The sequence below is a fragment of the Enterobacter sp. 03-F-07-AD-ECC genome, from assembly GCF_047530935.1.
GTDB lineage: Bacteria > Pseudomonadota > Gammaproteobacteria > Enterobacterales > Enterobacteriaceae > Enterobacter > Enterobacter cloacae.
This window is the reverse complement of record NZ_JBLKBZ010000010.1, coordinates 114279-158799: the sequence shown is the minus strand read 5'-3', so window position 1 is coordinate 158799 and position 44521 is coordinate 114279. Positions and strand designations below refer to the sequence as shown.

Genomic DNA, 44521 nt, shown 5'->3' with positions numbered 1-44521 from the left:
CTCAGTCGCCACCACCCTGGCGACCCGGGCTCCCGGCGGTAAATCGCCGCTTCGCGGTGCCCTCGGCTTATTCCTTCCGGCTTATCGGGGACGGGCGGATGTAACGTCCATGTAAAGCCGCCCTCTCGGCGCATCCCTGCGCCTCGCCCCGGCCTGCAGGAAACGCCTCAGCGATTTACAGCCGGACCAGGGCGTCGCTGTAAGTCATTTATTTTCCTGAAACAACATTCATCGCTTTCGGTAAAAAATTACTGGGGATTCCTCAGCCCTGTGGGAGAGGGTGAGGGGGAGCAGCACGCACAGCGTGACTTGCATTAGTTCGGTTTTCCAAACATGATCCCCTCATGAAAATAGAAACCGCACATCCCTCACACTTCGAACGCCTGGTCGCAATCTGGGAATCTTCCGTTCGCGCTACCCATCACTTTTTACAGGAAAGCGATATCGCGGCTCTGCGCCCGCTATTGCTCAACGCGTATCTGCCAAACCTCACCGTCGTGTTGGCCCGCGATGATGCAGGTGTTATCCACGGCTTTTTAGGCGTGGATGAAAACCGCATTGAAATGCTGTTTGTTGATGATGCGAGCCGGGGAAAGGGCGTGGGGAAATTACTGCTGCACTATGCCATCGCAGAGTTTGGCGTAAACGAAGTGGATGTGAATGAGCAAAACCCGCAGGGCGTCGCGTTTTATCGCCATATGGGGTTTGTGCAGGTCGGCCGCTCAGAGGTTGATGGGCAGGGGAATCCGTTTCCGTTGCTGCATATGCGGTTGAATAGGGATTAGCGCTTAGCCTGCTTATCCCATTTTAATAAGCCGACAATATCTTTCTCTCCCTCGGCTTCTTTCAGCAGGCGCTGCTTCTTTTCATACTCAATGTATTCTGAACACGCCTTTTCATCCGCCGCTTTTTTGCTGATTTTGCCTGCGCCTTCTAAAACGTCCCGGTCGTTAAATTGCAGGAACTGATCGAGTTTGGTTTGCCAGTCTCGTAAAAATACCTGCTTGCGGCGTTTGGCCTGATCTTCAGCAAAGTCGAGCCACATATTAACGACACGATTTAGTTCGCTGACTTCATCCTGAGACAGATAATTTTTTGCTGTGGTGACATCGCTTTTACGGACTTCTTCGCCTTTATAGCTGGTCAGCCCCATATACGGTTGCGTGGCGTCCGCACGCTGGTGAATCAACTCAGCGGCGGTAAGGCCGGTGCAGGCAAAATGCAGTTTATTCTGGATGGTCTGGAAGAATTGCGTGGTTTCTTTGAGTGACGGCTGATAGTCAGCGGCTAATGCAAAAATCTCCCTCACACGGAGATAAACCCGGCGTTCGCTGGCCCGTATATCGCGAATGCGTTCCAGCATTTCATCGAAATAGTCAGGTACGGCGGATGATCCCACAGGCGGGTTTTTCAGGCGCTCGTCGTCCATAACGAAGCCTTTTACCAGATATTCCTGCAGCGTTTGGGTGGCCCACTGGCGGAACTGTGTTCCTCGCGTGGAGCGGACGCGATAGCCGATGGCGAGAATGACGGGCAGGCTAAAATATTGAACGTTATATACTTTACCATCGCTGGCAGTTGTTCGGTAAAACCGAACAACTGAATTTTCGACCAGCTCACCCTCATCAAAAATATTCTTGATATGCCCACTGATCGTTGCTTTGGCTTTGCCGTATAACTCACAGATCGTAGCCTGTGAGAGCCACAAAGTATCGCTTTCGAAGCGGCATTCAATGCGAACTTTTCCATCCTTGCTGGCAAACATGACGAACTCACCGGCTGGTGAATTGATTAATTCTTCATATGTCATGCTGCCCCCACCCTATAAGGTTGATGTCGGTAAGTTCGTAGTATGCCAGAAACAGCCGCTAAGCCAGGTGGTTTGTATTTGTTTTTGCGAGGCGCTTTCCAGCACGCGGAGTTTGGATGGCTGTAAGCGCGTTCTCTATCTCAATAAGCTTTGCTTTCGTCCGTTTATAATCATCCTGCAACCTCTGCTCCTGCTCGTTATACGCCACCAGAACGATGCATCCTTTCATGACTTTTATCGTGACTTGCTGCCCAGTATCAAAACCCGCCGCGCGCAGCCACTTGCCGGAAAGGATGATTTTCGGCGTGGATTTGTCGAAAACATTCGGCCGGTATCCCACAATTAACGAACGCTCGGTTCCGGATTGGTCGGTGTCTGGGGTAGAATGCGAATCAGCCATAATCAACTCCTTGATAGTTGGTGAGGTTAGACGCTCCTGATGTGTTCCCGCACATCGGAGCGTTGCTAGTAGAGGAGGTTTAGGTGGCCTCCTATATGGTTCAGAGTAGATGGATAGGTGGCCTCATGTCAATCATATCGCGCGAAAAAAAACCAAAAGGCGGTGGGCAGTCCCCGCAATTTAAGATGCGTATTGATCCGGCGTTGAAGGAGCAGTTGGATGCCGTGGCGGCTGAGGAAGGGGTGAGTCTCGCCAGTTGGTTGAAGGAACTGGCGAGGGAGGCTTTACGACGAAAAGGCCTGGAGCCAAAGGGATAATTCACTACGGGTTCATCGCACTTCGACAATGAGTCGCGGTTGCTAAGCAAGCGCAAGTCTGCGAACCGTCATCAGGAAGTCGTAAGAGGTCGTCTCCCACAGCTCAGGCGAAAAATCAAATCCATATCGGCTTTTGAACTCATCATCCAGCTTGTCTCCGTAACACTCAATAAAATTATCAATCTCTTCGGCTAGCTCTTTTAACAACCAACCAGGTGCCGTCTTTTTAAATAGCCCAATTATTCCCTCAATTGTATCCTCACCATCATTAATGAGGTCATAATCCTGATTGAAGTAACCATGAATCAACTGATCAAGATGATAGAAATTTTGCATAATTCACCTACGGGGTCGGGAATGCAGTAAGGATATAGTAAGGCTTACCATTATATTCTTTCAGCTCAATAACAATCCTCACACTTCGCATGCTGATACGCTGTGTACTACCTCGTGAAAACCCATATCCAATCTCCTGACCTGCCGGGTAAACTATAGTAAGGCGCCCCCCTCTGTTTCCCCCGTCAAGTAATGATTTTATATTTGCTCGATTATAATATATTGCTCTTGATATAACGCTTTCTGCAACGTTTAAATTTTTAAATGTTGAAGACATTATGAGTCGCTTATTCTGCTCGAATCGGGCAAGTAACTCATTATCCGTTTTTCCAACATGATTTGCGAGTGTATGGCCACCGGGTTTAAGACCTGTAACAGATTCATGCTGGATAAGTTTGATACGACCAGCTTTAACGGCTGCTACTCTTGCGGCACCGATAGCCGCTGCAAACCCGAGTGGAACAGCAATATCAACCGTCATGCCGATATTGAGAGCCGTATTTTCATCAGCCCCAAGCTCCTTTGCAGCACGAACGGCAAGCTCGTATGTTGCAGAGCGGGTATCCTGTCCGGTTATTGCTTGTCTGGCTGCACTTTGAATGGCGTCAAGACTATGTGCACCCACAACCACACATCCCGCTTTCGTGAGGCCAGTTGGTTCTGGTGCAATACAAAGTGCCGTAGCTCCGGCCATTTCTACTGCTCCAAGTAAAACGCCAAGCCCCCCCAGTAATCGGTTACTTAGCGTTTCCGCTTCTGTCACGCTCTTATCTGAAAGCACCGCCGCCAGTTGTACCGGTGACATAACGACGGTCATTCCACCTTCTTCCATAATATAATTCCATCACCATATCCTTACCCGATAATAACCATAAATATCTTCGTTTGGTAAGAATAAATTCCTAATCTGTCTTTCTTGTTAAATTACGAAATAATAGTAGATGTAAAAGGATCGGCTATTGCCGGTCTGGGATTTCAGCATTCGCTGCGGGAGCGGAGCACTTTGGTTGTCAATAGTCGCTCTACTATTTGAGTGAGTGGTTGGTCTGGATCCCTGTTTGGAGAGCCGCGGTTGCGCATGTTTCTGTACACGTTATTGTTGTCAAAAAAGTTATTAGTTTACGGGCAGCAGATCACATTTAAAATGCGTGGCCGTCAGTGCCAGGTGTATAAGCCAAAATTGTTTATAAAAGATCTATACGCAGTGCTATTTATTTAATATTGATTCAAAGTTAGCTTGTCGGACTGCTACGGATCAATGAATAACAATGTGAATGAAAGTAGAGATTTTTTAGACTTTCGTGGATAGTTGCGGACGAACTTTTGGCGATCATAGAAGTCAATAATGAATCGTAACCTAATGAAAATTTTATATTTGTGAAATAAGTTATACGCATTCCTATACACATTCGCAGTAAGTTTGTTTAGTGATCTTGGTCAGTATAACTAATTTCTATAAACACTATTTAAGTTGTTCATATCAACATTTTTCTTATTTTTCAATTGTATATGGAGTGAAAGGACGGTGGATAGTGAACACTTGATTACTCGTTTTTTAGCATCAAGTGTTGTAAATTATTATTCATACTATGCAAGTCCGTTTAAGATTTAGGGGGGGGATGTAATGATAAATCTTTCGATAAAATTATCATAAAAGATTTGCATAGTATCTTGTAAGCGGCATTAAACGTGCTATATGCTCCAATGCTCTTTTTTTGCTACAAAAATCACATATTAAAAAAAATTAATTATAAATGCCATGATTTTTTTATATATTTGAATGCATTTTAATAAGCTGTATTCATTATCCAATATGAAAATGGTAATAAAATATGAGACTTGAAAAGTTAATCTTAAAAAATTTTCGTGGCTATCAAGGCGAACACAGCATAGATATAAACTCTTTAACAGCTTTAGTTGGGCGTAATGATGTTGGTAAAACAACAATCTTAGATGCTCTTGGGATCTTCTTCGAACATAAACTATGTAAATATGATACAACTGATAAGTGCGTAGATTGTATTGATAACGATGATGTTGCGATTGGTTGTATTTTTTCTGAAGTTGATGTGCCTATAATATTAGATGCAACATCCATAACCAGTCTTAAAGAAGAATATTTATTAAATAGTGAAGGTAAGTTAGAAATATATAAAATTTTTGTGAAAGGAAAAGGTAATGGAAGCGTTCAGGCCAAATGCATAGCCCCCTCAGTTAAAGGAGCAAAATCGCTACTCACTAAAAAAAATGATGAACTCAAAACAATAGCTGAATTAATTGGTGTAAATGAAGCAGATAAAAGATCAAATGTTAGCTTAAGGAAAGAAATTTACAAAGAGATTGGTGATTTGAAGCTCAAAGAGGCTTTTATTAAATTGAATGCAGAAGAAGGCAAGGTTATTTGCGAAAAAATATATGAAAAATTACCTCACTTTGCTTTATTTCGTGCAGATAGACCGAGTACAGATGAGGAATCGGAAGTGCAAGATCCGATGAAATCGGCGGTGCTAACAGCGTTGCAAAAAATTGATGATCAACTTGAATTAATTAAGGATAGCGTTAAGGATCATGCAATTTCCGTAGCCGGAAATACAATTAAACACTTACATGATATTTCTCCCAATTTAGCTTCAAGTTTAATTCCTAAATTCAAAGTAGAACCTAAATGGGAGAATATTTTTAAACTTTCATTGGAAGATGAAAGAGGAATAGCTATCAATAAGCGTGGGAGTGGTGTCAGACGTTTAGTCCTTATTAGCTTTTTCAAAGCCGAAGCTGAAAGGCTACAAAAGGAATTTCCTGAAAAAGGGGTGATTTATGCGATTGAAGAACCAGAAACATCTCAACATCCAACTAATCAACGCTTACTCATTGAAGCCTTCCAGGAGTTAGCCAATTCAGAAAAATGTCAGGTTTTAATTACAACTCACGTACCAGCACTTGTAGAAATGATACCAACAGAATCACTACGTCATATAACCAAAACCCTTGATAACGGTTTGGAAATTAAAAATGGAAATGATATCGTTTTAAAAAACATTGCTAATGATCTTGGCGTATATCCTGATAGTAGAGCTTCTGTATTAGTTTGCGTAGAAGGTCCTAATGATATAATTTTCTTAAAAAACATTGGCAAGATATATCTTGATAATGGTGTTGCTAATATTCCAGATATGATGAATGATCCAAGAATAGTTTTTATCCCCATGGGAGGTCACACTCTCAAAGATTGGGTAAATAATAATTATCTAAGAACTTTGAAAAAACCTGAGGTTCACATTTACGATCGTGATATAACGACTCCACCTCAGTATGAAGCTGAGTTCACAGCGGTTAATTCACGAGCTGATGGATCTATTGCATTTATGACCTCTAAGCGTGAAATGGAAAATTATCTACATCCCGATGCTATTCGTGCGGTTTTTAATATAGATATAGCCATTGAGGATACTACAGATGTATCGACCGAAGTTTCTGCCTTGACTCGTTTCAACGAGAGCAAGGCTAAGAAAAAAATCAACAAGTTTGCCACAGCGAAAATGACGTATGAAATGCTAAATGCACGCGATCCGGATGGCGAGGTTATCATGTGGTTTAATGCCATTCACGAAAGGTTATAACTTTTCTAATTTGTATAGAATTTTAAATAAGTAAAAGTGGTTGTTTGTACGCTAGAGCATTTAGTACAAAGACCGGTCATGGCCGGTCTTTACAGATTATTAGGTCACAGACTAATCACATTTCGGTAGCCAATCTGCATTGCTTTTCACCCTAATAATTAAATTTGTCTGCATTCTTTGGTTCGTTCGTCGCTTTTCATAATTCAGGCCGTATTCTTTAAGCATCGCTGGTAGCCCTAGTCCAAATATTTTTAGGCTGAGTACGTTTCTGTATCCGTTGACCTCCATATAACCGTCTGAATGATTTTATGCAGGCGCACGGAGCGGAGCTGGCCGCCGCCCTTGCCCAGGAGCTAATGAATTATTCCGGGCAGCATTCCACCATTCAGCGCTGCGCCATGCAGCACTCGGTCGACTATCTGCGTGAGGCGCTACAGGTCTGGCTGGCCGTCGGTGAAAAAATTAATTATTCGGAGCAGGATCATGACATTTTAACGACCATCGGATTCAGGCCTGACGCGGCCTCGTGCGATGATAATCGTGAAAAATTCATACCTGAACAGAGCGTGAATTACACCCACCGACGCGCATAACTGGCCGCGCAATAGTCCTTTCAAAAATTCCCGAAAACACCGCTATTTTCCTGTAAAAAAGCCATGCATGCATAAGGTGCATGGTTTTGCATGCGTTTTTCCGACACTAGATCCCCCGTCAGCTCCAGCACTGGCGTTCCCTGAGGCCGCCCATGAACCTGCATTAGAAGCGCCCCCTTAAGCGGGTAGGCGGGGCGGGGAGAGCATTACGCGCCGAGAAAGAAATTATTTATAATTATTAATTACTTCCTCAATCTTCGAGAGAACGGGTGAAAAATCACTTAAATTTAGTTTATTAACTATGTGGCGCAATAAATTTCTGATTGACTCTGCTTCAGAGTTAAAGGTAAATCCTTTATAGTTTTCAATGATTTTAGTAACTCTCTCAGGAAGATCGTCATAATTATCAGAAATTTCCGAGGCTAATAAAAATAATTCAAACTTAATTTTTCTCTCTTCACTAAAATCAACAGTTGAGGTATTTTTGATGAATGTTTTTATCTTTTCCCTGATTTCTCCAGTAGTTATTCTATACAGGTCATATAGTATGGTTTCTACAGCTCTTGCTCTGTCTGCATTTGAATATGAACTAATCTCAACTAATAACTTATCAATCTTATCAGCGTCTTCAATATTGATGCCTAAGTTTTTCGCCACAGAGAAAATATTAGCAAGGCCACGATTGACTATAGCTATTAACTCATACCCGCCAATATTTCTGCTTATCAGCTTTTCGAGAATCGTATCAATTAAGGATTTGATTCCGTCAATAGATGAGTTCTCATCTTTAGCGTTATACCTTAAGACAATATATTCTGAAATGGCATCATAGAATGCTAGGTTATGATAAGAAGATTTTAGGGTGTCATCTATTGTTTTCAATACTATGGAATCTTGTTCGACAGTTACTTTAGTTAAAGATAGTATCTTTAATGTGTTAATTAGTTTAGTTTCGACCGGGTTAAAAGCCCTTGAGTTTTTACTATATGATTTTGCTAAATTATTGAGCGCTATGAGTATTAACCAGTCTAATTCTTTTGGTTGCACAGATAGTTTTATTGGTTTTTTGTCTTCTTTTCTCAAAAGAAGGGCAAGGGTTTTCTCGTCAATATAGTTAATGCAGGAGTATAATTCTAGCTTTGTTAAATAAAGTTCGCCCTTGCCAGCATTTTTTATGATTTTTATTTCAATGACCTTTCGAATTACATCTTTGAATTCTTTGTATACATCGATCAAACAACCATTTTTTAATACAAATATTATAAGGTTTTCAAATAGAAAATCCGTTTTGTAAAGATCCCCGTCAACTAATAACTTTGTATTTCTTTTTCTAATGTCACTATATTTTGTTAATAGTGAACTAACGGTATAATGAAGGCTTAGCAAATAATCAAACGTTACTAGGTCGTATATGACTGAAACAGTCTTTTTTATGTTTCTCGGAAGGTTGTCATATAACTCATGAATTTTGTTTTCTTCGAGAGTTGAATAGTTATCTTTGTCACTTGAAAACCCATACTTCAAACGATTTAGTATAATATTTTGATTGAAAAGCGAAATGAAAATGTTCGCATAGTCTTTTTGCCTTATTTCTTCCGAAAGTTCGTCCTCAATGATGCTATAAGCTTCATCAAGTTTATTTAACTGGAAGCAATTATATTGCCTGGATTTATCAATGTTATTAATTAAATTGTTCGATCGTGTTGGTGTAATGTTTTCGTAATAATTGAAGTTTATTTCTTTGTCGATTTTGATTAATGAATCATTTTGCAATATTTCAGAGGTTAGTAATGCTCTATCATGCTTATCATTTACAATGACACCATATATACTAGCTTTTTTGAATATAAAAAATAATTTTTGAAGTTGAGATTTATACTTTTCAATCTTTCCATCATCATTAAGGATACTTACGAATTTTTTATAAAATCCTCTAAGCTCTATATTGTTGTCACTAGAGGTTACTTCAGTATCGTAAAATCGCAATAAAGCTTTTGGTCCATTATCTTCAATATACATTAAACCACAATTAGTAAAACATCTTGTGATCTGCTCGGCAAGAATTGCATTTAGAGAATGTAGCGATTTTACTCTTGAATAAATAACGTTAATTATTTCTATATCACTTAAGTTTGTGCATAACTCAAGGCTGTTTAAGTTATGGAGAAAAGTATATAACTTGTTTGAGTATGAATCATTGTTAAAAGGCTTATGTTTTTCATCGGCTAAAATAATTGTAGTAATACCATGGCTTTCAAGATACTTCCTTTGCGCTGGGATATCTTTAAATACAACAAGATACATTGGTGGTCTTACAGATGAATGATTTTGAGTCCACTTGATGATTTGTTTGAGATCTATATCATTATATGAATATCCCAAGAACAGCACAGTATGCGTAGATATGATACTCTTAACATAGTTTTCAATTAACGGGAAGTTGTAGCTATAATTCAAATAATCATCTTCTTTAAAGACAATATTGTGATTTTTAAAATCACCATGCATTTTTATTAACTTTTTTCCTAGATAAGACTTCATCAAATCTTTATCACTGCTTATTACATTGTAAAAATAAGTTTTAGCATTTATAGCTGTTTCAAGTAGCGTATCCCAATTTGTAGTAATAACAGAGTGAGGGCTCAACTTAAATATTAGGTCATGGATTTTTGAATGAGGAATATTATCAGGAAAGAAATCTTTGATTTTTTTATAGTAAAGATGCTCACCAAATGTGAGATAATAAAGTTGTGCGATTTTTAGATAATCTGTTTCCCCCTCAATATTTAGATCTGATATGAGTGAGTCAATTAAATCTCCCCATGTAGGCATTTTTATGGTTTTTGTTTCAGATGACTTTGACACTCCAGCCCCAACAAAAATAGCTAAAGACTCCTCGTCCTTCGCTCTTAATATATTAGCTATATGTTTATTAAATAAGTCCATTTCTTATGCCCCCAGGGAGTATTTATCAGAATACCATCGCATCATTTTTTTTCTGTGCTCAATGTATTGAGCGTGATTGTAAGTCCCGCGAATACTGTTTTTATGAACATGTGCCAACTGCATCTCAATCCATGCACTATCAAATCCTTGTTTATGTAGGATTGTCGACATTGTATGCCTAAAACCGTGACCTGTAGCACGTCCTTTGTAACCAAGTAACTCAATCACTTGCGATACGCTTTCTTTCGAGATCGGTTTGCTGCGGTTGTGCCTGCCAGTAAAGATGGAAGGGTAATGGCCGGTTATAGGTTTTAGCTGTTTAAAAAGGTCTACTACCTGAGAAAATAAAGGAACAATGTGAGGCCTACGCATTTTCATACGTTCCGCTGGTATCTCCCATATACCTTTTTCGAGGTCTACTTCTTCACACGTAGCAAAGCGCATCTCCTGCGATCGTATACCAGTCAGCATGACTATCTTCGTAGCATTTTTGGTGATGATGCTACCGGTATACGCTTCAAGATCTCTAACAAAATGTGGCAACTCTTCGGCGTATAAAAAAGGATGATGCAATTGCTTAGGAACGGCCAGTGCGATAGCTAAATCAGGAGCTGGGTTGTATTCAGCCCGACCTGTGATAATCGCATAGCGATAAACCTCACCGCATCTTTGGCGCACTTTTCTGGTCTTATCCAGCGCTCCACGTTTTTCGATTCGTCGCAATACTTCAAGCAGTAATAGGACGTTTACCAATGAACGGAACACATCTTGCTCAAATGTCTTAATCATTTTTTCGCGATAGGCCACTGTCCAGCGGTCAGCTTTGTTAGTGTGCCACTCTCGACATATAGCCTCGAATGATTTTTCTGTTGAGAGTTTCTGTGCCAGTTTTTGGGCTTTCCGATCTTCAACGGAGTCAATGCCACTAGCAACTTTCTTACGGGCGGTGTCACGCTTCTCACGTGCTTCTGCAAGGCTTACCAAATTGTAGTTGCCAAATGACATTAACCGCGCTTTCCCGGCAAAGCGGAAACGGAAACGCCAGACCTTCGAGCCATCGGGATTGATAAGCAACGACAGGCCTTGCCCGTCGTTCAATGTGTATGGATTTGTCTTGGGGCTTTGCTCGTTTGATTTATATATCTGTAAGTGCCATGTGTATAAGTCAAAAATGTGTATAAAAAATCTATACACATCACTATACATATATTTCATGGATTCAGGGTGATCTTGTCGGATCTGCTACGGATGATTAATCTACAATGGTAATTGAAAATAAAGGGTTTTTAAGACTTTCTCGGATGGATGAGGAGTAACTTTGGCGGAAGATCACAGGAGTCGAACCTGCCCGGGAACGCTGGCGTCCCCAACTGGATTTGAAGTCCAGCCACCTCACCGGAGATGACGATCTTCCGCGCCTGCATTGCTACATGGAGGCGGGGCGCATTATAGCTACTTTCAGACATTTACCACATACCCCGACACACTTTTTTCACCTCTCTTTTGACCTGAACACCCCCATTTCAGTTAATTCTTAAGAAAATCCTCAGGTTAGCATTTCGTGCTCCGCGACATTTACCCCGATCACAAAAAACAAGAAACGTAATTTGCTAACCAGAAAACGCAATACTCGCTCCTGAAACAATGGTTTAAAACCTCTGTAACCGGTCTCAGTGCCCGTATCGCCACACGGCAGGCATCTGGCGGCCAGCAAAGGATTACAGAACCAGGAGGACGAAAGTATGAAAATCAGTGATGGAAACTGGCTTATTCAACCTGGCCTGACCGTGACGTATCCGGTCCAGGTGTTCGATGTGGAGCAGCAGGGCAATGACCTGGTGGTGTATGTGGCACCGCGTGACGTCCGGGAACGCGCGTGGCAGCTCGATACGTTGATGTTCACCGTCCGGCTCTTCGCACCGCAGGAAGGGATTGTCGGGGTGCGCATCGAGCACTTCCAGGGGGCGCAGGACAAAGGCCCGCACTATCCGCTCAGCGTGCTGAAGGACGTAAGGGTCGAGACGGTAAATAACGCCGAATACGCCGAGCTGAAAAGCGGAAATCTCAGCGTGCGCGTCACCAAAGGCGAATTCTGGGCGCTCGATTTTCTGCGTAACGGCCAGCGGATCACCGGCAGTGAACTGAAAAACAACGGCTACGTGCAGGACAGCAACACGAATCGCAACTATCTGTTCGAACGTCTGGATCTGGGCGTCGGGGAAACAGTTTATGGCCTCGGTGAGCGCTTTACCGCCCTGGTGCGCAACGGTCAGCAGGTCGATACCTGGAACCGCGACGGCGGCACCAGCACCGAGCAGTCCTACAAAAATATTCCGTTCTATCTCACCAACCGCGGCTACGGCGTGCTGGTCAACCATCCGGAAAATGTGTCGTTTGAAATCGGCTCGGAGAAGGTCTCCAAAGTACAGTTCAGCGTCGAGGGCGAATATCTGGAGTATTTTGTGATCGACGGCCCGACGCCAAAAGCGGTCCTGGACCGCTACACGCAGTTCACCGGTCGTCCGGCGCTGCCGCCAGCGTGGTCCTTCGGCCTGTGGCTCACCACCTCGTTTACCACTAACTACGACGAAGCAACGGTGAACAGCTTCATCGACGGCATGGCCGAACGCGACCTGCCGCTGCACGTCTTCCATTTTGACTGCTTCTGGATGAAGGCCTTCCAGTGGTGTGATTTTGAGTGGGACCCGGTGACTTTCCCGGATCCAGAAGGGATGATCCGCCGCCTGAAAGATAAGGGGCTGAAGGTCTGCGTGTGGATCAACCCGTACATCGGCCAGAAATCGCCGGTGTTTAACGAGCTGAAAGAGAAGGGCTATCTGCTGAAGCGCCCGGATGGCAGCGTGTGGCAGTGGGATAAATGGCAGCCCGGGCTGGCGATTTACGACTTCACTAATCCGGACGCGTGCCGGTGGTACGCCGACAAGCTGAAGGGCCTGGTGGAGATTGGCGTGGACTGCTTCAAAACCGATTTCGGCGAGCGTATCCCGACGGATGTGCAGTGGTTTGACGGTTCCGATCCGCAGAAGATGCACAACCATTACGCCTTCATCTATAACGCGCTGGTGTGGAACGTGCTGAAAGAGACGGTAGGCGAGGAGGAGGCGGTGCTGTTTGCGCGCTCGGCGTCCGTCGGCGCACAGCAGTTCCCGGTGCACTGGGGCGGCGACTGCTATGCCAACTATGAATCAATGGCGGAAAGCCTGCGCGGCGGCCTGTCGATTGGTCTGTCCGGCTTCGGGTTCTGGAGCCACGATATCGGCGGGTTCGAAAACACCGCCCCGGCGCACGTCTACAAACGCTGGTGCGCGTTCGGGCTGTTCTCCAGCCACAGCCGCCTGCATGGCAGCAAATCCTACCGGGTGCCGTGGGCGTACGATGATGAGTCCTGTGACGTGGTGCGCCACTTTACGCAGATGAAATGCCAGCTGATGCCGTACCTCTATCGTCAGGCGGCGCTGGCACGGGAGTGCGGCACGCCGATGCTGCGGGCGATGATGCTGGAGTTCCCGGACGATCCGGCATGTGACTATCTCGACCGTCAGTACATGCTGGGGGATGCCTTGATGGTGGCGCCGGTGTTCTCCGAGGCGGGTGAGGTGCAGTTTTACCTGCCGGAAGGTCGCTGGACGCACTTGTGGCACAACGATGAGGTTCAGGGCTGTCGCTGGCATAAGCAGCAGCACGATTTCATGAGCCTGCCGGTTTATGTGCGCGACAACACCTTGCTGGCGCTCGGTAACAACAAGCACAAACCGGACTACGCCTGGAATGAGGGCACGGCCTTCCAGCTGTTTAACCTGGATGAGGGCGCAACGGCAGTGAGCGAGGTGCCTGCGGCTGACGGTTCGGTGGTATTTACGCTGAAGGCGTCACGCAAGGGCGACACTGTGACCCTTACCGGCGCGGGTGAAGCGCGGAACTGGTCGGTATGCTTGCGCAACGTGCAGAAGGTGAGTGGTGTGAAAGGTGGCTCATACGCGGGAAGCGAGTGGGGCGTGGTGGTGAACGCGGAGGGGGATGAGGTGGTGGCTCACCTTTAATTCCCCTCACCCTAACCCTCTCCCCAAAGGGGCGAGGGAATGGTTTACTCCCTCTCCCTTTCAAGGAGAGGGCTGGGGTGAGGGTGGTGTTGAAACTACACCACCCGTCATGGTCTGCTGAACCTGCTGTTTATCCATATTTACCGCGCTCAGCTTGCCATTTACCGTTGGCTTCAGCGGGGTATTCGCCTGCACACTCCCGCTGGCATTCAGCTGAATATTGCCGTCGCCGCTCACCGGCAGCGCGGGCCAGCCCCACTGCTGCAGGATGTTGAGCGGCACGCCGCGCCCGTTCAGGCTCACCGTGGTCTGTCGTTGCGCAAGCTGAGAAACCGTCGCGGTGGCTTCCAGAATGCCTTTCTCGGTAAAGGCGCTCAGATCGGTGATATTGACCGTGGCGGCGTTAGCGTTCAGCGCCAGCGACGGGCGTCGCACGTCCACGCGGTTAAAGGTGGCTGCTGCGCCGTTTAGCGTGGCGCTGCCGCCCCATACGCCCCATTTGTGGTCCTGCGCCAGCTGCAGGTTAGCCCCATAACCATCAAGAGAGGTGATCTGCCACGGGAACGCGGGATCAATGTCGATCACCAGGTTGCGGCTCAGGCCGAATTTCTTCAGCGTCACGCTGTTCAGCCATTCCGGCAGCGGATCCATCCACAGCGTTTTCCAGTTCTGCGGCAGGGTGTACTCCAGCCCGGCGACGGCGACATCGTCCAGTACCAGCGCTTTACCGTCGCGCAGCCAGTTGCCGGAGGTGCGCACCATGCCCCCTTCCCAGCGGGAGGTGAACTGGCGCAGCGCCACGCCCTGCGGAGAGAATTCCGCATTCAGGATCGGGTCGAACAGATGCAGCGAGCCGTAAATAAATTCGCTGGCATTCATGGATAAACGCCCGTCCTGGCTCTGCCAGTCTCCTTTGCTCAGCGTCAGGTTGCGCAGGCTGAGATCCAGATCGGTTACGGCCCAGTCTGGCCCCTGCAGGCGCGCATCGGTGACTTCCAGGCGGCCAATCTGCAAGGAGGGGATGGTATTGAGCGGCGCGAAGAAATCCAGCAGCGATTTATCGCTCTGCAGGCGGATCTCGTTCAGGCGCATGGTGTCGATGACCCAGCTTCCGTCGGCGTTGCGCAGGGCGGAGCCGGTAAGCGAGCCGCGCGCCATATCGGCACCGATGGTGTTCAGCACCACCTCCTTGCCGTTCAGCTGGCCCTGGATCAGCACGTTAGTGGCCGGTACCCCGTTCAGGGTGAGCGAACCCGCGCTCATCTGGATCTGCGCATTTTTGCCCAGCACGTTACCCGCTTCTGGCTGCCACGGGCTGACACCGCCCGTCACTTTTTGCGCGCTTAAATCCCACTCCGTGTTGGGGCTGTTGAAGGCCATGTTGTTTAGCTGCAGACGGTCTGCCTGGAAGGGCATCGGCGCGGTCTGCGGAGAGAGGTTCAGCGTGCCATCGACCAGGGTGATGGTGTCCATATGCAGCGGATCGGTGAGCTGTCGGCTGCCAAGACCAATATCGACTTTTTTAGCCACCAGCGTGGCGGGCTGACCGTCGCGGCCAAAGGTGACGTTTTCCAGAAGGATGTGGGAAGGCGACGAAAAGCGGTGGTCCATCAGGTCGAAACTGAGTTCGTAATCGGTGTTCACCGTTACCCAACTGCTGACCTGTGACGCACCCCAGCGGGTCTGAAGCAGAAAATAGAGTGCCAGCAGCACAAGGAGCAGGGCTACCAGAAGATAGACGAGCAGCTTTCCAATAAATTTCATGGTCTTCCTTCCCGCGAAACGTACATAAAGGAGTTATGCACGATTTACGCGCAATGCTCAAGGCGGGAATGGTGTAAAGAGATGTCACGGCAGGCATTGACAGCCTGCCGTGAGGACAATCAGTTTTTCTCTGGCGGGAAAACGAGGTTCAGCACGATAGCGGTGATACCGCCAGCGGCGATGCCGGAAGAGAGCAGGTTTTTCACCCAGTCCGGGGCAAACTGCAGGATCAGCGGCTGCTGAGAAACGCCCAGACCCACGGCCAGCGACAGGGCAATAATCATGATCGCGCGGCGGTTCAGTGGCTCGCGGGAGACGATTCGCACGCCTGAGGCCGCGATAGTACCGAACATCACCAGCGTTGCTCCGCCCAGAACCGGCTCAGGGATGTGCTGCACAAAGCCACTCACGGCCGGGAACAGGCCAAGGACAATCAGCATCAGCGCCACCACAAACCCGACATAACGGCTGGCCACGCCGGTCAGCTGGATCACGCCGTTGTTCTGCCCGAAGCAGGAGTTCGGGAATGTATTAAACACGGCAGAGACAAAGGAGTTCAGACCGTTTGCCAGCACGCCGCCTTTCAGACGCTTCATGTACAGCGGGCCGGACACCGGCTGCTCCGAGACATCGGAGGTGGCGGTGATATCGCCGATGGTCTCCAGGGAGGTGATCATAAAGACCAGCATCAGCGGCAGCAGCAGACCCCAGTCAATGCCCAGGCCGTAGTACAGTGGCGTTGGAACGGTGATCAGCGCGCTGTTGGTCGGCGCGGTGTTTTCCGGCAACATGCCCAGCGCCCACGCCAGCAGGTAACCGGCCGCCATGGCGATCACCAGCGAGGCCACGCGCAGGTACGGGTTACGCTGACGGTTGAGCAGAATAATGATGGCCAGCACCACGCCAGCCAGCAGCAGGTTTTTTGGTGCGCCAAAGGTGTGATCGCTCATTGCGGCATAGCCCCCACCGATGGAGGTCAGCCCCACCTGAATCAGCGACAGACCGATAATCATCACCACCACGCCCGAGACCAGCGGGGTGATGACGCGGCGAGCCAGATGCAGAACACGGGAGATCACCATCTCCGTGCAGCTGGCCAGCATCAGCGTGCCGAACAGCGCCGCCATCATGGTCGGGACATCCGCCCCGCCGGTTTTTAACGCCGTACCGCCCATGATCAGCGGTGCCACAAAGTTAAAACTGGTACCCTGAATCGACAGCAAGCCAGACCCCACCGGACCCCAGGCTTTAATTTGAATAATTGAGGCTACGCCGGAGGCGAAGAGGGACATGCTGATGATGTGCTGCGTATCCTGAGCCGGTAAACCCAGCGCCTGACAGATCAACAGCGCCGGGGTGATCACCGCAACAAACATGGCCAGAAGATGCTGGCAGGCAGCGAAGAGCGTCTGCGGAAGCGGTGGGCGGTCTTCAAGACGGTAAATCAGTTCGCTATTTTGCTTCTGCGCAATCGGTTGCGCATCAGGAGACTCTATGCTGTTAACGGACATCGACGGTAATCCCACGGTGGAAAAGCGGGCATTTTATCTGACCACCTGGTAAAAGCAAACGATTGCCAGCAAAAAAAAGAGAGAAAATCTGCCGGTATGAGCAGGTTTTCTACAACGTGGAGGAAAAAAAAATTACACTTTTCGCGCCGGTAGCTCATGACGAGCATAAGCCGGCCCAGGATAACGCCGCGTGTGTATGGAACACGCGCATAACAGGAGCCTCTTATGATTCATCTCGATACGTTGTCGACCCTTGTTGCCGCAACGCTGGTTCTTCTGCTTGGTCGCAAGCTGGTACACAGTGTTTCCTTTCTGAAAAAGTACACCATTCCTGAACCTGTTGCCGGTGGGTTGCTGGTGGCGCTGGCCCTGCTGGTGCTGAAAAAAAGCATGGGCTGGGAAATCGATTTCGATATGTCCCTCAAAGATCCGCTGATGCTGGCCTTCTTTGCCACTATCGGCCTGAACGCCAACCTGGCGAGCCTGCGCTCGGGCGGTAAGGTGCTGGGCGTGTTTCTGATTGTCGTGGTTGGTCTGCTGCTGATGCAAAACGCCATCGGCATCGGTATGGCGTCTCTGCTGGGGCTGGATCCGCTGATGGGTCTGCTGGCTGGCTCCATCACTCTGTCCGGCGGGCACGGTACCGGGGCGGCGTGGAGTAAGCTGTTTATCGAGCGCTATGGCTTTGAAAACGCAACGGAAGTGGCGATGGCCTGCGCGACCTTTGGTCTGGTGCTTGGCGGTCTGATTGGCGGCCCGGTAGCGCGCTACCTGGTGAAGCACTCCACCACGCCGGACGGCAGACCGGACGATGAACTGGTCCCCACCGCGTTCGAAAAGCCGGACGTTGGCCGCACCATCACCTCGCTAGTGATGATTGAAACAATCGCCATGATCGCCATCTGTCTGACGCTGGGAAAAGTGGTTGCGCAATGGCTGGCGGGCACGGCCTTTGAACTGCCGACCTTTGTTTGTGTGCTGTTTATCGGGGTGATCCTGAGCAATGGTCTGGCCCTGATGGGCTTCTATCGCGTGTTTGAACGTGCGGTCTCGGTGCTGGGTAACGTCTGCCTGTCGCTGTTCCTGGCGATGGCCCTGATGAGCCTTAAGCTGTGGGAACTGGCGTCGCTGGCGCTGCCGATGGTAGCCATTCTGGCGGTGCAGGCGCTGTTTATGGCGCTCTATGCGATGTTCGTTACCTGGCGCATGATGGGCAAAAACTACGATGCCGCGGTGCTGGCGGCGGGGCACTGTGGGTTTGGTCTGGGTGCCACGCCAACGGCAATCGCCAATATGCAGGCAATCACCGAACGTTTCGGGCCTTCGCATATGGCGTTTCTGGTGGTACCGATGGTTGGGGCATTCTTTATTGATATCGTCAACGCGCTGGTGATCAAGCTGTACCTGATGCTGCCGATGTTCGCCTGAGATCAGGCGTTGGAGTAGCGCTCAGTTTCCGGCATCCAGCGCTCAATTAACGCTGCCGCCTGTTCGGGGTAGCGTTCATGAATATGGCGGGCAAGCCGCTGAACTTCAGGGATCATGGCCTGATCGCGCAGCAAATCTGCCACTTTGAATTCGGCGTTCCCGGTCTGACGTGTGCCCAGGAGCTCGCCCGGGCCACGGATCTCCAGGTCTTTTTGCGCAATGACGAATCCGTCATTGCTGTCACGCAGTACCTGCAAACGCATCTGCGCGGTTTTTGAGAGCGGGGCTTTGTAGAGCAGAACGCAGTGTGAGGCCACCGCACCACGGCCCACGCGGCCACGCAACTGGTGTAACTGCGCAAGCCCCAGACGCTCCGGGTTTTCGATGATCATCAGGCTGGAGTTTGGCACATCCACGCCCACTTCGATCACCGTTGTGGCGACCAGCAAATGCAGCTCACCCTGTTTGAAGGATTGCATGACGGCCTGTTTTTCTGCGGGCTTCATGCGCCCGTGCACCAGGCCCACCTTCAGTTCCGGTAGCGCCAGCTTCAGCTCTTCCCACGTTGCTTCTGCGGCCTGCGCTTCAAGCAGGTCAGACTCCTCAATCAGCGTGCAGACCCAGTACGCCTGACGTCCTTCATGGGTGCAGGCGTTGCGCACGCGATCGATGATGTCGCTGCGGCGGGTATCCGGGATGGCCACCGTCGTGACCGGCGTACGGCCCGGCGGCAGCTCGTCAATGGTGGAGGTGTCCAGATCGGCGTAGGCGGTCATCGCCAGGGTTCGCGGAATAGGCGTGGCGGTCATGATCAGCTGGTGCGGATGGAAGCCCTGCTGCAGCCCTTTTTCCCACAGCGCCAGGCGCTGATGCACGCCAAAGCGGTGCTGTTCATCGATGATCACCAGCGCGAGGCCGTTAAACTGCACCTGCTCCTGGAAGATGGCATGGGTGCCGACAATCATCTGCACCTCACCGCGAGCGATGGCGTCCTGTTGCGCAAGACGCGCTTTGCCCTTTTGTTTTCCGGCAAGCCAGCCCACCTCAATGCCCAGCGGGGCGAACCAGGCGCGGAAGTTATTCGCGTGCTGCTCCGCCAGCAGTTCCGTCGGCGCCATCAGCGCCACCTGCTTGCCGTGGGCAATGGCGCGCAGGGCTGCCAGGGCAGCAACCAGCGTTTTACCAGAGCCTACATCGCCCTGCACCAGGCGCATCATGGGCACATCAAGCGCCATATCGCGTTCGATCTCGGCGGTGACGCGCGCCTGGGCACCGGTAGGTTTAAACGGCAGGGAGGCCAGCAGCTTATCCTTGAGCTCATCACGCGGACTTAAGGGTTGGGCATGAAAACGCTGCGCACCGGCGCGCAGCGCCAGCATGCTCAGGTTATGCGCCAGTAATTCCTCAAGGATAAGACGCCGTTGGGCGGGGTGTTTGCCGCTTTCTAAATCGCTGAGCTGCAGCGTGGGCGGCGGGCGATGCAGCGTACGCAGCGCTTCCGGCAGGCTCATCATTCCCTGCGCCAGCTCAGGCGGCAGCAGCTCGGTGATGGCGCAGGTATCGAGTAATTCCAGGGCCTGGTCGGTGAGCTTACGCAGCGTCGCCTGTTTGATACCTTCCGTTGTCGGGTAGACCGGGGTGAGCGTCTCCTGCAGCTCCGGCGTGCTGAGATCGCCCTGCACGCGGTACTCCGGGTGGATCATCTCTGCGCCATATTTCCCGCGTTTGGCTTCGCCATACGCCAGCACCCGGCGGCCTGTTGCAAGGCTGTTTTTCATCGCCGCGTTGAAGTTGAAAAAGCGCATGGTGAGAATGCCGGTGCCGTCGCTGATTTGGCAGGTCATCATCCGGCGGCCGCCAAAGGTGATATTGCAGTTCAGCACCTCACCCTCAACGGTGGCGTAAATCGCGGGCAGCAGATCGCCAATCTTATAAAGTTGCGTGCGGTCTTCATAACGCAGGGGGAGGTGGAGCAGGAGATCCTGCACGGTGTGCAGGCCAATTTTGCCCAGTTTACTGCTTTGCGCCGCGCCCACGCCCGTCAGGCTATTGAGCGGGATGGCATCCAGCAGGCGGCCTTTCATCGGTTACCCTGCGTACTGCATGGTGGCCCACCACCCGGCATCGGCTTCAATTTCGCCCTGCGCGTTGACGTGGGGGTAAGGCAATTTTTTCTGCTTTGCAACACGAGCCAGCACCGGATAGCCGCCTTCAAACAGCAGGCGCTGCTGTTCGTCTTCCGGCAGCATGCTGTTGCTGCGCTCGTACATCCCGGCGTTCTGACGCTGGCGTTGGGCTTCATACAGAATGAGCGCGGAGGCCACAGAGACATTCAGGGACTGCACCATGCCGATCATGGGGATGATGATGTCCTGATCCGCCAGATCCAGCGCTTCCTGAGTGATCCCGGTTTTCTCCTGACCCATCAAAATGCAGGTCGGACGGGTGTAGTCGATCTCGCGGAAATCGACCGCTTTGGCAGACAGGTTGGTGGCAAGAATTTGCATACCGCGACCTTTCAGGTGCGATACGGCTTCTCCGATGGTCTGATGGGTTTTGACGGACACCCAGCTGTTACTGCCTGCGGCTGTCGACGCCATGGTGCGCATGCGGGCACCGGGCCAGACGGCGTGCACTTCATGCACGCCGACGGCGTCTGCGGTACGGACAATGGCAGAGACGTTATGAGGTTTATGGACCTGCTCCATGCAGACCGTCAGATCAGGCTGACGCCTGGCGAGCATTTCGCAGATACGTGCATAACGTTGTGCATTCATAAAACTAGTTTCGGTTTCGGGTGACTTTAATGACGTCCGGCATGACGCGGATCTTGCGCATAATATTTGCCAGATGCACGCGGTCGCGGGCGGTCAGACGAATAAAGGCGCTGTATACGCGGCCATCTTTTTCTTCCGTGTTCAGGCTCTGAATGTTGGAAGAAGCCGTGTTGATCGCTGCCGTCAGGTTCGCCAGGGCACCCTGGTGGTTGAACATATCCACCTTAATTTCGGTGATAAATTCCTGCGCCGTCTCTTTATCCCACTCGACCGCCATAAACTTCTCCGCCTCTTTTTGATAGCCGCGGATGTTACGACAAGATTCATGGTGGATAACCAGCCCTTTGCCCGGGCTGACATGCGCAATAATCGGATCGCCGGGAATTGGACGGCAACACTTCGCAAAGGTGATAAGCACCCCGTCCGCGCCTTTGATCGGCAGATGCGCGTGACCGGATGCGCCAGGTGCGGAAGGTATTGCTTCGCCCTGCTGCAGGTTTTTGGCTACCACGACGCTCATGGCGTTACCCAGCCCAATTTCCGCCAGCAGATCGTCCAGAGAGGTGAGCTTCATCCGGTCGAGTTCACGCTGGATATGTTCTGGTGGGATCTCTGCCAGCTTACGGCTGCCACCCAACGCATGGTTGAGCAGACGACGCCCAAGGCTGACGGAGTCATCACGCTTGAGGTTTTTCAGCAGCTGACGGATTTTGGCGCGCGCTTTGGAGCTCACAACAAAGTTCAGCCAGGCCGCGTTTGGACGTGCGCCCGGTGCGGTGATGATTTCGACTGTCTGGCCGCTGGCGAGCGGTTGAGACAGCGGATAAGGCTGTCTGTCAACGCGTGCGCCTACGCAGGCGTGGCCGATATCGGTATGCACGGCATACGCGAAGTCGACCGGGGTCGCGCCCGCAGGCAGTTCGACAATACGCCCTTCAGGCGTGAAAACGTAAATCTCATCCGGGAAGAGATCGGATTTTACGCTCTCGATAAATTCAAACGAGCTACCCGCACTCTGCTGCAGCTCCAGCAGGCTCTGCATCCAGCGCTGGGCGCGAATTTGTGCCGTGGTGCTGCTTTCACCACCGTGCTCTTTATAGGCCCAGTGTGCGGCGACACCCATCTCCGCCATCTGGTCCATGTCTTCTGTGCGGATCTGCACTTCAACAGGGACGCCATGCGGGCCGATCATCGAGGTATGCAAAGATTGATAGCCGTTCGCTTTTGGTATGGCGATGTAATCTTTCATGCGCCCTGGACGCGGCTTGTAGAGGCTGTGCATCTGCCCCAGCACGCGATAGCAGGTATCGGCGTCGTGGACGATCACGCGGAACGCGTAGATATCCATTATCGAGTGAAAACGCTGCTCTTTGAGCACCATTTTGCAGTAAATAGAGTACAGGTGTTTTTCGCGACCGCTCACGCGGCAGGGAATGCCCGCTTCCTGTAAACGTCCTTCAATTTCCGAGAGGATCTTTTGAATCATCTCTTTACGGTTACCGCGGGCGGCTTTCACCACCTCTTTAATGACGCGATAGCGGTTCGGGTACAACGCTTCAAAACCCAGCTCTTCCAGCTCGGTTTTAATATGATGGATACCTAAACGGTGCGCCAGCGGACTGTAGATTTCGAGGGTTTCACGGGCAATGCGGCGACGTTTGTCCGGGCGGAGTGAGCCCAGCGTGCGCATGTTGTGGGTACGGTCAGCGAGTTTGATGAGAATGACGCGGATATCCTGCACCATCGCCATAATCATCTTGCGAAAGTTTTCGGCTTGCGCCTCTTTCTTGTCGCGGAAGTTCAGCTTATCAAGCTTGGACACCCCTTCCACCAGTTCGGCAACGCTTTTGCCAAACAGCTGTTCCATATCCTGGTAAGTGGCAGGGGTATCTTCGATCACGTCGTGCAGCAGAGCGGCCATCAGCGTTTCATAGTCGAGTTTCATCTCGGCCAGAATACAGGCCACCGCTACCGGGTGCGTGATATAGGGTTCACCGCTTGAACGTGTCTGGCCCTCGTGAGCGTCACGTGCAACGAGATAAGCCTGCTGAAGACGCTTAATCTGGTCTTCAGGCAGGTAGGTTTGAATCAGTTGATTCAGGCTTTCAAACAGATACAAGGGCGACCCGCAGGTTTAATTAACGACGACCTTCAGCAATGGCGGTTACGGCCTGCAGTTCTGCGGCTTCCTGCTCTTGCTGCTCCTGGCGCTCACGCACGTCGAGGATCTGGTTGTTGATCAGACCTTCTTCGATTTCGCGAAGTGCAATTACGGTGGTTTTATCGTTTTCTTCCGGTACCAGCGGATCTTTTCCGCCTACCTGCATCTGACGAGCGCGACGCGCGGCGACCAGCACCAGGTCAAAACGGTTACCAATTTTCTCTACAGCGTCCTGAACAGTTACGCGTGCCATACTTAAAATGCTCCACAGGTGAAGAAATGACTGGGCATAATACTGAAAGTGGGTTCAGTCTGCCAACAGTTTGGTGATTAATGCGTCATGTCGCTGCTTCTGGCGGCTCATACGCAGACGTTCTGCGCGAAGGATGGTTTTGAGATCGCTCAGTGCGGCATCAAAATCATCATTCACAATAAGGTAATCATATTCGGCGTAATGGCTCATTTCTGCAACTGCCTGTTCCATACGCTTTGCAATGACCTCTTCGCTGTCCTGACCGCGGCCACGCAGGCGGCGATCCAGCTCATCTTTCGACGGCGGTAAAATAAAGATACTGCGCGAATCAGGCATTTTCTTGCGAATTTGCTGTGCGCCCTGCCAGTCGATATCCAGGAACACATTCACGCCGGTTGCCAGAACCTGCTCAATGGTTTCACGCGAAGTACCGTAGTAGTTCCCGAAAACTTCTGCGTGTTCAAGAAACGCGTCTCGGCCAATCATCGCTTTAAATTCGTCGTGATCGACAAAGAAATAGTGTTCACCGTGCACTTCACCCGGACGCGGTTTACGCGTGGTGTGTGAAACAGAAACCTGAGTGTCATACAACGGTTGGGTTTTTAACAGTGCCTGAATAAGGCTGGATTTACCCGCGCCACTAGGGGCAGAAACAATATAAAGCGTGCCTTGAGCCATGAGAGTCTTTTGTATGTGTTAACGAAGAAGTCCTACATACGGGCTTATTATACACGTCGCCGCTGTGTGACGTAGCCTTTGTCACACTTTTTCCCCTGGATTATTGCATTTTGCGTGTCGTTTTCAGGTTTTACCTGTGTTTTGCAGCAACATAAATTCACTCTGGATAGCGCCTCGCAAAGCGCAATGTTGCCATTAGCGTAGTTTTCGTCGCCGGGTTATACCTCCAGCAACGTAAAGGAGGGGTAGCAATGTGGCGATGGATAAGCGGCTTCATGCTGTTGTGGTGTGGTTCTGCGGCGGCGGTGTGCCCGGTGTGGTCTCAGGCGAGGGCGGAGAAAGAGATTGCGACGTTAAGTGCGCAAATCAAACGCTGGGATGACGCCTACTGGCAGCAGGGTATCAGCGAAGTGAACGATGAAGTGTATGACCAGCTCAACGGACGGTTAAAACAGTGGCAGCACTGTTTTGGGCATGCCTCACCTGACGCAGCACTTCCCGCCCTGACGGGACGTATCAAACACCCTGTCGCCCATACAGGGGTTCATAAGGTGAGCAGTAAAGAAGAGCTTGGCCAGTGGATGCATGCCCGGCGCAATCTCTGGATGCAACCCAAAGTTGACGGTGTAGCGGTCACGCTGGTGTATCGGGGGGGAACATTGGCTCAGGCCATTAGCCGTGGCGATGGGTTAAAAGGTGAAGACTGGACATCGCAGGTGCGTTTAATACCGTCGGTGCCACAACATCTTTCCGGTGCGCTGGCGAACAGCGTGTTACAGGGAGAGCTTTTTTGGCAGCGTGAAAATCACATTCAGCAGCAGATGGGCGGAATGAATGCACGCGCAAAAGTCGCAGGTGCGATGATGCGCCAGCAGGATAACGCGTTTTTGAGAGAGGTTGGGGTATTCATCTGGGCCTGGCCAGACGGGCCAAAAGAGATGAAAACCGCACTGGCGGAACTGTCTGACGCGGGATTTACCCTGACGGCGCGCTATACCTTGCCCGTAGAGCATATTGAGGCCGTAGAAAAGCAGCGCTCAGCGTGGCACACCGCAGCATTACCCTTTGCCACGGACGGCATTGTGGTTCGCTCGGCGGATGAACTGCCGGGTGAAAACTGGCTGCCTGGAGAGGGCAGTTGGGTTGTTGCATGGAAATATCCCCCTGTCGCGCAGGTTGCTGAAGTACGGGATATTCACTTCACTGTGGGCCGTACGGGTAAAATTGCCGTTGTGGCGGCGCTGGAGCCAGTACGGCTGGATGATAAACAGGTGCAGCGGGTTAGCCTCGGGTCCGTTGGCCGCTGGCAAAGGCTGGATATCGCGCCGGGCGACCAGATCCAGGTAAGCCTGGCCGGACAGGGGATCCCCCGATTCGACAAAGTCGTCTGGCGAGGGACCGACCGGCAAAAACCAGAACCTCCAGTCCCGCAGTACCATTCTCTCAGCTGTTTTTACGCTTCACCGGAATGTATGGAGCAGTTCTTTGCCCGGCTGACGTGGCTCAGTTCTAAGCAGGGGCTGGATATTGCCGGTTTAGGCGAGTCAGGCTGGCGGGCGCTCTGGCAGGCACATCGCTTTGAACATATTTTCTCATGGCTGTTGTTAACCCAGGCGCAGCTGCAAACCACGCCGGGGTTTTCGGCTGCACGCGGACTGGCGCTCTGGCATCAGTTTAATCTGGTGCGCGAGCGTCCTTTTATTCGTTGGATCATGGCGATGGGTGTTCCGCTGGCTCAGGCGACCCTGAAAGCCGCCGGAGAGCTATCATGGCAGACCATGCACCAGCGTAGCGCTATGGACTGGCAGACCTTGCCGGGGACGGGAGAGGAGAAAGCGCGGCAAATCGTTAACTGGCTCCACGCGCCGGAGGTGGATGTGCTGGCAAAGTGGCTGGCTGAACAGCACATCAAGGGATTCTGAAATTAGTGAGCGCTGTGTTTGTAGTGAAACACCGGCAGGCCGAGCTTCAGTCGCAACGCCAGCATGCGGGCCGTAAAGCCGAACAGCAGCGTGGAGATGACCACCACATCATGGTTCGAAACATAATGCTGCAGGGCAATATAGAGCACCGCTGCCGCGAAGGAGATGCCGGCATACAGCTCTTTTTGAAAGACCAGAGGAATACGTTTGCAGAACATATCGCGCAGCACGCCTCCAAACACCCCGGTCACCACGGCGGCAATGGTGGCGATAACTGGCCCTTCACCCATATCGAGCGCGATTTGTGCGCCAATGATAGAAAAGACAATCAGCCCGAGCGCATCAAGCACCAGAAACAGGCGACGCAGATGGGTCATAACGGGTGCGACAATGGTGGTTACTACGGCGGCGGTCGCCACAATAATCACGTACTCGGGGTTTTTCACCCAGCCCAGCGGGTAATGGCCCAGCAGAATATCGCGCACGGAACCGCCGCCCAGCGCGGTCGCTGTGGCAATAATGATCACGCCGAAGGTATCCATTCGGCGACGACCGGCTGCAAGCGCGCCAGTCATGGCTTCTGCAGTGATGCCAATGAGATAAAGAGTGTGAAGCAGCATATAACCTCCGGTGTGAAGCCGGGAAGGTTAACGTTTTGTGCGCACGATCACGATTGAGATTTTCTAAAGGGAGCGGGTTTGCCCTATAAAATTTTATCAACCCATAGTGGAGAAGGTTGATTGGTGGCGGCAAAGCGAGAAAAGACGGGTTAAAATGGATTAGAAATAGTAATGGGTGACGTCGGTCGACGCCACCCGAATAGTATTACTCAATATTGGATCTGTTTGTTGAGTAGGCGTCTTAAAGCTGCGTAGTTACTGGTTTTTTGGTAATGATTTTTTTCAGTAGGTACACCCTTGTGTACACATAAAATCAATGTGTTTGTTTTTTAACCATGCCTTTGAGCGTCAAACTCCATTACAGCTATGGCGATATTCAGCTTGGTTGTTTCAAGTATTTCTTCGCACAAGATCAGATCATGGATGATGTTTTTGAGCAATTCCTTTTCTATCGCCCCATCAGCCACCCAAACAGCGATGTTTTCCATTTCGCGCACAAAAAGCTGCACACAATGGCCGAAACCATTTATCTCAAGAAAGTATGTTGAAAGGGCGATGCCTGATCTTTTGTTTCCGTCAGTAAAAGCGTGAAATTTATTTATTGCAAAGAATAAGTGACTTAGCTTATCCACGAACTCGGGGTAATACCAATCGTTTTGGATATGCTCAAGGGCACTTTCAAGTACCCCTTGGTCTCTGATTCCGTGTAAGCCGCCTGTTTTATCAATGATCCAATCATGAACTCGAATAGCGTGATGAATGTCAAAATAATTGAATGTTATATCGTCCATTGATACCCCTAGCGATCTTTCAATCTTTTAAACACTTCTAGGGTTTCAGGGTCATTGAGCCTTTCCTCTAATGACTTGCTTTTTTCTCCAAGAAAACGCTCAAAATCACCCGCAGGAACAGCTTTAACATACGCTTCAAGTTTTTCATGTAGGGCATCGCGAAAGCATAAATCTCTGCTAGCCATTTTAGTCCTAACGTCTACTAGCATTGGCTCATATAGAGGATGCCCCTCCATTTGTTTAAGTATGGATTCTGCTTCTTTATAAGTGAGCTTGCGACCAAGATGTTCGGCTTTCTGCTTGATTTCATGTGCTAAACCAGCCTCAAAGCTAGAGATTAAAGTCAACACCTCCGAGTACATAGTATCTCTAATCTTGTCATTTTGGTGTAGCTTAAGAACACTGCGATACTCATTGGCATTTTCATGAAAAATGCTTTGGTAGATCGAGTTTGTTAAATTCCCATACTTCCATTTGTTGCCTTCGACGTACTCATCTAAAGCGTCAGTGAATTTTTTTCTATAGCTTTCGTCTTTGAACGCAGCTACTAAGTAGTCTTCATCACGTTGATTGATGAATTTTGTATGGCCGCCTGAACGTTCTGCCAGCGTATCGATAACAATATCTAAAAGGCGAGCTCGTATTGCACGTGCTTGTTCGCTTTCAACTAGTAACATTGCTAGGTTCAAAACTGAGCGAAACTTGAATATGCCTAGTATTGAGGTTTTGGTACCTTCATTGATGAGGGTACCATCTGCTATCTCTTTGAAATCCTTTAGAGATTTTCCTCTTAAGAGGGTGTATCCATTGTTTTTTAATTCATCTAAGTGATTGTTAATATAGCGTTCAATCGTTGTGTCGCTTACATCAAAAAGTTCAATCAACTGGTTTTTTGTGAACACTTTTTCGCCATTGAACTCAATCCCACCTAAGGACATATGTTTTTCAGCATGAGTTAGGGCATAAGAATTATTAAGTATGTTCTGTCGGTCATGTGCGGAGGTAGTAAGATCTTTAGCCATATCCATCGCCTTAAGAGGGAGCGTGAAGCATCACAAGGTAACATTATACCGCAAATATTTTTACCCCTCCTCCTGATAGTCTACGTGATCACCGCCCTAAAATGTGACGTCATGGTGATTGTCCCTGTCTGGTTATATCCGCTCTTTGTATTAGCTGTTCGGCGAATTACGACCGCACACGCCCGGTGATCTTGTCCACAACCGGACTGAACGCCCGCCAGTATGCAGCCTCATACATTATAAGCCTGCCTAACTTCCGCTCGAACGTCTCCCATCGCATACCCTTTGGCTTAGGAAAAGTGTTCGCGTGGTTAAACAGATTACGAAACTGCTCACCGTCTCCCCAAATGGCGTACCGCTGGCGGCGTATGCTCATACGCATCCGATCTAACTTATCCACGCTTTGGCTTTTGTAGTGGAGTTTCCAGCATTTCCGGCAGCCTATATCCTTCGAACCGATATACAGCTTCGCTACCCGTTTCACGCAATGGGGGCAAACGTACCATTGCCGAACGCCGTAGCCAGCCTGTGTGGTCGTGATTCTGATTGCCCGTGTAACGTCGTTGATTGTCATGGCGTAGCCGTCTGCCTGTCGGAAGATATACAGGGTTCCGCACTCTGTCTGGCAGGAAAGCTGTGTACCGGTTACTGCGCCCACCAAATTGCTGCGGATGTGCGCGAGGAATTTCAGACCAATGCGGGGTAAGTCCGTGGTATAGCTGCGCGTCCTGTCTCTCACTGGCTGGCCTCCTACGAATCGCTGCAAATCAGATTGCGAATGCGCAAAAAAATGAATACGAAATAATATGCGTATTTCACCGTAAATTGCGCACAAACTTTGCAGCTTCACATTAATAAAGCCAGTAACTGCGCGGGCTTGAGGATGATTTGCGCATTGGTATCCGTTTCGTTTTCCGTGGTTACTTTGCAAACTGCGCAATTCACAATATTCATCCGATGGTACGCACGCTCAATGCGCAGTTTTGCTGCGTACCTGTCCGCGTACTGCGAACCAGTGGCGCGAACCTGAATATTCTGGACAACCTAAATCATGATCAGGCGTAAAGCCCGCGACTGGCGCGGGTTTAGCGCTACAAAGGTTTAAAATCCGTCAAGAACAGTCCAAAATTTACAGCCGTTTTGGTGCGAACTTTACTGCGAACCATCACCTCCCGCTGGTGGCCTGCCATTGTCTCTTACCACCATTGAACCGGAAGGCGTTACCGTTCGTTGTAGTGCGGGTCTTGGGATCTGCCACAAGCCGCCCGTATGCAGAAATCTGTGCTGTCACGTTTAGCCCTCTTGCTAAAACATCTCGGTCTCGGTGTTTTTTACTTAATAAGCGTTCTAATTATTTGAGTAATCGAATAAATAACCAAAAGCTCAGCAGATCCCAGAACATATGCAACATAACCTCGCCTTGCCCAACTGGAATGAAAGAAATCTCTGGCATGATGCTGGATGCGGCTCACGATCCAAGTTCCAACACCACATAGTGCCGGAGCTATAAACAACGTGAGGAGCCATATGCCTATATCCAGACCATTCCTGAAGATATAAGCCAGCGGAACAGCAAAAAGAAAAGTTAATGCTGTATTTCCTAGCAGTATGTCTTTAACCGTGTTTTCTACTAATTTCTGTACATTTTCGTTCATTACATTCCCTGGTCGTCAATTTGGTATACATAACAGATATATTGTTGGTTCAGTCGGTTCAGTTGGTTCATTGCCCGCCAGCTCGCACCAGCACTGGTTTTTACTGAACCAACATTAGCGATTTTGTGTTGGTTCAGCGGGGATTTCTGTTGGTTCACTGCCTGCCAGAGTGAATGCCCTTATCAAAACATGTTGGTTCAAAACGGGCAGTTGTTGGTTCAGCGTTGGTTCAAAATGAAAATAAAAGGCCTTATAAAACAAAAAGATTTACATATTGAACCAACTGAACTAACTGAACCAACACCCTTTTTACGCATGTGAGAAATGCTATTCCTCTGGCTCATCGTAGTCCTCAGGCCGGAAGGTCAGGACATAAACGTTAATCTGTCGCCCGTCGATACGCGGTGATTTACGCTGATAACCACGTCCGCTGGCTGGCGGTTTCAGCATCCCGGCATTTTTCAGAACTTCGGCGAACTGCGTCGGGTTAAAGTTCTGCGCGATCTCCTTTTCGAATGCGCCGCGAAAGGTGTAGAAGATTACAGGATCGCTGTCGTGGTTCCCCTTCTGACGATACCCCGCCAGATCCTTAACGGGCATGTCGGTAGAACTATAGGGGAACGGCGCGAAACGGCTGAACCCATACGCATTAAGAAACGCCTCCGTCTGCTCAATAATCTGCTGGTGCTCTTTGTTGCCTGTGCCGAACTCACGCAACCACGCGTTGTAGCTGTGCTGTATGGCATCACGGCACGTCTGAGCATCCCACCCGGTGACTACTTCACCCAGCAATAACGCCGCCTCCAGAATGGCAAAACGTGCGGCCACGCGGTGAACCTGCTCGCCATAGTCGACAGGAATCAGACTGCGCCAGCGGACTTCACACTCACGCACGGTATCAATGGCCTGCTGCTGGTGGCCTGCCAGCCACTTGATCCACTCCCGCCCGGCAGCGCCGTGATGATGCTGGTAAGCGTCTTTCAGCGCATCGGCGTGCTGTTTGCCGTTCTGGTGGTCATGGAAGCGCACCGCCTTACTCAGCGGGATATTCAGCAGGCGCACCAGTTGCCCGGCTTTGGTCTTGCGTCCGGCGGTGGCTATGAAGGTTTCCAAGTCCATTTCCCCGGTGCTGATCGCCACGGTTCGCCAGCGTTTTAAATCGCGGTTGCCACCCTCCTTTGCTCCCTGTAATTTCCCCACGCCGTTAAACAGTGCATAAGCAGACTGTGACACGCTTATGGGGTCTGCCCCCTGTCCAACTTCATCCAGTGGCATCAGCCCGTCATTGTGTGCGGCGGCTTCGTTCGCCAGACCCAGCGCCGTGCCGTACCACGTCAGGCGTAGTAAGTCCGGGTTGCCGTATAAGCTGCTCGCCACGTTCGCCGTGGTGGTTTTACCCGCGCTCGACTGTTCATAGAAGTGAATGCCAAACCCGTCAGCGCCAGCCAGCCCGATTAACGGTGCTGCCAGTGCGGCGGCAATGCCCGTCATCATCGCGTAATTACCGTATGCCAGACCCGCAACACTGTTACGCCAGCTCTCAGAGGTTCCCGCCACGGTATACCCGGCAGCGGCAGAACTGCGGCCACTGAATAAAACGGGTTGCGCAGGTGCGCCGATAATCTCCCCGTCCGGCATGATGTATGCCCCGCACTGCCAGCCAGTAGCGTGAGCAACACGCCACAATTCTCGCGAGCCGCTACGCTGTAGCCAGTCAGCCAGAATCGCCCGCAAGCTGCTTTTAGTGGTGACGTTAACCCCGCCCGCTTTCAGAATGCGCCATCCTTCGCGCTCGCCAATGTCAGCCATGGGGATCGCGGCTGTCGTCAGCGCATTACTACCGAATGCCTGCCAGCGGATAATCAGGAACTGATCCTTATCGTCCCGCCCGGTGCCGACAACGTCCACCGGTGAGGCCAGCCAGCTTTCATTGTTGATAATCTCGCCGCTTTCCTTGTCCACTTTAGGCGTGATCCAGTAAACGCCATCTTTGCGGCTCTCAATGCGGGGTTTTAGCGGGTCTTTCTCTGGTTGGTCAGTTTTACCACTCTCAATGGCCTGTAGTTGTGGTTTCACGCATTCCCCCTGCGGCTGGTACATTGAATCGTTAAACGCAGCCGTAGCTACTTCCAGCCCGTTTTGCTGGTGGTAGTCGTTCCAGTCGGCTTTACAATCTGTTGGCGGTACAGCAACCCAGCCCGTGACGGCAAACGCAGCCTTTTCTGCGGCATCTGTGCCGGTGTTGGGCTTGTCGTCCAGTCGGTCGTTATCGGCGGCAATGATGATCTGCGCCTGCGGGTGCTGCTGGCGCATCCGTATTGCGACGGGGAGCAGGTTGCCAGCATCAATGGCGCACACCGTCAGCGCGTCAGGGCGTATCAGGTGAACAGATAAGGCAGTTGCCAGCCCTTCGGCAATGAGCACCTCCTGCGGCTGTTCCGGTGGGTTTACGGCGTGATATGCCCCAAGCTTTGCTGAACCTGCTAGGAGTCGCTTATCTCCCTGTGGGGTGATGGTCTGCGCTGCCACCACTGCGCCGGACTCAGCCACCAGCGGCAGGAGTAACGTACCATCGGACATAACAGGGTAATTAAACCCAGTCAGCCCTTTTGATTGCAGGTAATCAGATTCGCCCTGTGTGACGTTCTGGCGCATTCCGGCATACAGACGGGCAAACGTAGCCCTTCGCTGCTCTGTGTCCTCTGCTGCCTGTTGCTGGCGTTCCTGCTCACGCTGCTGGCGGTCAGCTTCCAGTTGCTCCCTTCTCTGGCTCGCTGCCGCCGGGTCGGTTTGCGCTGCCCGGTAATCAATACCCAGCACATCAGCGGCAAGGTATGCCGCCTCCGTGGTGTCGCAGTTGTTCACTTTCTTAATCAGGTCTAAGCCGTCGCCCGCGCCGCATTGGTTACAGATAAAGCTACCGCGACCATTGTCGTCGAACCGGAAGCGATCCGTGCCGCCGCACGCGGGGCAGGTGGTATGTTTTCTTGGCGAATCAGGAACGTTGATATTCACGCCAGCCAGTACAAAAGGCCATTGTCCGGCAGCGGCGTGGGTGACTTCGCGGATAAGGTCGATATTACGCATGATTGCCCCCTGCCACGGTCGCGCCCATATCATCAACCATGCTTTTCCATATCTCGCGCCCGGTATCAGTCAGGCCACCAGCATTAACGCATTTCTCCAGCATGGTGATCCCGATGCTTTCCCATTGAGGGTATGTCTCTTTGAGTGCTTCGAGCGCGTAACCACCAATAAGCTGGCGCGTGCCACTGACGCCGCCCACCAGTTCCACACGGATTTGCTGGCCTGCCGCGTCAACCATGAAGTAATTGCCACCATTGATAGCCGTGATGTGGTTGTAAAGTGCCGCCGCGTACTGGTTCGCCAACGCATTCAGTCGGAAGTTTTTGGTAATCATGTCGCCCCCTCAGTGCGCCGCTGGCATTTCAGGCCAGCCGTTTTCATCCAGATCAGCAATGAAGTGATCGTGTAGCTCTGCCAGCGTTTCACGTCCGAACGGGGTCAGCTCACCGCGCTCCGCATCCAGCATGGCGCGGTAGAACACAATGGCGTTCTCTGTTCCCTGCTCAATGCCGTAGCGCTCAATCATTGCGCCCTCGATGTTGTTCGCCATCGCCAGCCGTTCAGCAAGCCCTTTTTTATGGACTCCAGAAACTCACCTTCACGCATGCGCGTACTGGTCTCGAAACTCTCCTCGTCACCACGACGAGAAAATGAGGAGCTGGCATTAGCTGGCACTGTTATGCCAGCTTTACCCTCATGCGCGTACGCGATCCCGCGCAAGGCATACATCAGGCCAGCCAGGGAAAAGGCTTTGTTCTGGATGGTGGTCATCAGTGAACCTCCGGCAATTGAGGCTGATATTTGCGCCATAGCTCCGCTTCTTCGGCGATCAGGCGGGACTTCTCACCTTTGCAGGCTTGCAGGTCTTTACCGCGCTTGCTGGCCTTCTTGTCGTAAGCTGCTTTGCGTTTGCTGTGGTCGTTCAGGAAGGCGAACGGCACACCATAGGAGCCAGTTTTACGAATAGAGGGGATAACCTCGCGGAATACCCAGTTAGTGAAACGATGTGCGAACGTTCCAGCGGTGCTGGCCTTCCGGCTGCGGGCGATCAATTTGTAAAAGCCCGATTCGCAGACGGTACGCATAACCTGCAATCCACCGGGGGTGGGTGCTAAACACTCGCCCTTTTCATCGGCATCTAATCGCCTCAATGCGACTTTGTGATCGGCTATTTCCAGTGCCTCACAAACATCTTTGGCGATAAACCACGGATCGCCATCCATATGGACGATGCGAACTTTGATGCCCTCAAACCGGATAACGGAAATATCCCCCTCGACTGCTTGAGGAATTTTTTTCTGGCTAACGTAGGATTGTGGGGCGGCCTCCGAATTGAATCGGCTTTTTTCGATTTTCATTTGTCAGGCTCCGTTATGCGGCGTTAAACGCGTCCGGGTAGAGGTTCAGAATGTCGGTAATATCCTGCTGAGATAACCCGTGATGTTCATTAATGGCGGCGTTATGGTTCACAAGCTGGATGACCTTGAGAACGTCGCCACGGCTGGAAAAACGGTAGCGCAGGTGTGCGCCGATACCATCCGGGTTTTTCTCATCGATACGCTCCAGTTGAATATCAAGCTGGCGCTCCAGTTCAGACGCATAATTACGCCCGGATGAGAGACGGCAGTAGCGTAGGATGTCATTTTCTGTCCATCCCTCTACTCCAGTACGCAGCATATAGACGCGGGCGCGGTGTTTCTTTGGGGTGCGCTTAGGTACTTGTACCGGGCTGGTAGTCGGCGTAATATCAGACGTGCGAATATCTGAGTTAGCCGCCTGCTGAACGGGGCGGTTTTTCTTTTTCATTACGCCACCTTTCCCCGGCGCTCAGCCAGCCAGTTATTAATCTCTACCGCATCAAAGGCGGTCACGTTATCGGTGAGTTTTACCGGGCGCGGCAGAGTACCGTTCTTAACCCAGCGGTCAATGGTTGGCATGGAAACACCCAGAAGTTCCGGCATACGAAAACGGCGGATGTATCCAGTAGTAGGAAGTGCTGATTGCGCTGCGTTATGTGCTGTCATATGTCCTGTAACTCATGTGATAGCTGTTGAAGTTACGGTAATCATGTGATCAGGGGGATTAGATGTCATCGCAACGAAAAATGGATTTTCGCTGCGAAATTAACTTTATGATTTAAAAGATTTGTTAGCTGATGAGAAATATTCATCCAGTAAGCGGGAGCTTAATTTTAAACCCCTATCCAGCATTTCTGCTTTGAGAGCTTCTTGTGTCCACCTTTTAGAGGTTGGTTCGGCTTTTTTTAAAGCGCTGAGCACCGCGCCAAGCAGTAAAAGACTTTCATCGAGGTTCAGGAGACTGTTGTTATCACTGAGTGTTTTCTTTTCAAATTCTGCAATATTTTCTTTTCTGAATACGAATTCGACATTACCCAGCCCATCAGCAGGATAGAAAAAGGGATGATAACCATCGAGGCTAAAGTCAACAAACCTCTGTGATTCTTTGTCGTACAGTTTAGGTTTTCCATTTTCATCTGACTTGATGGCATATTCATCGAACGCGTTCAGAATGTTCACCAGACCAAATTCTGTTAAGAGGAAAGCACCTTCCATGTTGTGAAATTCACGGGGAACCTTGGCGCGTGAAAGGTCAAACTCGTGCATAACATCTAAAGATTCTGCCCCAACCATCGGTAGATCGTATATGCCATGATTTATACGAAAAACATCACTGACTCTTTCTATATCTTCATATTCATAATCTAGTTGCTCGTTAGAATAGAACTCATCACCAGCAATGGTTCTAATTACTGCGCCGTCGCTATTGGTTTCAATGATCCATTTTTCACAAACCTTTCGTTGTGATGTTTTGATGACCTGTGATGCGATAGCGTAACGGCCTTCATCCAGCATTGCTGAAATTGTAATGTGGCCTTCTACAGCCAATTGTAGACAATCGGCTACAGATACCTTTTCACCGAGTGTTGTGGTTAACCTGTTTGCGGTTTCCTCGATGGTCAACCAACTTTTCAACTGGAACAATTTGCTCATAGCGTAACCTTTCACGCAATGCCTAAAATAGGATTGAGTCAGGCAGTAAGGCTATCCGCTTTTCGTCCCGTCGAACTAGGCTCAATCTGTTCTTACGATAGCTTATGCGCCTTTATGATAGGCGTCACGTTGTAATCTTCACCGCGTTCCAGTGCCACCAGCAAATCACACCACAACATAAGTGCGGCTTTGCGCTCCTCAAAATATTGGTAGCGATTATAAATCCCTTCTACACCCTTAATTCTGTGGTTAAGGCAGCGTTCGGCCACCACTGGATCAACGCCCAGCGCAGCAAGATGGGTACGGGCAGTACGCCGGAAATCATGAATGGTGTAGTGGGGTACATCGGGCATTTCAGCGCGAACCTTTGCCAGCGCAACGGGCAGGGTGCTTTCCTGAATATGGGGGATCATGCGGTTTTGCATCTTTCTGGCAGGTAATACCCATTTGCTATTGCACGAAAAGGTGCACAGCTCTCGCAGCCACTCTACTGCTGGGGGCGGCAACGGTATGTCGATGGCATCGCCGTTTTTACTTCGTTCTTCTGGCAGATGCCAGATTGCCCCATCCAGGTCGAATTCTTCCCAGCGGGCGGCACATAGCTCCATTTTACGTACGCATAAGGTTAGCAGGAGCTTGAATGTAAGCTCATTCTGGCGGCTAAACCCTTTAGCCTGTCGCATGGCTTGAAAAAGTCTGATCAACTCGTCACGGGTAAGCCATCGTTCACGGGCAACCTCTTTCCCGCCAGCGTCCGAAACCTCAAAGGCTGAGCACGGATTTATCTCCAGCGCGTGACGTTTAATTCCGTAATCAAATATGCGGCGCGTCCAGCGTAGAACGTCTGTCGCTATGGTTGGCGCTCCACGGTCAACAATGCCTTTTAGCATGTCGTCAATGTGGCGTGGTTTCACGTCCTCCACCCTCATTTGACCAATGCAGGGGTTTATATCTTTGTCGATGCGGCGACGGAGAATGTCAGGGTGCTTCCAGCGTGGCAGGATCTGACGCTCGAAATATTCTGCGGCAAGCTGAGAAACACGCATGGCGTTTTTGTCATCTTCAATTTTTGCCAGTGCTTTGGCTTTACGTTCCTGTTTCTCCCCGGCAACGTCATAGCCTAACGATACGCGGGCGGATAGCTCTTTGGCTGTTTCTCTGGCTTTGGCTAATGACAGTTCAGCATACGAGCCAATCAGCATAGCGCGTGACTTCCCGGCAAGCTTATATCGGAATCTCCATGTGGGGGTTTTATCAGTTTCACGGTAGCGTAGATATAACCCGTTCCCGTCAGCCCGTCCCTCGAATCGCTCCCCGGCCTTTATCCATGCGCGGATCTGCATATCAGTTAGTTTTGGCATTTTGCGAATATCCAAGTTTTGAATTGGGGTGTACCCAAACTGATGTACACAAATATCAATGGGTACACCATTGTGTACACCCTAATCATGCGCTTTGTCGCGTTTTCATGATAGTCCATGATAACAAAAAAGCCCGCAATGTCGCGGGCTTCTTGATTTTTTGATGCTTGGTGTGAGTTGCTGATAGCTTACTCAATATTCTGGATCTGCTCGCGCATTTGCTCAATCAGTACCTTGAGCTCAATGGCGGAATTCGTCACGTCGGCATTGATTGATTTAGACGCCAGGGTATTCGACTCGCGGTTGAATTCCTGCATCATAAAGTCGAGACGACGCCCAACGGCTTCTTTCTTCTTCAGAATGTTGTAGGTCTCTTTAACGTGTGCTTCCAGACGGTCCAGCTCTTCGGCCACGTCAACGCGCTGCGCCATCAGCACCAGCTCTTGTTCCAGACGGTTATTTTCCAGCTGAACTTCCGCTTCTTCCAGTTTGGCAACCAGACGCTCGCGCTGCCACTGCAGCACTTCCGGCATATGGGTACGTACTTTTGCCACTTCGGCGCTGACGCCTTCAAGGCGCTGTTCAATCATCGCTTTCAGTGCCTGGCCTTCGGTTTCGCGAGCAACGATAAAATCATCCAGCGTGCTGTCGAGGGCGGCAAGGATTTCAGCGGCAATTGCATCCAGATCCTGCTCTCCGGCAGCCATGACGCCAGGCCAGCGCAGAATATCAACCGGATTAATTTCGCCTTCGTCGCTTTGCATTTTGACCCAGTTCGCCGCATTGACGAGCTGTTTTGCCAGTTTTTCGTTGAGGATCAGTTCGCCCTGCGCGCTGGCATCCGGCTCAAAACGCAGGTTACATTCCACTTTGCCGCGCGTCAGACGCGTACGGATACGCTCACGCACCACAGGCTCAAGGCTGCGGAACTGCTCCGGCATACGGAAATAGGTTTCCAGATAGCGCTGGTTTACCGAACGCATTTCCCAGGTAGCGCTACCCCAGCTACCCTTGATTTCACGCCGGGCGTAGGCGGTCATACTGCGGATCATAGATATTCCCGTTTTTAAAGGAGAGATGGGGGGATTATAGCTTTCAGGGGCTTCTCAGGATAGGAATAAGCGTCCTTTATCCGTATAATGCGCAGCCACATTCGTTTCAAGCCGGAGAATTCATCATGCGTCCAGCAGGTCGTAGCGCCAATCAGGTGCGTCCCGTCACCCTGACCCGTAACTATACAAAACACGCTGAAGGCTCCGTTCTGGTTGAGTTTGGTGACACCAAAGTGCTGTGCACGGCTTCCATTGAAGAAGGCGTTCCGCGTTTCCTGAAAGGTCAGGGCCAGGGCTGGATCACGGCTGAATACGGCATGCTGCCGCGTGCAACGCATACCCGTAATGCCCGTGAAGCGGCAAAGGGTAAGCAGGGCGGCCGTACCATGGAAATTCAGCGTCTCATCGCGCGTGCGCTGCGCGCCGCTGTTGATCTGAAAACGCTGGGCGAATTCACCATTACCCTGGACTGCGACGTCATTCAGGCTGACGGTGGCACGCGTACCGCATCGATTACCGGTGCCTGTGTGGCGCTGGCGGATGCCCTGAATAAACTGGTTGCGGCCGGTAAGCTGAAAACAAACCCAATGAAAGGGATGGTTGCCGCGGTGTCCGTCGGTATCGTTAACGGTGAAGCGCTTTGCGATCTGGAATACGTAGAAGACTCCGCTGCCGAAACTGACATGAACGTGGTGATGACCGAAGACGGACGTATCATTGAGGTGCAGGGCACCGCAGAAGGCGAACCGTTTACCCACGAAGAACTTCTCACCTTGCTGGCTCTGGCCCGAGGGGGAATTGAATCTATTGTAACGACGCAGAAAGCGGCGTTAGAAAATTGATTTTAAAGGCGACCAATGAGTCGCCTTTTTTTTGCCTGTAAGACAGAAAAGACAAAGGAGCGAATCCATGAAACCGTATCAGCGCCAGTTTATTGAGTTTGCGCTTAACAAGCAGGTCCTCAAGTTTGGCGAGTTTACGCTGAAATCCGGGCGCAAGAGCCCCTATTTCTTCAATGCCGGGCTGTTCAATACCGGGCGCGATCTGGCGCTGTTAGGCCGTTTCTATGCCGAAGCGCTGGTGGATTCAGGGATTGATTTCGACCTGCTGTTTGGCCCGGCCTATAAAGGCATTCCGATTGCGACCACCACCGCGGTTGCGCTGGCAGAACACCATGACCGCGACGTGCCGTACTGCTTTAACCGTAAAGAGGCCAAAACCCACGGTGAAGGCGGCAACCTGGTTGGCAGCCCACTGCAGGGGCGCGTGATGCTGGTGGACGACGTCATCACCGCGGGTACCGCCATTCGCGAATCCATGGAGATTATCCAGGCCAACGGCGCGACGCTGGCTGGCGTGTTGATTTCTCTGGACCGTCAGGAACGGGGTCGTGGTGAAATCTCGGCCATTCAGGAAGTTGAACGTGATTACAGCTGCAAAGTGACGTCAATCATTAATCTGAAAGACCTGATTGCGTATCTGGAAGAGAAGCCAGAGATGGCGGATCATCTGGCTGCGGTGCGGGCATATCGCGAAGAGTTTGGCGTGTAACGGAATTGCCCGGTGGCGCGTTGCTTGCCGGGCCTGCGCAATTTGTGGGCCGGATAAGGCGTAGCCGCCATCCGGCAACGACGTTACTGCAACTGCGCCGCCACTAACGGCCAACGGGCGTCGAAATCGTCCGTTGGGCTGTATTTGAACTCACTGCGTACAAAACGGGAGAGCATCCCTTCGCAAAACGCCAGGATCTGGCTTGCCAGCAGCGTTTCATCCGTGTTGTAACCTTCGCCTTCACGCATTTTCTTCTCACGCAGTACCTGGCGCAGCTGCGCTTCAATACGCTCGAAAAGCTGGTTAATGCGACCCTGCAGTCTGTCCTGCTCAAACATCAGCGCATGGCCAGTCAGAATACGGGTCAGGCCCGGGTTACGTTCTCCAAATCCCAGAATCAATTGCACAATCAGACGCAGACGCGCAGTGGTGTCTTTTTCGTCTTTCAGAATCAGGTTGATACGCGTGATCAGACTGTCTTCGATAAACTCGATCAGGCTGTCGAACATCCGGGTTTTGCTCGGGAAATGACGGTACAGCGCCGCTTCAGACACGCCTACAGAGGCGGCCAGTTTTGCGGTGGTGATGCGTTGACTGCCATCGCTGGATTCAAGCATCAGAGCCAGAGATTGAAGTATTTCTTCGCGACGGTTCCTTTTCGCGGTTTGTTTTTCTGCCATGTTGCAAAATACCCCTGAAAATAAGCACTTGTCAGGCTGGCATCCACACAGCGACCGCAAACTGGCGTTTGCGGTTTGTTATGACATTATGGCGCTGTGAGATGCGTGTCTGTCGGGCGGTTATTTGCGCCCGGAATGGCCGAAGCCGCCTTCGCCACGGTCGGTGGCATCAAAGTCTGCCACCAGGTTAAATTCTGCCTGCACCACAGGTACAAAGACCATCTGCGCGATACGCTCGCCCGGTTCAATGGTGAAGCTGTCCTGACCCCGGTTCCAGACGGAGACCATCAGCTGGCCCTGGTAGTCAGAGTCGATCAGGCCGACCAGGTTACCCAGCACGACACCATGCTTATGACCCAGGCCTGAACGTGGCAGGATCACCGCCGCCAGTGAAGGGTCAGCAATGTGAATCGCCAGGCCCGTTGGGATCAGGGTGGTCGCACCCGGAGCCAGTTCTACGGCGTCATCGAGACAGGCGCGCAGGTCAAGACCGGCAGAGCCGGAGGTGGCATAGGTTGGTAGCGGGAATTGCTCGCCAACACGCGGGTCCAGAATCTTAACGTCGATTTTTTTCATCATAACGGGTAACGATCTCGTCCAGTAATTGTTGGCCCAGGAGTTCCTTGCGCTCAAGCGGTAAGATTTTATCTCCATCCTGCCAGAAAAGGTGCAGTGCGTTGCTGTCGCTGTTAAATCCTTGCGTGGCCAGCGATACGTCATTCGCGCAAATCAAATCGAGGTTTTTGCGGGTACGTTTTTGCCGGGCATATTCTTCCACATTATTTGTTTCTGCGGCAAACCCAACAACGTAAGGACGATGGGTTTTCAGCGCGGCGACGCCAGCAACGATATCCGGGTTTTTCACCATTTTTAGTGTTAATTCATCGCCTTGCTTTTTGATTTTGGCATCAGAAATGGTCTCTGCGCGGTAGTCCGCGACGGCAGCACAACCGATAAAAATCTGCTGATTTTGCGCACGGGCCTGTACCGCGGCCTCCATTTCCAGCGCGGTGGTGACGTCAATACGCTGCACAAAAGGCGGCGTAGGTAACGAGACCGGGCCACTGACCAGCGTGACGTTCGCGCCGCGTTTCGCCGCTGCGGCCGCAATCGCAAAGCCCATTTTACCGGAGCTGTGGTTGGTAATGTAACGTACCGGATCCAGCGGCTCGCGCGTTGGGCCGGCTGTAATCATGATGTTGAGATGTTGCAGGTCGTTGACAGGCGAAAAATGGGCCGCGGCCATATCGACAATAGTCAATGGATCAAGCATACGACCTGGTCCGACATCGCCACAGGCCTGGCTCCCGCTGTCCGGCCCCCAGATCAGCAGGCCGCGCGAGGCCAGCGTCTGTAGATTATGCTGGGTCGCGGCATTGCGATACATCTGCTGATTCATGGCCGGCACGACGGCAACAGGAGCGGGCGTGGCCAGACAAATGGTCGAAACCAGATCGTTCGCCATCCCGGCGGCAACGCGGGCAATTAAATCGGCCGTGGCGGGGGCAAGGATAACCAGGTCTGCCCATTTCCCAAGCTCAATATGGCCCATCGCGGCTTCTGCGGCAGGGTCAAGCAGGCTGTCAGATACCGGGTATCCTGAAACGGCCTGCAGGCTCAGAGGAGTGATAAAGGCTTTTCCGCCTTCGGTTATCGCGACCCGTACGTCGGCCCCGCGCTCGCGCAGACGGCGCACCAGTTCCGGCGTTTTATAGGCTGCAATGCCGCCGCTAACGCCAAGAACGATTTTTTTACCGGCCAGGCTCATCATGATTCTTTCCTGTTGGGTTTCACCAGAGAGCGGGCATTTTATCACAATCCCAAAAACGGGGTGATCTTGTCCTTCGGTCACTTTGCGAGGCGTTACGCAAGAACGAGACGCGAGAGTCAGGTACCTGAGTAGCCTATGGCAAGATGGGCAAAAAACAGGGAGAAAAAGCATGGAAGACGAGGATGAACTGCTCTTACCGCGCGAAAAATTGCTGCGCTATGGCGTCACTTTGCTAAAAGATGAGGAACTGCTGGCGCTTTTTTTGCGCACCGGTACGCCGGGCAAAACGGTCTTTACGCTGGCAAAAGATCTGATAGGCCATTTTGGTTCACTCTACGGTTTGATGACGGCGGAACTGGCGGAGTTTGCGCATGTGGAGGGTATCGGTGTGGCGAAATATGCCCAGCTTAAGGGGATTGCCGAGCTGGCCCGCCGTTTTCAGTGTGTTCGTATGCAGGAAGAGGACCCGATACTGACTCCTGCGATGACGCGCGAGTTTCTGCAAAGTCAGTTAACCGATATTGAACGCGAGATCTTTATGGTGATCTTTCTCGATAACCGGAACCGGGTGCTCAAGCATAGCCACCTTTTCTCGGGCACGCTAAGCCATGTAGAGGTTCATCCGCGTGAAATTGTGCGCGAAGCAATAAAATTGAATGCAGCCGGCGTGATACTCGCGCATAATCACCCTTCTGGCTGTGCAGAACCAAGCAGAGCTGACAAAGAGATCACCGACCGCATTGTCAAATGCTGTCAATTCATGGACATTCGTGTGCTGGACCATCTGATAATTGGCCGCGGAGAGTACCTTTCTTTTGCAGAACATGGCTGGATTTAGGCTATTTCTCGCGATCCATCGGGATCTTTGTCTGTTCGGGACTTGAGCACACCGCCGAGTCAGCGTATACTACGCCACCTTTGAGAATCTCGGGTTTGGCATTTGGGCCTGGCAATCGAGAGTTCAATAGAACTATGCGATGACCGGGCTGTAAAGCCTGACGAGGCGCCGATACCCCATACGAAGCTCGAGCTAATTTGATTTTTGGAGAATAGACATGTCCCGAGTCTGCCAAGTTACTGGCAAGCGTCCGGTGACCGGTAACAACCGTTCCCACGCACTGAACGCGACTAAACGCCGTTTCCTGCCGAACCTGCACTCTCACCGTTTCTGGGTTGAGAGCGAGAAGCGTTTTGTCACCCTGCGCGTATCTGCTAAAGGTATGCGTGTAATTGATAAGAAAGGCATCGATACAGTTCTGTCCGAACTGCGTGCCCGTGGCGAAAAGTACTAAGTACTTAAAGAGGAAATAAATCATGGCTAAAGGTATTCGCGAGAAAATCAA

Annotated in this window: 40 protein-coding genes, 1 tRNA gene and 5 pseudogenes (1 of these 46 running past the window's edge); 12 read left to right on the top strand and 34 right to left on the bottom strand. The window is 50.9% G+C overall.

What is annotated here, in order from left to right; genetic code table 11:
• Positions 1-344 precede the first annotated feature (344 nt).
• Positions 345-785 carry an acetyltransferase gene (locus ACMWKA_RS16420; protein ID WP_349705538.1) on the top strand — a complete coding sequence of 147 codons (441 nt, stop codon included), beginning with the start codon at positions 345-347 and terminating at the stop codon, positions 783-785.
• Here the strand turns inward: ACMWKA_RS16420 and ACMWKA_RS16415 are convergent.
• Positions 782-1810 (bottom strand): virulence RhuM family protein, encoded by a 1029-nt coding sequence (locus ACMWKA_RS16415; RefSeq protein WP_047024215.1) that lies wholly within the window; start codon positions 1808-1810, stop codon positions 782-784. The genes ACMWKA_RS16420 and ACMWKA_RS16415 overlap by 4 nt on opposite strands.
• 58 nt (positions 1811-1868) lie before the next feature.
• Entirely contained in the window at positions 1869-2210 is a 342-nt protein-coding gene (locus ACMWKA_RS16410; protein WP_038982749.1) for a SymE family type I addiction module toxin, read from the bottom strand.
• Between the two features lie 125 nt (positions 2211-2335).
• Here ACMWKA_RS16410 and ACMWKA_RS16405 point away from each other — a divergent pair, with 125 nt between their 5' ends.
• Positions 2336-2527 (top strand): toxin-antitoxin system HicB family antitoxin, encoded by a 192-nt coding sequence (locus tag ACMWKA_RS16405; protein ID WP_028028019.1) that lies wholly within the window; start codon positions 2336-2338, stop codon positions 2525-2527.
• Positions 2528-2569: 42 nt separating this feature from the next.
• Here the strand turns inward: ACMWKA_RS16405 and ACMWKA_RS16400 are convergent, their stop codons facing one another.
• Complete coding sequence (locus ACMWKA_RS16400; protein ID WP_020686479.1) at positions 2570-2863, bottom strand: contact-dependent growth inhibition system immunity protein; 294 nt, start codon at positions 2861-2863, stop codon at positions 2570-2572.
• Positions 2864-2870: 7 nt separating this feature from the next.
• Complete coding sequence (locus tag ACMWKA_RS16395; RefSeq protein ID WP_414760427.1) at positions 2871-3695, bottom strand: RNase A-like domain-containing protein; 825 nt, start codon at positions 3693-3695, stop codon at positions 2871-2873.
• A gap of 1000 nt (positions 3696-4695) precedes the next feature.
• Between ACMWKA_RS16395 and ACMWKA_RS16390 the strand changes: the two genes are divergently transcribed.
• A complete protein-coding gene (locus ACMWKA_RS16390) occupies positions 4696-6483 on the top strand; it encodes an ATP-binding protein (protein ID WP_414760426.1) in 1788 nt (595 codons plus the stop codon).
• A gap of 111 nt (positions 6484-6594) precedes the next feature.
• On the opposite strand, the pseudogene ACMWKA_RS16385 reads toward ACMWKA_RS16390, so the two are convergent.
• A pseudogene (locus ACMWKA_RS16385) lies at positions 6595-6774 on the bottom strand (primase-like DNA-binding domain-containing protein); the annotation flags it as partial.
• On the opposite strand from ACMWKA_RS16385, the pseudogene ACMWKA_RS16380 reads away from it, so the two are divergent.
• A pseudogene (locus ACMWKA_RS16380) lies at positions 6774-7076 on the top strand (phage polarity suppression protein); the annotation flags it as partial. The pseudogenes ACMWKA_RS16385 and ACMWKA_RS16380 sit on opposite strands and share 1 nt — an antisense overlap.
• A gap of 225 nt (positions 7077-7301) precedes the next feature.
• Here ACMWKA_RS16380 and ACMWKA_RS16375 read toward each other — a convergent pair.
• From ACMWKA_RS16375 to ACMWKA_RS16365, 3 genes and pseudogenes are all read right to left on the bottom strand, one after another.
• A complete protein-coding gene (locus tag ACMWKA_RS16375; protein WP_414760425.1) occupies positions 7302-10022 on the bottom strand; it encodes an SIR2 family protein in 2721 nt (906 codons plus the stop codon).
• A gap of 3 nt (positions 10023-10025) precedes the next feature.
• Positions 10026-11157: pseudogene (locus ACMWKA_RS16370) on the bottom strand (tyrosine-type recombinase/integrase).
• A 184-nt stretch (positions 11158-11341) separates the two neighbouring features.
• Positions 11342-11436, bottom strand: a tRNA-Sec gene (locus tag ACMWKA_RS16365).
• A 328-nt stretch (positions 11437-11764) separates the two neighbouring features.
• Here ACMWKA_RS16365 and yicI point away from each other — a divergent pair.
• On the top strand, positions 11765-14083 hold the full coding sequence (gene yicI, locus ACMWKA_RS16360) for an alpha-xylosidase (protein ID WP_414760424.1): 2319 nt from the start codon (positions 11765-11767) through the stop codon (positions 14081-14083).
• A 60-nt stretch (positions 14084-14143) separates the two neighbouring features.
• Here the strand turns inward: yicI and ACMWKA_RS16355 are convergent, their stop codons facing one another.
• Both ACMWKA_RS16355 and xanP read right to left on the bottom strand, forming a co-directional pair.
• Positions 14144-15847 carry an AsmA family protein gene (locus ACMWKA_RS16355; protein ID WP_414760423.1) on the bottom strand — a complete coding sequence of 568 codons (1704 nt, stop codon included), beginning with the start codon at positions 15845-15847 and terminating at the stop codon, positions 14144-14146.
• 119 nt (positions 15848-15966) lie between these two features.
• Positions 15967-17358 (bottom strand): xanthine/proton symporter XanP, encoded by a 1392-nt coding sequence (gene xanP, locus ACMWKA_RS16350; protein WP_014830139.1) that lies wholly within the window; start codon positions 17356-17358, stop codon positions 15967-15969.
• A 225-nt stretch (positions 17359-17583) separates the two neighbouring features.
• On the opposite strand from xanP, the gene gltS reads away from it, so the two are divergent.
• Positions 17584-18786 (top strand): sodium/glutamate symporter, encoded by a 1203-nt coding sequence (gene gltS / locus ACMWKA_RS16345; RefSeq protein WP_013094878.1) that lies wholly within the window; start codon positions 17584-17586, stop codon positions 18784-18786.
• Between the two features lie 2 nt (positions 18787-18788).
• Here gltS and recG read toward each other — a convergent pair whose 3' ends face one another.
• From recG to gmk, 5 genes are read right to left on the bottom strand one after another with little or no spacing between them, the layout of a single operon-like run.
• Positions 18789-20870: an ATP-dependent DNA helicase RecG gene (gene recG / locus ACMWKA_RS16340; RefSeq protein ID WP_014830141.1), complete on the bottom strand. Its 2082-nt coding sequence runs from the start codon at positions 20868-20870 to the stop codon at positions 18789-18791.
• A gap of 3 nt (positions 20871-20873) precedes the next feature.
• Positions 20874-21563 (bottom strand): tRNA (guanosine(18)-2'-O)-methyltransferase TrmH, encoded by a 690-nt coding sequence (gene trmH / locus ACMWKA_RS16335; RefSeq protein WP_020686483.1) that lies wholly within the window; start codon positions 21561-21563, stop codon positions 20874-20876.
• Positions 21564-21567: 4 nt separating this feature from the next.
• Positions 21568-23682: a bifunctional GTP diphosphokinase/guanosine-3',5'-bis pyrophosphate 3'-pyrophosphohydrolase gene (gene spoT, locus ACMWKA_RS16330; protein ID WP_013094882.1), complete on the bottom strand. Its 2115-nt coding sequence runs from the start codon at positions 23680-23682 to the stop codon at positions 21568-21570.
• 19 nt (positions 23683-23701) lie between these two features.
• Positions 23702-23977: a DNA-directed RNA polymerase subunit omega gene (gene rpoZ / locus ACMWKA_RS16325; protein ID WP_000135058.1), complete on the bottom strand. Its 276-nt coding sequence runs from the start codon at positions 23975-23977 to the stop codon at positions 23702-23704.
• 54 nt (positions 23978-24031) lie between these two features.
• Complete coding sequence (gene gmk, locus ACMWKA_RS16320) at positions 24032-24655, bottom strand: guanylate kinase (RefSeq protein WP_013094883.1); 624 nt, start codon at positions 24653-24655, stop codon at positions 24032-24034.
• A 251-nt stretch (positions 24656-24906) separates the two neighbouring features.
• Between gmk and ligB the strand changes: the two genes are divergently transcribed.
• The gene (gene ligB, locus ACMWKA_RS16315) at positions 24907-26577 is read left to right on the top strand and encodes an NAD-dependent DNA ligase LigB (RefSeq protein ID WP_095907196.1); all 1671 of its coding nucleotides are present in this window, start codon (positions 24907-24909) and stop codon (positions 26575-26577) included.
• Positions 26578-26579: 2 nt separating this feature from the next.
• Here ligB and ACMWKA_RS16310 read toward each other — a convergent pair whose 3' ends face one another.
• The 16 genes and pseudogenes from ACMWKA_RS16310 to ACMWKA_RS16235 all read right to left on the bottom strand — a co-directional run bounded on the left by ACMWKA_RS16310 (position 26580) and on the right by ACMWKA_RS16235 (position 39176).
• Positions 26580-27197 (bottom strand): trimeric intracellular cation channel family protein, encoded by a 618-nt coding sequence (locus ACMWKA_RS16310; protein WP_013094886.1) that lies wholly within the window; start codon positions 27195-27197, stop codon positions 26580-26582.
• A gap of 329 nt (positions 27198-27526) precedes the next feature.
• Positions 27527-27988, bottom strand: a complete 462-nt coding sequence (locus tag ACMWKA_RS16305) for a type II toxin-antitoxin system death-on-curing family toxin (protein ID WP_180251031.1) — start codon at positions 27986-27988, stop codon at positions 27527-27529.
• Positions 27989-27996: 8 nt separating this feature from the next.
• Positions 27997-29010, bottom strand: a complete 1014-nt coding sequence (locus tag ACMWKA_RS16300; protein ID WP_079795989.1) for a DNA-binding protein — start codon at positions 29008-29010, stop codon at positions 27997-27999.
• 166 nt (positions 29011-29176) lie between these two features.
• Positions 29177-29749, bottom strand: a complete 573-nt coding sequence (locus tag ACMWKA_RS16295) for a hypothetical protein (protein WP_414236435.1) — start codon at positions 29747-29749, stop codon at positions 29177-29179.
• Positions 29750-30229: 480 nt separating this feature from the next.
• Positions 30230-30301 (bottom strand): annotated as a pseudogene (locus tag ACMWKA_RS16290) (single-stranded DNA-binding protein); the annotation flags it as partial.
• 40 nt (positions 30302-30341) lie between these two features.
• On the bottom strand, positions 30342-30665 hold the full coding sequence (locus ACMWKA_RS16285; RefSeq protein ID WP_180251030.1) for a hypothetical protein: 324 nt from the start codon (positions 30663-30665) through the stop codon (positions 30342-30344).
• 327 nt (positions 30666-30992) lie between these two features.
• A complete protein-coding gene (locus ACMWKA_RS16280) occupies positions 30993-33752 on the bottom strand; it encodes a DUF927 domain-containing protein (protein WP_414236420.1) in 2760 nt (919 codons plus the stop codon).
• On the bottom strand, positions 33745-34086 hold the full coding sequence (locus ACMWKA_RS16275) for a hypothetical protein (RefSeq protein ID WP_180251028.1): 342 nt from the start codon (positions 34084-34086) through the stop codon (positions 33745-33747). Before ACMWKA_RS16275 ends, ACMWKA_RS16280 begins: the two co-directional genes overlap by 8 nt.
• A 9-nt stretch (positions 34087-34095) precedes the next feature.
• Positions 34096-34320 (bottom strand): annotated as a pseudogene (locus tag ACMWKA_RS16270) (hypothetical protein); the annotation flags it as partial.
• Positions 34275-34523 carry a hypothetical protein gene (locus tag ACMWKA_RS16265; protein ID WP_180251027.1) on the bottom strand — a complete coding sequence of 83 codons (249 nt, stop codon included), beginning with the start codon at positions 34521-34523 and terminating at the stop codon, positions 34275-34277. The gene ACMWKA_RS16265 and the pseudogene ACMWKA_RS16270, both read right to left, overlap by 46 nt.
• A complete protein-coding gene (locus ACMWKA_RS16260) occupies positions 34523-35110 on the bottom strand; it encodes a Bro-N domain-containing protein (protein WP_180251026.1) in 588 nt (195 codons plus the stop codon). The genes ACMWKA_RS16265 and ACMWKA_RS16260 overlap by 1 nt, the downstream gene beginning before the upstream one ends.
• 13 nt (positions 35111-35123) lie before the next feature.
• Positions 35124-35558 carry a hypothetical protein gene (locus ACMWKA_RS16255; protein ID WP_180251025.1) on the bottom strand — a complete coding sequence of 145 codons (435 nt, stop codon included), beginning with the start codon at positions 35556-35558 and terminating at the stop codon, positions 35124-35126.
• Entirely contained in the window at positions 35558-35776 is a 219-nt protein-coding gene (locus ACMWKA_RS16250) for a helix-turn-helix transcriptional regulator (protein WP_001705541.1), read from the bottom strand. The genes ACMWKA_RS16255 and ACMWKA_RS16250 overlap by 1 nt, the downstream gene beginning before the upstream one ends.
• 105 nt (positions 35777-35881) lie before the next feature.
• Positions 35882-36763 (bottom strand): hypothetical protein, encoded by an 882-nt coding sequence (locus ACMWKA_RS16245; protein ID WP_180251024.1) that lies wholly within the window; start codon positions 36761-36763, stop codon positions 35882-35884.
• 92 nt (positions 36764-36855) lie between these two features.
• On the bottom strand, positions 36856-38124 hold the full coding sequence (locus ACMWKA_RS16240) for a tyrosine-type recombinase/integrase (protein ID WP_097406394.1): 1269 nt from the start codon (positions 38122-38124) through the stop codon (positions 36856-36858).
• Positions 38125-38312: 188 nt separating this feature from the next.
• Positions 38313-39176, bottom strand: a complete 864-nt coding sequence (locus ACMWKA_RS16235; protein ID WP_013094887.1) for a YicC/YloC family endoribonuclease — start codon at positions 39174-39176, stop codon at positions 38313-38315.
• A 125-nt stretch (positions 39177-39301) separates the two neighbouring features.
• On the opposite strand from ACMWKA_RS16235, the gene rph reads away from it, so the two are divergent.
• Together rph and pyrE are read left to right on the top strand one after the other, a co-directional pair.
• Positions 39302-40018, top strand: coding sequence for a ribonuclease PH (gene rph / locus ACMWKA_RS16230; RefSeq protein WP_013094888.1), 717 nt, complete (start codon positions 39302-39304; stop codon positions 40016-40018).
• Positions 40019-40085: 67 nt separating this feature from the next.
• Positions 40086-40727: an orotate phosphoribosyltransferase gene (pyrE, locus tag ACMWKA_RS16225; RefSeq protein ID WP_013094889.1), complete on the top strand. Its 642-nt coding sequence runs from the start codon at positions 40086-40088 to the stop codon at positions 40725-40727.
• 83 nt (positions 40728-40810) lie between these two features.
• Here the strand turns inward: pyrE and slmA are convergent, their stop codons facing one another.
• The 3 genes from slmA to coaBC form a co-directional block, all read right to left on the bottom strand.
• A complete protein-coding gene (gene slmA / locus ACMWKA_RS16220) occupies positions 40811-41407 on the bottom strand; it encodes a nucleoid occlusion factor SlmA (protein ID WP_014830147.1) in 597 nt (198 codons plus the stop codon).
• A 120-nt stretch (positions 41408-41527) separates the two neighbouring features.
• Positions 41528-41986, bottom strand: coding sequence for a dUTP diphosphatase (dut, locus tag ACMWKA_RS16215; protein ID WP_015570042.1), 459 nt, complete (start codon positions 41984-41986; stop codon positions 41528-41530).
• Entirely contained in the window at positions 41964-43175 is a 1212-nt protein-coding gene (gene coaBC / locus ACMWKA_RS16210; protein ID WP_105826592.1) for a bifunctional phosphopantothenoylcysteine decarboxylase/phosphopantothenate--cysteine ligase CoaBC, read from the bottom strand. The genes dut and coaBC overlap by 23 nt, the downstream gene beginning before the upstream one ends.
• Before the next feature lie 172 nt (positions 43176-43347).
• Between coaBC and radC the strand changes: the two genes are divergently transcribed.
• The 3 genes from radC to rpmG all read left to right on the top strand — a co-directional run.
• The gene (radC, locus tag ACMWKA_RS16205) at positions 43348-44016 is read left to right on the top strand and encodes a RadC family protein (RefSeq protein ID WP_013094892.1); all 669 of its coding nucleotides are present in this window, start codon (positions 43348-43350) and stop codon (positions 44014-44016) included.
• A gap of 217 nt (positions 44017-44233) precedes the next feature.
• Positions 44234-44470, top strand: a complete 237-nt coding sequence (gene rpmB / locus ACMWKA_RS16200; RefSeq protein WP_002436699.1) for a 50S ribosomal protein L28 — start codon at positions 44234-44236, stop codon at positions 44468-44470.
• Between the two features lie 22 nt (positions 44471-44492).
• Positions 44493-44521: the start of a 50S ribosomal protein L33 gene (gene rpmG / locus ACMWKA_RS16195; RefSeq protein WP_013094893.1), read on the top strand. Its footprint extends 139 nt past the window's final position; the window shows 29 of its 168 coding nt (coding positions 1-29); its start codon is at positions 44493-44495; its stop codon lies off the right edge, out of view.

Coding starts and splice junctions, on each gene's coding strand:
- ACMWKA_RS16415 (WP_047024215.1), bottom strand. CDS start 1,810: ATGACATATGAAGAATTAATCAATTCACCAGCCGGTGAGTTCGTCATG.
- ACMWKA_RS16240 (WP_097406394.1), bottom strand. CDS start 38,124: ATGCCAAAACTAACTGATATGCAGATCCGCGCATGGATAAAGGCCGGG.
- rph (WP_013094888.1), top strand. CDS start 39,302: ATGCGTCCAGCAGGTCGTAGCGCCAATCAGGTGCGTCCCGTCACCCTG.
- ACMWKA_RS16310 (WP_013094886.1), bottom strand. CDS start 27,197: ATGCTGCTTCACACTCTTTATCTCATTGGCATCACTGCAGAAGCCATG.
- yicI (WP_414760424.1), top strand. CDS start 11,765: ATGAAAATCAGTGATGGAAACTGGCTTATTCAACCTGGCCTGACCGTG.
- ACMWKA_RS16355 (WP_414760423.1), bottom strand. CDS start 15,847: ATGAAATTTATTGGAAAGCTGCTCGTCTATCTTCTGGTAGCCCTGCTC.
- ACMWKA_RS16285 (WP_180251030.1), bottom strand. CDS start 30,665: ATGAACGAAAATGTACAGAAATTAGTAGAAAACACGGTTAAAGACATA.
- dut (WP_015570042.1), bottom strand. CDS start 41,986: ATGATGAAAAAAATCGACGTTAAGATTCTGGACCCGCGTGTTGGCGAG.
- pyrE (WP_013094889.1), top strand. CDS start 40,086: ATGAAACCGTATCAGCGCCAGTTTATTGAGTTTGCGCTTAACAAGCAG.
- ACMWKA_RS16250 (WP_001705541.1), bottom strand. CDS start 35,776: ATGACAGCACATAACGCAGCGCAATCAGCACTTCCTACTACTGGATAC.
- ACMWKA_RS16255 (WP_180251025.1), bottom strand. CDS start 35,558: ATGAAAAAGAAAAACCGCCCCGTTCAGCAGGCGGCTAACTCAGATATT.
- ACMWKA_RS16420 (WP_349705538.1), top strand. CDS start 345: ATGAAAATAGAAACCGCACATCCCTCACACTTCGAACGCCTGGTCGCA.
- xanP (WP_014830139.1), bottom strand. CDS start 17,358: ATGTCCGTTAACAGCATAGAGTCTCCTGATGCGCAACCGATTGCGCAG.
- ACMWKA_RS16275 (WP_180251028.1), bottom strand. CDS start 34,086: ATGATTACCAAAAACTTCCGACTGAATGCGTTGGCGAACCAGTACGCG.
- ACMWKA_RS16265 (WP_180251027.1), bottom strand. CDS start 34,523: ATGACCACCATCCAGAACAAAGCCTTTTCCCTGGCTGGCCTGATGTAT.
- ACMWKA_RS16400 (WP_020686479.1), bottom strand. CDS start 2,863: ATGCAAAATTTCTATCATCTTGATCAGTTGATTCATGGTTACTTCAAT.
- ACMWKA_RS16235 (WP_013094887.1), bottom strand. CDS start 39,176: ATGATCCGCAGTATGACCGCCTACGCCCGGCGTGAAATCAAGGGTAGC.
- ACMWKA_RS16410 (WP_038982749.1), bottom strand. CDS start 2,210: ATGGCTGATTCGCATTCTACCCCAGACACCGACCAATCCGGAACCGAG.
- ACMWKA_RS16260 (WP_180251026.1), bottom strand. CDS start 35,110: ATGAAAATCGAAAAAAGCCGATTCAATTCGGAGGCCGCCCCACAATCC.
- ACMWKA_RS16280 (WP_414236420.1), bottom strand. CDS start 33,752: ATGCGTAATATCGACCTTATCCGCGAAGTCACCCACGCCGCTGCCGGA.
- gmk (WP_013094883.1), bottom strand. CDS start 24,655: ATGGCTCAAGGCACGCTTTATATTGTTTCTGCCCCTAGTGGCGCGGGT.
- ACMWKA_RS16405 (WP_028028019.1), top strand. CDS start 2,336: ATGTCAATCATATCGCGCGAAAAAAAACCAAAAGGCGGTGGGCAGTCC.
- radC (WP_013094892.1), top strand. CDS start 43,348: ATGGAAGACGAGGATGAACTGCTCTTACCGCGCGAAAAATTGCTGCGC.
- gltS (WP_013094878.1), top strand. CDS start 17,584: ATGATTCATCTCGATACGTTGTCGACCCTTGTTGCCGCAACGCTGGTT.
- ACMWKA_RS16395 (WP_414760427.1), bottom strand. CDS start 3,695: ATGGAAGAAGGTGGAATGACCGTCGTTATGTCACCGGTACAACTGGCG.
- ACMWKA_RS16300 (WP_079795989.1), bottom strand. CDS start 29,010: ATGGCTAAAGATCTTACTACCTCCGCACATGACCGACAGAACATACTT.
- rpmB (WP_002436699.1), top strand. CDS start 44,234: ATGTCCCGAGTCTGCCAAGTTACTGGCAAGCGTCCGGTGACCGGTAAC.
- slmA (WP_014830147.1), bottom strand. CDS start 41,407: ATGGCAGAAAAACAAACCGCGAAAAGGAACCGTCGCGAAGAAATACTT.
- ACMWKA_RS16375 (WP_414760425.1), bottom strand. CDS start 10,022: ATGGACTTATTTAATAAACATATAGCTAATATATTAAGAGCGAAGGAC.
- ACMWKA_RS16305 (WP_180251031.1), bottom strand. CDS start 27,988: ATGGACGATATAACATTCAATTATTTTGACATTCATCACGCTATTCGA.
- recG (WP_014830141.1), bottom strand. CDS start 20,870: ATGAAAGGCCGCCTGCTGGATGCCATCCCGCTCAATAGCCTGACGGGC.
- ACMWKA_RS16390 (WP_414760426.1), top strand. CDS start 4,696: ATGAGACTTGAAAAGTTAATCTTAAAAAATTTTCGTGGCTATCAAGGC.
- rpoZ (WP_000135058.1), bottom strand. CDS start 23,977: ATGGCACGCGTAACTGTTCAGGACGCTGTAGAGAAAATTGGTAACCGT.
- ligB (WP_095907196.1), top strand. CDS start 24,907: ATGTGGCGATGGATAAGCGGCTTCATGCTGTTGTGGTGTGGTTCTGCG.
- coaBC (WP_105826592.1), bottom strand. CDS start 43,175: ATGAGCCTGGCCGGTAAAAAAATCGTTCTTGGCGTTAGCGGCGGCATT.
- trmH (WP_020686483.1), bottom strand. CDS start 21,563: ATGAATGCACAACGTTATGCACGTATCTGCGAAATGCTCGCCAGGCGT.
- ACMWKA_RS16245 (WP_180251024.1), bottom strand. CDS start 36,763: ATGAGCAAATTGTTCCAGTTGAAAAGTTGGTTGACCATCGAGGAAACC.